This window comes from Vibrio sp. YYF0003 (assembly GCF_036350715.1).
GTDB lineage: Bacteria > Pseudomonadota > Gammaproteobacteria > Enterobacterales > Vibrionaceae > Vibrio > Vibrio natriegens.
In genome coordinates this window covers 1,416,635-1,472,989 of the sequence record NZ_JAZDWA010000001.1, presented here as the reverse complement: position 1 = coordinate 1,472,989, position 56,355 = coordinate 1,416,635, and the positions used below count along the sequence as shown (strand labels likewise).

Genomic DNA, 56,355 nt, shown 5'->3' with positions numbered 1-56,355 from the left:
CAAAAATTGGAGCAAATGCTTGGCTTGCGGTCGGAAGTTTGCCGTAAGAGGCTTTCAGAGCTTTCCAGTCATGTTGAATTTCTTCTGCTTCAAGGCCATCAGGCTCAACATGTTTGAATCGGTTTGCCCATAACATACCTGCTAACGCTGCGACCGCCGCTACAAAGATACCCACGCCAATAACCAAACCAAGGTTAGATTCCAAACCAAGGTTACCTGCTGCTGCAATAGGGCCCGGAGTTGGCGGTACAAAGGTGTGTGTCGCGTATAAACCTGTTGCTAGTGCCACACTCATCGCCACACTTGACGTTTTGAGTCGCTTGGCCAGTGACTCTTTCAAAGAGTTAAGAATAACGAAGCCAGAATCACAGAATACTGGCACAGAAACGATGTAACCGATAATACTCATCGTGAGGGTTGGAAAACGCTCACCCAGCACTTTAATCACAGTATCCGCCATGGTTATCGCTGCGCCACTTTTTTCCAGGATAACACCGATGATGGTACCTAGGACGATAACTAAACCGATGTATCCAAGGATACCGCCAAAGCCAGAAGCGATGGTTTTAGCGATGCTATCGGCAGGTAAGCCATATGCAAACGCAGCAAGAAACGCCGCGATTATTAAAGCCAGGAAGGGATGTAACTTAAATTTGGTGGTGGTAAGCACGATAAACGCGATCACCCCGAGCAGGATTAATATAAGGTTCATGATAACTCCATTTATTTTTATTGTATCGAGCTGAGTCAAACGACTCGCTCACTCAATATGTAGGGACATTAGAATTATCAATTGATTGCGATCAAATTCCTTTAGGCCGAGTGACAAATGATCGGAATAGAAAATTGGCCGTTATTGGGCCAATGCACAATATTAGGTCATTTTTGAGAGCCGGGTCGCAATATATAGCTCAGCTAAACCCACAAAATCTGTAGTGGATAAACCGGTAATTTCCGTGATCTTATCCAAACGATACCTAAGTGTATTTCTATGAATAAACATAGCATTAGCGCACTCTTTCACGTTCCCGTCGCATTCGAATAATACATCCAGTGTTTTCAGCAGCTGACCAGATTTATCTTTACCCTTCAACTGGTTCACACTATCAATAATTTGTTCACCCTGCCAAATATCCGCCAATGGAGCCAACAACACCGGCAAGCGTAAATCATCAAATAAGTATTTACGTCGCTCTGGGTAAAACTGCTTCCCAACGGCTAATACTTGCTTAGCACTTTGATACGATAACGCCACATCTTTGGGATCGCTAAATACCTGACCAAGAGCAATATGAAAGGTATGTGAGTCATGGTCACTTAAGCGAGACATCAATTTATCAATCCGTTCGCTTTCTATTTGGCTGTTCCACTGTTTGATACTTTGACACGGCTTAAGAACGACAATTTCGTTTACAGAGACAATGGCGACAAGGTTATTTCGTTCTGGATATTCCAACAGCTCAACAATATTTCGCACACTTTTCATGCTTTTCGAGGCTGATGAAGTCGAAACTTCAATTACCGTCGCGACTCTGGGCTGAGTAATATCAATCGACAGTCGCATTGCCCAATCTTTAAGCTCTTCGTCGGTTAAACTGCCCTTGATCCAAGACAGAATAAACTCCTCTCGATGACGCCTATCCCACTGAAACTTTTCGACCAATGCGGCTTGTTCAATGGTGAGCTCAGCTGTCATTTTAACCAAACTCGCAAAATCGCGGATGGTGTCTGGCTCTCCAGTAACACCTACCGTGCCTACCACTTCACCATGAAGTTTGAGCAGCATATTGATACCCGGTTTCACGCCCTGCAAAGTGGAACATTGCTGTTGGGTTAATTCTAAGGATTCCCCGTGACTTATCGCAAGCACCGCCCCGTCATGCACCTGCCCAATTCGCTTGGCATCACCGCTGCCTATAATGATGCCAGATGAGTTCATCACATTAACATTGTGACCAATAATAGACATGGTTCTGTCGACGATCTCCTGTGCGAGCACATGATCCAGAATCACCATAACGTTTCCTTCCTAAACAATGAACAATCCAATAAATCACAAACTGTCCAATATCACCATGACGTTAATACAAATTAGACGAGTAGCTCTTACCAGCGCTTTATTAGACTTATTAAAAATAGGGTTTTATACGTCATTATCACGTCTGGCATATATACTTAAACCAAAGGCACTTCGATGTACTTGGAGCAGCACGTTGAAGTCACTTGGCGAAAAACGGAAGTAAGGGAGAACAACCATGGAATTACACAATAAGGCCGGCGAAGTTGCAAAAATCGCTGACAACCTAACATTGAAAGAAATTACCGAAATGGGCTATACCGTTGACTTATGTGATGAAGCGTTTGACCCAGGTGAGCATTGGAAAGCAGAAGGTAAAACTCAAGGCATGGGGGAATACCCTGAAGAGTAATCACACAGCCGATTGTGGTTTTAACTCCTGCTGAATAACAGACACAAAACCGAGCGGCCTACGCTCGGTTTATTTTGTCACTTCTTCGATAAACATCGTCATCTCTTCGAGATAGTTACCATTGGCGCATCCCCAATCGGTCACCTCAATCAACTCCGTCATTAATTGTCTGGTTTCATCCGATTGCACAAACTGGATAAACGCATTGAATCGGTCACCGTCATCCTGATTGTGTAACGCATGTATTGCGTACTCCTGCAGCAAGTCATTGTAGACCGCCCAGCGCTGATCCTCGGACATATGGCTACTGAGAATAAGTGCACATTTCTCTTGGATACTATTCACGGAATCCTTTTGTGGCGATGTAACCGACAAGCACCCTGTCAACATCAAACCTAGTGTCAGTAACGTTGTAATTGTTTTCTTTGTCATTTTAATTTTTATCGTTGCTGAAAGAGAATGCATAAACTATATATGCAAAAACTATCTGTGTATGGCTTTGATGCTAAATGCCGTGATCAACGACGAGACTGAGGCAAACAATCGCCTACGCTTTAACCAACCAGGTTTAATTTTCAGGCTCGCTTAGAAACAAACCAGCCACTAACCCATTAAAATGTAAACGAATAGTAAAACCACGTTTACGAACAGCAAAAGCAGTAAATAAAGTGCACACTCCTTTCTTGCTCCCAAGCGTGCCATAATCAACCGTCTACATAACGCAACCATTTGAAGGATCAAAATGACCGCAACGCATTACCTCAACGACCTCAATCAGCGCTACCTCGCGATTCACCGCACCAAGGAAGATTTCTTTTGGGAAACTTACATGGGGATCAGCGATGACCATGACGGTTCGACGCAAGCACAAACAGCATGGACAAGCTTTTTGAGCAACGCGGAACAAATTACCGCAATCAAACAACAGCTTGAAGCCGCTGACTCCATTTCTGACCCGCAAGAAAAGCAGCAAACCATCACGGGTTTGTCAGGCTGGCTGGCGATGTTTGAATCACATGCAATCGAAGGTGAAAAAGCGCAAGAATTAAAAAATCAATTGATTGCCTTTGAAGCCGAGCTTTTTGAAAAAAAACAGAACCATGTCCAAACGTTTACCGATGAAAATGGCAAACAAACCGAAGGTTCGCTTCCGGTATTGAGCTCGACCATTCGAACCAATAATCATGAAGAAGTGCGCCAATCTGCGCATCAGGCACTGCTGAACCTTGAGCAATGGTTGCTGGAAAATGGCTTTATTGAGTTGATCAAACTGCGTAATCAATTCGCTCGTTCATTGGGTTATGCAACTTTCTTTGATTACTCAGTACAAAAAACCGAGAAGATGACCTCTGAGCAGCTGTTCGAGATTCTGGAAGATTTCGAACAGCGTACTCGAGATGCGCACCTGAATAGTTTAGAAAACCTGGCGAAAGAGAAAGGTCAAAGTGCGCTGACAGGCCACAACTTTATCTATTCATTCGCAGGTGACGTCATGCGTGACCTAGACCCATACGTACCGTTCTCGAAATCTCTGCGACGCTGGGTAGAGTCGTTTGGCCGTCTGAACATTGATTACTCAGGCGCAACACTGACTCTGGATTTACTGGATCGCAAAGGTAAATACCCGAACGGATTCTGCCACGGCCCTATTCCTTCTTTTTACAACCAAGGTGAATGGGTTGCTGCGCAGGTCAACTTCACCAGTAATGCTAAACCAGACCAAGTAGGCAGCGGCTACGATGGCATTAATACGTTATTCCATGAAGGCGGCCACGCCGCGCACTTTGCCAACGTTAAAATGAATGCTCCTTGTTTTTCACAGGAGTTTGCACCGACGTCCATGGCGTATGCAGAAACACAATCAATGTTCTGTGACAGCCTGCTGACCGATGCAGACTGGCTAAAACAGTACGCACTGGATGATGAAGGTAACCCCGTTCCTGATGAGATCATTCAAGCGATGATCAACAGCCGTCAGCCATTCAAAGCCTACGAAGAACGCAGTATCTTAGTTGTGCCATATTTTGAGCGTGCGCTATATCAACTCAGCGATGAAGAGTTAACGCCAGAGCGCATCACCAAGCTTGCACGTGATTGTGAGAAGCAGATTCTTGGGTTGGAATGCAGCCCTCGCCCACTCATGGCAATTCCGCACCTGCTCTCTGACGAAGCCGCTTGTGCTTATCAAGGTTATCTGCTCGCACATATGGCGGTGTATCAGACCCGAGCTTACTTCCTGGATAAATTTGGCTACCTAACCGACAACCCAGAAATCGGTCCACTACTAGCGCAGCATTACTGGCACGCAGGCAACAATTTGTCGCACAACGAAACGATTGTTAGCCTGACAGGTGAAGGATTCAACGCCAAGTATCTTGCCGACGTATGTAACCTGTCAGCAGAGCAAGCGTGGGAAGTTCAGCAGCAGAAAATCAACTCACTTGCCACGCGTGAACGAGCTCCCGTAGCATCGCTGAACGCGACAATTAAAGTCGTCGACGGCAGTAAGGAACTCGCAAGCAATACCACATCCGACGAGCAAATGTGTGACGATTTTGAACGTTACATCGTAGAAACGTACGGTCGATAGTAAAAAGAGGAGCCAGAATCTGCGTTCTGGCTCTTTGCTACTGACACATGGTTACAAAAGGAAGCGCTATGCATCAGTCAATCATCAAGTTCTGGTTTGAAGAACTGACCCCACAAAATTGGTTCGAAAGTAATCCTGAACTGGATAAACTCATTGAATCTCGGTTTTCCTCAGTGCTAGAACAAGCGGCTCGCTGCGAACTGTTTACTTGGCGCGACAGTGCACAAGGTCGATTAGCCGAAATCATTGTACTCGACCAGTTTTCGCGTAATGTGTACCGCAATACGCCAAAAGCGTTTGCACAAGATCCACTCGCGCTCTCGTTAGCACAAGAGGCCATTCGACTTGGTCTGCATAAAGCGCTGAATCGCGATCAACGTAGTTTTTTGTACATGCCGTTTATGCATAGTGAATCTCGTGTCATCCATGTGGAAGCAGAAAAATTGTTTAGAGCTCCGGGGCTTGAAAACAACTACGATTTTGAGCTAAAACACAAAGCCATCATCGACCAATTTGGGCGTTATCCACATCGTAATGCGATATTAGGAAGAACGAGTACACCAGAGGAAGTTGAGTTTTTGAAAACACCAAATTCTGGCTTTTAAGGTCAGTAAACAACAAGGCAATAGAATGACGCTAAACACCGTAATGTGGCCGTGCTTATTGAAACTAGAGGGCGATGACGAACTCATCTATCTGCAATCCCACTCAGAGTTACAAACTGAGTGTCAGGCACTCATTTGGGGACAAGAAGATTACGTGATTGATTCAAAAGGTCAAACTTTCGGCTTGCAGCATGATAATGCCAATCACATAACCCTGAATCCAAATAACAAAACCCTGTCTGTCGAGGAAGTCACTACGCTGATTCAATCTCATGAATTTAGTCAGGCTCAAAGATGCATCATTAAAATCCATTTCAGTAGTGTTCAGCAGGCCGTTTCTGCGTTAGCTGGTTAATATTACAACTCTTCTATCAGACATAAGTTCCTAATCTTGATTTAAGTACTGCTGGCCACTCTCACAGATGTCCAAGCACTCTTCACCCATATGCTATTCTCAATAGCAAACAGGAGGAGGAATACATGCCTAGTCAGAACCCCATCGAGATAAAAGCACTCGATCACATTGTTTTGCGAACAACTAATCTCAATGCCATGTTGTACTTTTATCGAGACATACTAGGTTGCCCGGTAGAAAGGGAGCTCGCTGAATTGGGGTTAACTCAGCTCAGAGCCGGTACAGCATTGATTGATATCGTCACAGTAGAGAGTGAACTGGGCAAACTGGGCGGAAAACCTCCTGTACAAAATGGTAGGAACGTCGATCACTTTTGTTTGCAACTTACGCCGTTTGAAGAAGCTGAACTCATCCAATATCTGCACACCCACGATATTCAGACTGAGGATTTTGCCGAGCGTTATGGCGCGCAAGGTTTTGGACGCTCGCTCTATATTAATGATCCCGAGGGGAATGTTGTCGAGCTCAAACCTCAGGTGATAATCGAGTAAGTTTCAGCTATCTCAACATGATTTCGATAAGGCAAACAGAATGAACGCTATCTCACTGATTAAGGGAGACATCACCACAGCAAAAGTCGATGCTATCGTTAATGCCGCTAATCCAAGCATGCTCGGTGGAGGAGGCGTCGATGGTGCGATTCACCATGTCGCTGGACGCGAGCTGTATGTCGCTTGCTTAGCAGTGAAAGAAATCGATGGTATTCGCTGCCCTTTTGGCTACGCGCGCATTACTTCCGCTGGAAAGTTAGACGCACGTTACGTTATTCATGCCGTTGGGCCGATCTACGATAAATTTCACGACCCTCGAGCGGTGTTAGAATCGGCCTATAAAAACGCACTCGATCTGGCGTTGGAAAGCGGCTGTAAGACTGTCGCGCTACCCGCCATCTCATGCGGCGTTTATGGTTACCCACCACATGAAGCCGCCGAAGTGGCACTCTCAGTCTGTCAGCGCCCGAAATACCACTCGCTGCAGATGCACTTTTACCTGTTTAGCGATGAGATGCTTAGAATTTGGCAACAAGCTCTCGCGGCCTATCAGTAAACCCAATCGACCAGAGAACCAGAGAAGAATAGGCTCAAGACTTAACCACACTGAGGCGTCAATAAGCATAAGATGCAACAACAGCTTACACCTCAACCCCTCTTACGCGTTCTTCACTGAATTCCTTCTGCCACCAAGTTCGGTTTTTGTATTCGTTCTGAACAAGAAAACTCTCTCCCGGCATAGGCGTGAGTAACGTTACGCTTTCGCTTTGGCAGTGGCGAATCAAATCTTCAATTGGCTCATCCCATTTATGCGTGAACAACTCATAAGTTGCCCAGTGGACAGGCAATAACTTTTTCGCCTGTAAGTCCTTGAATGCCTGAACCGTATGGTGTGCTTGCATGTGGCCCCAGTTTTCTACTGGATAGCCCTGATTGTTTTTTACATCCGCCGCTACTTCCAAACAGGCAATGTCGATTGGTCCGCACCGCTGTGCGATGTTGGCAAAATGCTGGTCGTAAGCACTGTCTCCACTAAAGTACAGTGTCTCACTTCGCCCTTTAATGACCCATGAAGCCCACAATGTGGTGTTTTTATCGAGATAAGTTCGCCCTGAGTTATGGTTAGCGGGCGTACAAATAAGCTCGACATTGGCATACTGTATGCTCTCCCACCAGTCGAACTCAACAATATCATCAGCACACACTCCCCACTTGATCAGGTGTTTCCCGACACCAAGCGGCACGTAAAAGGTGACTGATTTATCTGCATAAAAACGGATACTCGAAGCCTCCAGGTGATCATAATGATCGTGCGAGATCACGATAACATCTGGGATGGGCAAACTCTCTCGTGCATGTGTATTCGGGATGTTACGCTCAAACCAGGCCTTTGCGATCAATGGCGAAGCATAGTCAAATACCGGATCGGTCAGAATACGAACCCCATTCACTTCCACCAGCATGGTTGAGTGCCCAAGCCAGGTCACTCGCATAGAATCACTGCGGTGTAAAAACTGATCTTGAACGATTGGGGAATAAGGTAAATGTCCATTGGGACACAGTGGCGCGCGGCCTCCCAAATAGCTCCAGCAAACCTGCCAGAGCGACTGATGACTTGGCACGTTCGGCATGGCATTTTTGACCCGGCCATTTTCGAACTGGGGAGAGTGATGAATACGATGTGCGAGTTGCGCGGTATAAGTTTGCGGCTTAATCGGTGAGCCTAGTTTACGCTCAGGGCTCAAAAAATTGCTCTTCAGGGTCGTTTCAGACATTTCTTAGCTTCGTTTGCTCGACGATAGGTTTAGTAAAGCCCCCTTTCATGTCTATTTTATGACCAACCAGAGGCGTAAAATGAAGATTAGGTTTCAGTGGAGACGATTCCCCTCGAGTGGAATCTCAAACCAAACATTTTGTACTGGGTATACTTAAAGCAAATAGATTTGGTACAAAGGGAGAACAACGATGGTGACCTGCAATCAATACGATTTTATTGAAATAGCCTGTATGTTTCAGTTACCTGTTGAAATTACTCTGAAGAATGGTGAAAGCCATCAGGGGAGAGCGTTTGATACCGGCTTTGATATGCAGCGACAAGAATGTTTGTTTCTTGATGTTGACGGCGAACATGTGGCCTTTCCGACCGAACAACTGCTCATGATGCGAGCGCTAAAAGCCAACCCACATTTTAGTGAAGTAACGTTTGATTAGTGCATTATGGTTTAAAGATGAGAGCAAAAAAGAGGGGCAGTGCCCGAATACCGCCCCTAAAGTCATGCCAAACCTGTCATACGCTGGGCCTCTAGCCTTGCGCGTTATAAAAATTGCTAGCGGTCAAAAGACCTGAAAACTACTGGTTATTGTTTAAAACTTGTAACCACCGCTGATCATAAATACCCAAGGGTTAATTTCTACGTCAGTCTTTTGCTTCACGCCACCTGCTTTGTAGGTTGCTTCTGTTTCAATGTTCGCGTACCAAGCAGATGCGTTTAGGAACCATTGATCGTTGATCATGTAGTCCACACCAACGTTTGCCGCTAAACCAAATGAATCGTCAAGTTTCAGATCCGACAGGCCATTAACTTTACCTTTGTTATTAAAGCCTTCATCAAAGAAGATGGTGTAGTTCAGACCAGCACCAACGTATGGACGGAACTTACTTTGTGGCTCGCCAAAGTAGTACTGAACCATAAACGTTGGTGGCAGGTGTTTGGTATCAGCGATATCGCCAAGATTGCCTAAATCTGTAGAAATATCGTGACTAAACGGTGTCGCTGCCAACACTTCAAAGCTGATGTTGTCCGTAAACATGTAGCCAAATGTCAGACCAAGCTGAGTGTTAGAATCCACTTTCAGCTCTTCTGACGAGCCAAGAATCTTATCGCTGCTATCATTAGGAACCACAGACGCCGCACCCACGCGAAGGACGAAGTCACCTTGTTTATGAGCGAAAACACTTGGTGACACGAGCGCAGCAACCACTGCCAAACTGCAGATTGTTTTTTTCATTTTTATTTCCTTTTATAGGGCTTCGTTTTTGTACCCGTCACTGGTTCATGAAACTCTGCAATATCCAATGGAAAGTCAGAGTGTTAACGAACCCGGGTATTTATATTTGTTAACTGCGCGCAATCTAGCACATAAAAACCTTACTATTTTGACGGAAATCAATTTGTAAAAAATATAGCGAGTCTGTGTTAGAAAACGCCAAATTGATCAACAAATTATGCAAATGATACACAACCTTGTAATGCAAAATGTGCGTGTGAGAAGCTCTTGCCCCTTTAGAGGCACGAGCTTAAGCAGGCTGAACGACGATAAATCACTTATCATCAGATGAGTGAGACACTTTTCAAGCTCAGGAAACGCGATGAACCTGTTTAAAGATTTACCTCATGATGTTAATGAAGAAATATTTGAAGATCTGCTGTGTTACGACAAGTTGCGTATTGAACGTATTGTTTCTTACGGGCAGACTTCTCCCGAAACTGGTTGGTACGATCAAGAAGAAAATGAGTGGGTGCTGGTATTAAAAGGAGCGGGAGAACTCACCTTTGAGAACGATATAGTCAAACGTCTAGAAGCAGGCGATTACATTGATATCCCGGCACACACTAAACACAAAGTCAGTTGGACCGCCCCCGATACGGAAACAATTTGGTTAGCGGTATTTTACCAATAATTCAAAATCAAGTTACCTTGATAAAAGCGAAAACAAGTAGGCACTCATAGTGAACGATGTGAAAAAGCCGTCATTGGCACTGTTTGATTTTGATGGCACCATCACCAATCAGGATATGTACAGCCTGTTCTTGCACTATTCCGCATCAGGCAAACGAAAGAGCGTCGGTAAGTTCGTACTCACGCCATTCTACTTGTTGTACAAAATTGGAATATTACCTGCGCACATTATGCGTCCAATTGCGAGCTTTATTGCCTTTGCTGGTAAAGAGACACAGCACGTTAACGCCATCGGTACTCAATTCGCTAACGAGATTATCCCCCAATACCTCAGACCAGAAGCCGCAGATAAACTGGGTTGGCATCAACAAAATGGCGATACCATTGTCGTGGTATCAGCTTCCCTAAACGCGTATTTACGGCCGTGGTGTGAAGCAAACGGATACCATCTACTATGCAGTGAACTGCTGACCAACACGCCCACAATCAGCGGACGATATCTGCAAGGCGATTGCAGTTTGGAAAGAAAAGTAAGACGGGTACACGAATCATTTAACTTGAATGATTTTGCCTCCGTCTATGCCTACGGTGATACTCATGAAGATATCCCGATGCTCAAACTTGCCGATCACGCCATGCTGAACTGGAAAAAGTGGGAAACCACGTAGACACCGCCAAAAGCAGCAGTGGTAAGGCTATCATCGCTCATCTTTAGGCGTGTCCATCACCACCATGGTTGTAATCCCCTGAACGTGCTCACACTCCCCAAGAACGCCAGCATGAAACGCTTTGTAGGCGGCTAAGTCCCGCGTTTCTACTCGCAACAAATATTCGTTCGCGCCAGTGATGTTATGACACTCAACGACTTCTTTCACAAAACGTACGTGATCCTCAAACGCGTGCTGCGCCTGTTTAGAGTGAGAAGCTAACCCTATCGAAACATAGGCGACAAAACCGACACCCAGTTGCTGACTGTCGAGCACCGCGCGATAGCCTTTGATCACGCCTTGACGCTCCAATTCTTGCACACGGCGCAACGTCGCAGAAGGTGACAAACCAACTCTCTCAGACAGCTCAACATTGGAGATTCTTCCGTCCAACTTAAGCTCTTGCAATATTCTTTCGTCAAATTTATCCATAGTGATTTTTTATTGCTTAATTAATCCATTCAAGGTCAATAAAAGCACAATATTGATGACGTTTCTACTTATAGTTGTTTGAAAGATGACGTCCACTCAGGACAGTTTTGATGTAAGGAAAAAACTATGGAATACCATCAATTAGGCGCTCTGGCATTGTTTGCTTTTGTATCGACTTTTACTCCGGGCCCGAACAATATCATGCTGATGACATCAGGCGCGAATGTCGGGTTTAAACGCACCATTCCACACATGTTAGGTATTACTTTTGGCTTTGGTGCAATGCTAATTCTGGTTGGTATTGGCTTAATGGGGTTATTTCACGCGTATCCGGTTACCCATACAATATTAAAAGCACTCAGCTTAAGTTACTTGCTGTATCTGACTTATAAAATCGCCACCAGTGGTAAAGCAGAAACAAAAAATGATTTTAAGCCAATGTCCTTTATCGGTGCGGCGGCATTTCAGTGGGTGAATCCAAAAGGCTGGTCAATGGCGCTCACGGCTGTCACGGTGTACAGCTCGGGTGCCGAATGGCTAGAGCTGACGTTTATTGCAGGCATCTTCTGCTTGGCTAACCTACCCTCAGTCACTTTTTGGACCGCTGCCGGGATACAGCTACAGCGCTGGTTAACCACATCTAAACGTGTCAAAGGGTTTAATTACGGCATGGCGGCATTACTGCTTTTATCGACGATTCCAATGATATAACTGAATCCCAATCAAAACCTCTACGGAGGTTTTTTTAATGTTTGAGGGATAATCATCGAACAAGCGAACATTCTAGCTTAGATTTGAGTTTCAGTTTCAGTTTCAATTCACAGTGTAAATTTGTTTAAAGACACTACTCTCTCAAGAGAGATATTGATATTCTTAAATGAGAAAGAGAATAATTATCGAGAAAAGTAAAGATGAAAAAGAAACCTGAACCTAAAGAACTTGTCGTTACGCACACAGAAACGATTACCCCAAACATGCAGCGCCTTACTTTGCAAGGAGACGCACTCAGCCATTTCCCGGCAGACTGTGAGGGTAGCTACATTAAGTTGCTTTTTAATCAAGACGGTGGTACCACCTTGCAAGCGATGTCTGAAGATAATCGCCCGTTGATGCGTACTTATACCATTCGCCGTTATCATCCAGAGAAATGCAGCATTGAAGTCGATTTTGTTCGTCATATCACACAAGATCTGCAATGTGGATTTGCCGCTCGCTGGGCGATGTCAGCACAGAAAGGAGACACCATCAACATCGTTGGTCCGGGTAGTATTTCTAACCTCAATACCGACGCAGATTGGTTTTTCATGGCAGCCGATATGACCGCCCTCCCGGCTCTATCCGCCAAAATCCGAACGTTGTCTGAAGAAGCAAAGGGCTATGCTGTAATTAGCGTCATCTCCGCCGCAGACATTCAACCACTGCACGCGCCGGCGGGTATGGAACTGATTTGGCTGACTGAAGGACAAAATCTGGCAGACGCCGTTCGCGAATTGGAATGGTTGGAAGGGAATGCCGCCGTTTGGTGTGCTTGTGAGTTTGATTCTATGCGCGCATTACGCCAGTACTTCCGCAATGAAAAAGAAGTCGAGCGTGAAAATATCTACATCAGCAGCTACTGGAAACAAGGCGTGGCAGAAGATGGGCACAAAGTGATTAAGCGTGAAGATGCCGAATCCAATCAATAGCAATTCACGATAAAAAATACGCCCGGTGGAGCCGGGCGTCGGCAAAATGCCTAATAGCTTTTTTGACTATCAACGATAGTTTTCAGGCTTAGCAGGGTATAAATCATTCAATAATTGTTGCAACTTCACGAATCAACAACGCAAGTTCGTCCCATTGCTCGTTGTCAATCAAATCACCAGGCACCATCCAGGTTCCACCACACGCTAATACAGAAGAAATAGCCAAGTAATCTTTTACGTTACTAGGACTTACTCCACCTGTTGGCATGAATTTAACTGGGTATACCGCTGAAAGTGCTTTAAGCATTGCTGTGCCACCCGATGGCTCCGCAGGGAAAAACTTAAGGGTACGAAGGCCCATTTCCATCGCTTGTTCAACCAGACTTGGATTATTTACACCAGGTACGATAGCGATGTTACGCTGCTGACAGTATTTAACGGTGGTTGGGTTAAAGCCCGGGCTAACAATAAAATCGACACCAGCTTCAATCGCTTCATCCACCTGAGCACTGGTTAGGACAGTGCCCGCGCCAATTAACATCTCTGGATACGCGTCGCGCATATTCTTGATCGCAAGTGCCGCTTCTTCAGTACGAAACGTGATTTCAGCACAAGGCAGGCCGTTTTCAACCAATACCTGAGCCAATTTTACAGCCTTGCTTGCATCTTTAATTGCAATAACAGGGACTACTTTAATTTCAGAAAGTTGTTGATTTAGGTCTTTCATTTCATCGTTCCTTAAATAGTCGGCATCGATTCTCTTGGAATGATTGCACCGCGATGTTGGATAACAGAACCAGCCACTTTGTGCCCAGCCAGCGCAGACTCAGCAACGTCTCCGCCTAGAATGCGTTTTGCAAGGTAACCTGCACTGAAAGAGTCGCCAGCTGCCGTCGTATCGACCACAGCGTCTACTTTCAATGCCGCAACGGAGTGCTGTTGGTCTTGTGTCACAACAAAACAGTCGTCCGCGCCGCGCTTAACAATGATCTCTTTCACTCCAAAGCCTTTGCTACGATTAATGGCTTCAGATTCCTCTTTGTCACCCCATAGCATGACCTCATCATCAAAAGTCAAAAATGCCATGTCAGTAACACTGAGAATTTGCGAGTAGAATCGACGAGCCAACTCTATACTTGGCCAAAGTTTTGGCCGGAAATTGTTATCAAACGCTATCGTAACGCCCTCGTTACGGCAGGCAGCCAGCAGGTCGATCAGCGTTTGACGATGCTCTTCAGCGATAATAGCTAAACTGATACCGCTCAGATAAATCATTTGATGTTGGCAAAGATCTTTAACCAAAGATTCAAAGTTTTGCTCGCGTAGCCAATATTTTGCTGCTGCGTCTTCACGCCAGTAAAAGAAACTTCGTTCACCATCGTCCGCGGTTTCAATCGCATAAATGCCCGGCAATTTATCTTCAGAGAAATAGACCATGTCGGTGTTGATGCCTTCGTCCTGCCAAGCTGTCAGCATTTCGCGGCTAAACGGATCGAGTCCCAGCCCAGTCACATAGGATGTTTCGACGCCATGTTGTTGGGTTAAACGAGACAGGTAAACAGCAGTATTGAGGGTATCACCACCAAAACCTTGCTGTAGCACGCCATGATGTTTCCTAAGCTCTACCATACATTCACCGATGATAGCGACGCGACTGATTGGGTTCATGGGAGCCTCCTTAGTGGTACAAAAAATAAGCCAGCACAATGGCTGGCTTGTACTTAATTCCCGATAAATTAAGTAATTAGTCCAGTAGAGACTTCACGTATTCTGCGATCTCAGGCACTTGGCAATGTGCGAAGAAGCACTCTTGGAATTGCGCACTACCAACAGCCGTTTTCACTAGCTCTTGATCGATGGCACGTAAGCCTTCAACCACATCTTTAGAGACTGCGGCTTTTACGTCGTTCAAGATCGCAGCGTTAGCTTGCTGAGGCGCTGCTCGCTCGATAGGGTAACCTTCACCACGATTTCCAGTGAACGCTTTTTCGAAGATGTAACGCACGTTCAGTTCACCAGCCCAACCAAAACCTTTAGCGAAGGCTAGAGAGATAGCGTTGCCGTTGTTGATTTGGTTGAACAGGAATGCATCAGATGGCTCCAGGCAGTAGCCACATACTACGCCTGGATGTAGGTTGCTTGACATCAGCGCGCCTTGGCCAGTTCCACAACCCGTTACCACGAAATCTACTGCTTTTGAGTTCAGTAGAATATTCGCCATGATACCTAAGTGGACGTACGTTAGATGATGATCATTTTCATCAGTCATACCAACGTTAAATACTTCGTGGCCAAGACCACCCGCTACAGTGTTTAATTCACCAGCCACCATTGCGTTTTTCGCGGCTTGGCTGTTTTCCATCATTAGTGCAATTTTCATCTGTTACTCCTGCGGTACAAACCGCATTCAAAAAGTTTCTTAAACAAAATTCTTAGAATCTATGACCTTTCAAGCTGATTTTGATCAGTTTGTAGCGTCTTCACACAAGGCGGAAGCATTGGCTCCAGTCGCTGGCGATATAAACGGTAAATTGTCATTGAATTCATAACGATCACGGTCATTTCCAGCAGTGTCCCCCCAATAGAACCCACCAGAATATTGTTGGTCAGCCAACAACAAGCACCAATCAAAAAGCCCACACGCATCTGAATTCCCGACAAGCAGAATACAGAGTAGGTCCCGATAATCGTTCCCAAAATAGGCCAAATGTCACGCCACTGCTCAGCAGCCCAATAACCACTAACTAAACTGATAACAATAAATGCAGCAGCGATTCGCTTCGACGAAACAAATATTGCTGTGGTCGTTCTGATTGTCGACAGGAACGCCCCAAGCGCTGAGGTCATTGAACCAAGCAATAAAAAATGGAGAAGATGATTGAGATTAAATATCAGCATCAAGATTTTTAGGCGTTTATCATTTTTTTGGTAAAAGACGGAGAATCCCAAACCAAAACTGATAAACCCTACTACTTGCGCTAATGTTGCGGTATCCACAATCAACTTCTCACAAATCGATTAGCGAGCTAACCATCCACCGTCAACCGCGATCGTGTAACCATTGATATAGTCAGCCGCTTTTGATGCCAAAAATACACAAGGGCCAGCTAAATCTTCAGGCAAGCCCCAGCGTTCAGCAGGGATACGTTCAAGGATGGCAGCGTTACGCTCTTCGTCAGCACGTAAAGCAGCGGTGTTGTTTGTTGCCATGTAACCTGGTGCAATCGCGTTCACGTTAATGTCGTGACTTGCCCATTCGTTCGCCATTAGGCGCGTAACACCCATAACGCCGCTCTTAGAGGCAGTGTATGAAGGAACGCGGATACCGCCTTGGAAAGACAGCATAGATGCGACGTTGATGATCTTGCCACCTTCACCTTGAGCGATGAACTGCTTTGCAACGGCTTGAGACATAAAGAACACCGATTTGATGTTAATGTTCATTACGTCATCCCAATCTTGCTCAGAAAACTCGATCGCATCTTCGCGACGGATGATACCTGCATTGTTTACCAGAATATCAATACGGCCCAGCTCTGTGACTGCACGATCAACGATTGAAGGGATGTCATCCAGCGTCATTAGGTTAGCGCGGACATCAACAAATTTACGGCCTTCGGCTTCAATTTTCTCAATAGTTTCTGTCGGCTCAATGATGTTTACGCCCACGATATCACAACCGGCTTTTGCTAAACCAAGCGCCATACCTTGGCCAAGACCAGTGTCACAACCCGTAACAATGGCTACTTTGCCTTCAAGGTTAAATGAATCAAGAATCATGTCTTTTTCCTCAATAATTAGATAATTCGTGATTTGGCGACTGGCCATGTCACTTTCTACACACATATACTGAATAAAAAAGAAATTAGTTTCAATTATTTTTGAAAAGACGTTTCAAAAAATAGATTACGATCCAATTTTTCTGCACCGAACCCCAATTTAATTCCAAATTATTGAAAAGGTATTTTATAAATACTAGTGCTACAGATTTTATAAGATATAATGAAGCAAACAAAAAATTCACAAGGACATCAATGAAAACCTCAAATCAACCTGAAGCAGTTTCATCAGTACTGAAAGTGTTTCACATTCTTCAAGCACTAGGGGAGCAAAAATCCATCGGTGTATCCGATCTTTCCCAACGACTAATGATGTCGAAAGCAACAACATATCGTTTTCTACAAACAATGAAGTCACTAGGCTACGTATCGCAAGAAGGTGAAGACGATAAGTACTCACTAACACTCAAGCTATTTGAGTTGGGTTCAAAATCGCTCGAGTATGTTGATCTGATTGAACTGGCCGATAAAGAAATGCGTCATATTTCAGAACAAACCAATGAAGCCTTGCACCTGGGTGCTCTAGATGACAGTGCCATCATTTACATCCACAAAATCGATTCTGGCTACAACCTACGCATGCAATCGCGCATTGGTCGCCGTAACCCTCTTTACAGTACTGCGATTGGTAAAGTGTTACTTTCTGAGCGCGATGAAAGCTTCGTCCGTGAGGTGTTAAGCGGTGTAGAATTTATTAAACACACTGAAAAAACGCTAGAAAACACGGAACAAGTGCTAGAAGAATTGGCAAAAGTGCGCGCTCAACACTTTGCAGAAGATAACGAAGAGCAAGAACCTGGCCTTCGCTGTATCGCAGCGCCGGTTTATAACCGCTTTGGTCAAATCATTGCTGCTCTCTCTATCTCATTCCCTGTTATTCGCTTTGAAGAAGAACGAATGGAAGAGTATGTTGGCTTATTGCATCAAGCAGGCAAAAATATTTCCGAGCACTTGGGATATCATAACTACCCCGCATAGTCTGGAAAGCAGCTAGACGGCTGCTTTATTGCCTACTTTATAAATATTGAGAGGGCGATTAAATTTCGCAATTTACCTTATTTAACGCTTCGGCAGCTGATGCGCTGATCACGCCAACTCTTTCGCTAAAAAGTCGATGAGTAATCTGACTTTAGGCGATAGTTTATGACTTGGTGGATACAGCGCCCAAATACCTTCACGATCATCCCGGTAATCACTGAGCACTTCGACCAGCTCACCGCAATCTAACGCCTCTTGAACGTAATAATCCGGTAACTGCACTAAACCAAGCCCACGCTTTGCCGCATCCACTAAAGCGAAACCACTGTTGCATTTGATCCGTCCAGAGACGCGCAACGACTTCTCTCGGTTCTGCTCTTTGAAATGCCAGTAATCGACAGAACCCACCAAACACTGATGACGCCCTAACTCTGATAGTGTATGGGGTTCGCCAAATCGTTCCAGATAATTAGGGCTCGCACAGACATACATTTGGCGTGAAGAAAGGCGCTTAGCAATCATACTTGAATCTTGTAATCGCCCCAGGCGTATGGCCACATCCACCCCTTTCTCTATCAAGTCGAGTCGCTGGTTAGTCAGAATCAAGTCGAGATTCACCTGAGGATGCCTCTCTAAGAACTGGTGCAATAATGGCGCAAGGTTCATTTCTCCATAGGTAACCGGAGCCGTCACCCGCAGTATGCCTTTTGGCTCTGCCTGCATTTGAGTCACGGCAAGCTCGGCTAACTCTAGTCCTTCTAACAGGTGCTTACACTGCTGATAATAAAGCTGACCTGCCTCAGAAAGAGAAACTTTACGCGTGGTGCGATGAAGCAATTTCACCGCTAAACGTTGCTCTAGCGCGGAAACTCGACGACTGATCTGTGCAACCGATGTTTTAAGTTTATTTGCAGCGCCAGTGAAACTGTTTGTCTCTGCAACGGCTACAAACTCAGTAACACCTTCCCAATTCGCCATTTCTTTGTTCCCGTCAAATCATTTAACGACAACATTGTCACACAAACTCTGACCGGGAGAAACTTCCCTTTATCTATACCCCTCAATACAAAAAGTTAATTAAATGTAAACGATTTAACATTGAACAAACATGAGCTGTGTTTTTATAGCGTCTGAATCCACAAGTAGGACAGAAGAATGACCAAGCACAATACCCCATTAGCTGGTTTTACTCATATGGAACATGGCACAGCACAAGACTGGAAGATCATCGCGGAACAATTTGTTGATTATGCGGGAGAATTACCAGACAGAATCATCAAACACCTTTTATTGCTTGATGGTGATTTTGGTGGCTTTCAGGTTGATCGGCTCACACACAGCCTCCAATGTGCAACACTCGCCTATCGAGATGGTAAGGATGACGAGTACGTAGTGTGTGCGCTACTGCATGATATTGGCGATACGTTGGGTTCGTACAACCACCCAGACATCGCCGCTACTATCCTCGAGCCTTTCGTCAGTGAAGAAAATCACTGGATGATCAAACATCATGGTATTTTTCAGGGATATTACTTCTTCCATCACTTGAATATGGACAGAGAGATGCACAAAGCGTACATCGATCATCCTTGTTACCAACGCACCCAGGAGTTTGTGCGTAAATATGACGCGCCAGCCTTTGATCCTGAATTAGACACCCTACAGCTAGAATTCTTTGAGCCGATGATCCGCAAGGTATTTGAGCGTCCCGTTCGCTCGATTTACAAACAAGCTCAAGACAAAATAGCAGCAGAATAGCGAGAGGCGATCATGAATTCATCAATGAGAAATCAAGTTAGCGAACAAGAATGGCAGTTACGTGTGGAATTAGCCGCATGCTACAGACTGGTCGCAGAATTCGGCTGGGACGACTTAATCTTTACCCATATAAGTGTACGAATTCCAGGCCCTGAGCATCATTTTCTGATCAATCCTTACGGGATGATGTTTGATGAAATTACCGCCTCTGACCTTATCAAAATCGATCAGGATGGTAATAAGCTGCAAGACACACCTCACTCCGTCAATCACGCTGGATTTATCATCCACAGCTGTATCCATGAGGCGCGTAATGATGTGGGTTGTATTATTCATACACATACGCGAGCTGGTGTCGCGATCAGCGCGCAGAAAAATGGCATCTTGCCAATCAGTCAACAGTCAACTTATGTGCTGTCGTCATTGGCTTATCACGACTATGAAGGCGTCGCAGTAAGAGAAGATGAACAACCTCGTTTGCAGCAAGATCTGGGAGAGGCAAATTTCCTTGTGCTGCGCAATCACGGGCTATTAACGGTAGGCAAAACCGTCGCGGATGCATTTTTGTCTATGTATGCCTTGGAAACCACCTGCCAAATCCAATTAGCCGCACAATCGGGTGGCAGTGAGCTCATTCATATTGAGCCTAAGATTGTCAGCTCGATAACTGAAGCGGTGAAAACACAAGGCGTGGATGGTTCCATCGTATGGCCAGCATTACTGCGCAAACTGGACCGAATCGACCCACGCTACAAAGACTGATCAATAAAGAAAAAGGCGCTGAATCATAAACATGATAAGCGCTTTTTCATTTGCCCCACAGCACGCCTATTGTCATCAAAAATCCTTTTATCTTCTATCCGGTTTAACACTCTTATTATTACTTATATGTAAAAATCATTTTCATAAACGACGGATTATCATTTTTAATGAAATAGATAAAATGAGCATAAATAAAACTACAGGCGAAAAGCGAAAGCTCAGCTACGCTTAACTACTACGCCTACCTATTGATTAGATAAGGGAAATCCAATGGCACTTGAAATCAAACCAGGTCAAACATCGATCAAATCTAAAGCGGCTGTCGCATGGGCGGCAGGCGAGCCATTAAAAATGGAAGAAGTGGATGTACAACTGCCTAAAAAAGGTGAAGTTTTAGTCCGTATCGTGGCAACTGGCGTTTGTCATACGGACGCATTCACGCTATCTGGTGACGATCCAGAAGGCATCTTCCCTGCGATTCTTGGTCACGAAGGTGGCGGTATCGTTGAAATGGTAGGCGAAGGCGTGACTAGTGTTGAAGTTGGTGATCACGTTATTCCTCTTTACACAGCAGAATGTGGCGAGTGTAAGTTCTGTAAATCTGGCAAAACGAACCTTTGTCAGGCAGTACGTGAAACTCAAGGTAAAGGCCTAATGCCAGATGGCACAAGTCGCTTCTCAATCAATGGCGAAACAATTTTCCATTACATGGGCTGTTCGACGTTCTCTGAGTACACTGTACTACCAGAAATTTCACTAGCGAAAGTAAACAAAGAAGCACCTCTGGAAGAAGTATGTCTACTTGGCTGTGGTGTGACTACCGGTATGGGCGCAGTACTGAATACAGCAAAAGTTCAGGAAGGCGACACAGTAGCCATCTTTGGCCTAGGCGGCATCGGTCTGTCTGCAATCATTGGTGCACGTATGGCTGGCGCTAGCCGCATCATCGGTATCGATATCAATGAGAGTAAATTCGATCTTGCGAAACAACTTGGCGCAACCGATGTGATTAACCCTCAGAAATTCGACAAGCCAATTCAGGAAGTCATTGTTGAAATGACAGATGGCGGCGTTGATTTCTCGTTTGAATGTATCGGTAATGTCAACGTGATGCGTCAGGCTCTTGAGTGCTGTCACAAAGGCTGGGGTGAATCAGTCATCATCGGTGTAGCTGGTGCAGGTCAAGAGATCTCTACCCGCCCATTCCAACTGGTAACTGGTCGCGTATGGCGAGGCAGTGCGTTCGGTGGCGTAAAAGGCCGCTCTGAGCTTCCAGAAATTGTAGAAAAATACATGGCAGGTGAATTCGGTCTACAAGAATTCATTACTCACACGATGGGACTTGAAGACGTCAACGAGGCGTTCGACCTGATGCATGAAGGTAAGAGTATCCGTAGCGTGATTCACATGGACAAATAATGTCTCTGCAGGCTCTCCCTAGGGAGAGCCTTATTGTATTAACGGTGTCCTGCCGTTGAATCTAATTTCTGCTTCTTAAGAGTTTATTCATGATGATAGAAAACGTAAGTCAGGCCAAAGTTTTTGGTGGCTGGCACAAACAATACACTCACGAATCTAGTTCACTGAATTGCCAAATGCGATTCGCTATTTTCCTGCCGCCAAACGCGACAAAGTCCCACCCAGTACCAGTGCTTTACTGGCTATCGGGTCTCACTTGTAGCGATGAAAACTTCATGCAGAAAGCTGGCGCATTTCGTATGGCTGCCGAACTTGGCATTGCCATTGTTGCCCCAGACACCAGCCCTCGTGGCGAAGGTGTGGCAGATGATGAAAATTACGACCTCGGTCAGGGTGCTGGTTTTTATCTTAATGCAACTCAGGCACCTTGGTCACAGCATTACTTCATGTATGACTACATCACGAAAGAACTACCAGCAATCATCGAAAACAATTTCCCGGTTTCTGATGTGAAGTCTATTTCTGGCCACAGCATGGGCGGGCATGGTGCACTGACTATCGGCTTAAAAAATGCCGCTCAGTATCGCTCAATTTCAGCATTTAGCCCTATCAGTAACCCTATTCAGTGTCCTTGGGGCCAAAAAGCGTTTACCGCTTATTTAGGTACCGATATCGAAAACTGGAAACAATATGATGCGAGTGAGTTGCTGAAACAAGGTCCATCACCATTGGCTATTCTGGTTGATCAGGGCGACGCAGACGGGTTCCTGAGTGAACAACTTAAACCTGAACTTCTCGTTGCGGCGGCGAATAAGCATGGTTCAGAACTAACGCTTCGAATGCAGCCAGGTTATGATCACAGTTATTACTTCATCTCGAGCTTTATTGATGACCATTTGAACTTTCATGCTAAGTATTTGTTCGAGTAAGTTGTTAATAAGTAACATAATAATAAGCCACCCAAAAAGGTGGCTTTATTCTTTTTTGAATATCTATTCGTTATTCAGAAATATTATTAATTTTAAAATTGAATTGAATATGTTAATTTTCTTCTAATAATTATTAATTGATAATTATATCGATTTTTATTGAATAGTACTTAAAATACGCTAAGAGTCCTAATATTCCTCTAATCACTGCATTTCATCGTTCATTTATTTAAGAAGTCACGTAATAGCCTTGACGTAAAGTAAGCGTAAGGTTACTTTTCAAACAAGATATATTTTTGCAACCTTATCCATTTATTCAAATCATCGAAACCTTAAATAAATCACGGCTAGCGTCGCTTTCTCTAGCTCAGTAAAAGCATAAAACTCCAAAATGAATAGAATGAAAAAGATACTCGTATTAGGCTTGCTGTGTTTTGCCCCTTTTATTTCTGCACATACCGTTTCATTTAGTAACGGTCCGCAAAAGTCCAGTGTGGCATTGGAATTAGAAGACATTCAATCGTTGCCAGAAACCACTTACACCACCGAGTTACCTTGGAGTAAAGGGGAGTCTGAGTTTACTGGAGTAAAGCTGAGTGACTTACTCACTTACGTATATGGTGATATTCCAGCGCAAATCGATATCAGTGGTTTAAACAATTACCATGCGACCGTAACGCGACCAGATATCGTTAGATATGAGCCGATTTTGGCCTATCAAAAAGATAAACATTACATAAAAATCAGGGACAAAGGCCCATATTGGGTTGTATATCCGCTGAACCTTTACCCAGAGCTAAATCGATCCGCATATCATGCCCAAATGGTCTGGCAGGTGAATGAAATTAAATTGATAAAGAAATAATGAAATTATCAGATACCTATCCACTCAAGCCCCAAAAGTGGCGATACACAACACTCAGCAAACTGCTGCTGTTCGTCTTTGCTACCTCTTTATTACTCGCGAATGTCGTGCTGCTTCAACAAACGCGTGCATTAGCGCAAAACTTTACTAACGAGCAAAAACAAGCCACGTGGTTTTTGTTTCAGCTGTCTAAAGAGCTGTCGGAACTAGTTGGAGAAGCTCGTCGGCTTGATGAAGACATACAGGACATAAATGGCGCAGAGCTACAGTATGAGCTCGCCTGGAGCCGCTTTGACTTACTCATCAACAGCGATGATGCGTACACTTTCTTTTCTCGCAACAATATTCAGCAGTATTTTTTAGAACTCTTCGAACAATTCAAGGACCTTGAGCCTTTTCTTGTCGAGGCGAGCAACGGAGATCGTCAGGCGGCAGCCCAGTTTTATCGCTCAACCCAGACGCTGTACTTAGACTTAGTGGATTTTGTGAATCAAAACTTCCGACTCACCAGCAAAGTATATGAAGCACAAAAAGGTGAAACACAGCGACTGGTACAAGCGCAATATATGCTGTTTGCGACTTTTGTGTTGTCGACACTTTCTCTTATTTATTTCTTTTACCGCGAATCAAGTTTCCACCGAAAACTGGCACTCAGCGATCCGCTGACAAGGCTTGGCAACAGAAGCGCGCTGTTTGTGACGCTCAGAAAAAACATGCAACAAAAAAACACGTTTTATCTCTGTATCCTGGACTTAAACGGGTTTAAAAAAATTAATGATACTTACGGACACCAAGCTGGCGACAAAGTTTTACGAGCTATCGCTAACCGGCTAAAGTCGATGGAGATCAATAATTTTACCACTTACCGAATGGGTGGTGATGAGTTTGCCATCGTCGTTCAGGACAAAGCCATCAGCGAAGAAGAAATACAGCGTCATATTAATGCCGTGTTTGATGACCCGGTACTAAAAACAGAAAACGATCATCAACTTTCGACCAGTATTGGTATCGCGCGGTATCCGATGGATAGCGATAATATCGACTTCCTTATCAATATCGCAGATAAACGCATGTACAAGATGAAATTCCAAAGATAGAACAGAGTGACATCTCAAACATACAAAAGCCCCGCTCTTCAAGAAGCGGGGCTTTTCATTACAACTGAGGGTGAGTCTGCGCGACTAGTTGTTCAGAAATTTTTCTTTCAGCACAGTGAGCACACCAGATTCCTGATTGCTTGGTGCAGAAAAACGGGCGATTTTCTTAATCTCTTCATGAGCATTGGCCACCGCATAAGAGTGCTCGCTCACTTGCAGCATTTCCAAATCATTTAGGTAATCACCAAATGTCATCGTCTCTGCTGGCGTAAAATTCATGGTTTGTTGAAGATACTGAATTGCTGCCCCTTTAGAAGCTTTTGCGTTCATCACGTCTAACCAGATTTTGGCACTAACGACGACTTTATGTGAGTCACCAAACTGGCCGTTCATCGTCGGGAAGACTAACTCTTCTGAACCGTCAAAATGGCAGATCGCAACTTTAATGAACTCATCATCAACCTCAAGCAAATCGTCGACGTTTTCACAGCGATGGTAGTACTTTTGAAACTCTTCCAACGTTTTTTGATCCTGAATTTCGATATAAGCCGAACGCTTACCACACAGAACAATGTGTGCCCCATCTATGCCGCGCGCCGCTTTGATTATCTCTGCTACTTCAGGTTTCGGAATGGTACAGCTATAGAGTTCTTTATCTTTGTGTATCACCAAAGTGCCATTTTCTGCCACGTACAGAATGCGATCCTGAATCGGAGCGAAAGTGTCACGCAAGCTATAATATTGACGGCCAGAGGCAGCCGAAAACAAAATACCTTGTTCTTCTAATCGTAAAAAGACATCGAAGAATTCTGGGTCTAAACGACCGTACTGATCGAGTAGCGTGCCATCCATATCGGAGGCGATAAATTTAATGCTAGCTTGTGACATGAACTAAAACTCTAATTAGGGAAGGAAAACTGCGATTACGTTTAAGGTACAGGATCGTGAGTGAATCTCAAGTTGAGTTGTTCTATTGCTTTGCGATATTGACTCTTGATCTACCATAGATGGCGATTAAAGTGCTGTTCACTATGGTCGATGAAGGCTCTCACCGCCGGAGATAAATGTTTGCGGGAAGAGTACAGTGCGTAAATGTGTAGCCGATTCGGTTTCCAGTCAGGAAGTACGATTTCAAGCTCACCAGATTGCACATACTTCGTGGTTAAATACGTGGGCAGTAAGGCAACACCCATCCCCTGCAGAGCCCCGTGTAGTAGTGCAGTCGCTTCATTACACGTCAATCGGCAATGAATGCTGACCGATTCAAACTGCTCACCCAGGGATAAATGCCAGACGCGCCGCTCAAAATTTTTATAACCTAAACAATCATGATCAGACAAATCGCTTGGCTGAGAAATCACTCTCTGTTTCTTCAGATATTCAGGCGCAGCCACTAGGACAGAATCACAGTCAGCAATGGGCTTGCCAATCAAGGCAGGATCCGGATTCGAAGCTATTCTAATCGCCAGATCGATACGTTCTTCCGTCAGGTCACTCACGGAGTCTTGCAGATCCAAGTCAATATCAACCTTAGGATGTAATTGCATAAAACTGTGTACGGCAGGGATCAACTGAGAAAAACCAAAAGAAGCACTCGACGCGAGTCGGATTTTACCTGCCAGTTCACCGTCAGCGACAATATTCGAGGTCAGGGAGTCGGCCTGCTTTAGCCAACGTTCAATTTGCGCAACACTGCGTTCTCCAGCGGTGGTGAGTGAAACTTTGCGCGTGGTTCGATGCAGCAGGCGAATTTGCAGCCAGTTTTCCATGGCGTCCACATAGCGCGTCACCATCGGCCGGGACATCTCCAACCGCTCAGCCGTTGCGGTAAAACTGCCGGAATACACCACATCAATAAAAACCTTAGCGGCGGTTAGTCTATCCATTGATTTGCTCGGAATAAGAAACAGTGTTGCACATTATTGTGTATTTTTCTGAGCGTATCAATTTCATAACATAGCCTCTGTACCCAAACGAACCGTGCCGTTTGACTAATTTCATTCCTAAGGAGATCTTTCATGGTTACCATTCATTACTTTTTCGACCCGATGTGTGGTTGGTGCTATGGCGCATCAGACCTCATAGAACCTCTGGTGACATCTCCGCAATTTAATGTCGTGTTCCATCCGGGTGGCATGCTCAATCAGCACGAGATTGGTTCCGAATTTCGCCAGCACATTATTGGCAGTGACGAACGTATAGCTGCGGAGACAGGCGCTGTATTTGGCGATGCTTACGTGCAAAGAGTGAAGCAAGAGCGTGAGTTCATCCTAGATTCCTATTTGCCTACGCTAGCCATCTTAACCGCGGAGAAACTCGGTCTAGACCCATGGGTTATGCTGAAAGCGATTCAGTCTGCTCATTACCAATCGGGACTCAAAGTAAATGAGCCCTCCACGCTTAAATCCATTGCTGAAACACTCGGATTGGACACAAGCGATTGGGACGAACTGATGGAGCAAAATCAAACCGTATTGATCAACGAAATTCACTCCAGCCAGCAGTTAATGAGCCAGTTGCAAGTGAGTGGATTCCCAACTTTACTGGTAGAAAAAGAAGGCCAATTCTTTAGAATTCCTCACACGGCTTATTACGGTAAACCAGATCAATGGCAGAACGCATTACAACAGCTGCAGTAAGCCACTAGATAGATTCGCTCTTTCAGCCGCAGAAAGAGCGATTTCACGGTGCAATATCAACATGGCAATCTTGAATCAAACAGGTACAATCCTCGCTCAAATTTTTACTCGCGCGGATACACATCATGCACTCGCCTGAACATTGCTTTACTCGTTTTACTGCTGATATTTCTGGTTATGAGTTACCAGAGCAGTTTACGTTTCCGTTCTATTACACACCGCACCCTCTATGCGTATTAGCCGCTGAACAACTGCAACAGCACTTACTCACGCAAAATGACTTTGAGCATGACTTTGGGTTAGAGGATGAGCAAGCGGGACGAGGGAAAATGTTCGGCGTGCTTTTGGCACAAAATCAACAAGGTGAGCTAGGTTATCTCAGTGCTTTCTCCGGCAAGATCGCCGATCAAAACTTGCTGCCTGGGTTTGTACCACCAGTGTATGACATGCTGACTGACGAAGGTTTTTTCCGCGCTGAAACCGACGCCATCAATGCAATCAATGCCGAATACAAGCAGTGTGCAGATAACCCCGAATTAATTGAGCTCAAAGCAGAGATTCAAGCCGATCGCGCTTCATACCAGCAAGAAGAACAGGCGCAACGCCAAATCATGATAAACGGCCGTGCGAATCGAAAACTACAGCGAAAACAGGGTGAGCAAACACTAGGTCCCGATGAACTAAAGACGTTGTTAGACGACTTGGGTAAGCAAAGTGTGGCCGAGAAAAATGCGCTCAAATACCTCAAGATGGCGTGGGAGGAAAAACTGGCAGTCAAAGAGCAGCGTTTAGCCACTTTAAAACATGAACTTTCAGAACTTAAAGAGCGTCGAAAAACACTGTCTAACGCGTTACAGCACAAACTACACAGACAGTACCGGTTTCTTAACGGACTGGGACAAGAACGCGATTTAGTGGATATTTTTGCTACCACCACGAATCCGGTGCCACCAGCAGGCGCAGGTGAATGTGCTGCCCCGAAACTGCTTCAGTACGCGTTTAAACATGGCTTTAAACCGCTGGCGCTTGCCGAGTTCTGGTGGGGGGAATCACCAAAGTCCGAAGTGCGCCAGCACAAGAAGTTTTACCCATCGTGCAACAGTAAGTGCCAACCGATACTGGGCCACATGCTGCAAGGTATGAACGTCGAACCCAACCCGCTGGCGGAAAACTGGGCAGAAGATAAAGAGCTGGAAATTCTCTATCAGGACGAAGCCATGGTGGTAGTAAACAAGCCATCAGGTTTGCTGTCTGTACCGGGCAAAACCATCAAAGACTCGGCGTACACAAGGCTACAGGCAATGTTCCCTGACGTTGAAGGGCCTTTTGTCATCCATCGCTTAGATATGGCGACATCAGGCATTTTGGTGTTTGCACTGACCAAACGCGCGAATAAAAGTTTACAGAAGCAGTTCATGGCTCGTGGCGTACAAAAACGCTATATGGCTCTGCTGGAAGGTGAACTTAATGATGCCGAGGGTGATATCTCATTACCTATGCGTGGTGACCCAGAAGATCGCCCGCGCCAATTGGTGTGCTTTGAGCATGGTAAACCAGCGGAGACGCACTGGCAGTTGATTGAAGTTAAAAATGGCCGTAGCAAGGTGTATATGTACCCTAAAACTGGCCGTACCCACCAACTGCGTGTCCACAGCGCTCATCACATGGGATTAAATATGCCAATGGTCGGCGATGGCCTGTATGGCGAAAAGGCGAATCGCTTACACCTGCATGCAGAAATGCTGGAACTGGATCATCCATACAGCAAAGAGCGTATGAGCTTCCATGCCGATTGTGAGTTTTAAACCCAGCACGGTTAATCTGAAGAAACTAAAAAGGCACTGAATTCAGTGCCTTTTTAAATTCAGACCAAGCATATTCCGACTCAGTCTTTGCCACTATCGGCTATGACGCATTTAACTGACTTTAAATTTCGTCCACACTTGTGAACGCCAGCGTCTCGCCATGATGATGCCACGAACCCATTCATCCAAAGCGATTGCCATCCAGGCTCCCACTACACCGTAGCCCATGTGAATACCAAGCACGTAAGAGAACAACACGCCTAAGCCCCACATACTTACGATACCCATTTGCACCGGGAATTTAATGTCACCTGCACCTTTTAAACCGGCAATGAAGATCAGGTTAAACACACGTCCAGCTTCTAACAGGATCGACCCCAGAACCAATGAGCCAGCAAGAGCAAGGATTTCAGGCTGATCAGTGAACACGCGGAGAATATCTTCTCGGAATACGTAGATCACGGTCGTGGCAACGGTAGAAGCAACAAAGCCCACCAAGAAATAAATCTGAATACGCTTCAGGATGCTGCTCACCCAACCTTTACCAATGTAATAACCGGTTTGAATCTGCGCTGCCTGACCAATCGCTAGTGCAAAAGCAAAAGAAAAACGCGCAATATTCTGCGCATAGGTAAATGCCGCCAACGAAGCCGTGCCCATCTGTACCACAAAGTACACAATACAGATTTGCGCAATGTTGTAAGACAACACCTCACCGGCATTCATGCCGCCAATCTTCAAAATCTTTTTATAGATGTCCGCCGGCACTTTTTTCATGGTCGACATTGGTAACTGGATGCTTGAACGCGCCACAACCACCAACAACATCAATGTTCCTACGACTTGGCTCACGACGGTCGCAACGGCAACGCCCTCTACGCCATAAACGGGTAAACCAAACGGCTGATACAACGCGATGTAGTTACCTGCAATGTTTAGCACGCCACTGAGCAGGTTAACCACCATTGGTGAGCGCGAAAAACCGTGACTACGCAGAATCGTGGTTAGTACGATGCCAATGGTGACATTGAATGTCAGCGAGCCACTGATCAACAAGTAATTGCGCGCGTATTCTTCCACTTGGGCTTCAAGGCCGTAATATGGCAAAAAGAATATCGCACCAAGTACCGCTATCACGCTGAGGAAAATCCCCACAATCACTGACAGCACAACACTCGCGACACCAACATCAACCGAGTCTTTCTCACGGTCAGCGCCATTGTATTGTGCAATTAAGATGCCCGTCCCACTGCTCACAAATGTTGAAACAATGATGAGAAAAAACGTCAACTGGGTAATAACCCCAACAGCTGATACCGCTTTGTCTGAGTAACCACTCAGCATAAATACATCACTGGTTCCTAAAGCCGTCCTTAGCAAAATTTCCACGAGTATCGGCCAAGCGAGTGTCACGATGGACATGCGCTGGTTGATGTTCTGGCTCTTAGGCATAGTTGTAAACCTTCACACAATGAAAAACTGCTTCACAGGAAACTGTGAAGCAGTTTAAGAAAATAGCCATTCATACTTGAAATGGGCGAAAAGTTGCTATGCGCAAATTTTATTCGCATCCCGGTCACAACAGCAACAAAATTTCGTCGAAATGAGTAATATTTTTCTTATCTCACGGTCACTCATTGACGATATGAAAGGCACTTTCTCGACGTATACAAAAAACAATAGCTGAAGAGCGTATGACCCACGTGAAACATCATCGCCGCCTCGAAAATCTACTTTTAATTCAATTACTCATCGCCATATTCAAAATGATTTACTTCACAGTTAGCCGAACTTTTATTCTATCTATCGCTCAGTTAACAACTAGAATAGAGTTAAAACTATAAAGTTAGGGATACAAGATGTCGACATTGGCAGGGGCACGCTTAGAAGAGATGGCGGATATCCGCGCAACGAGAAAAAAGAAGATTGTTTTTATATGTTCGAGCATCGCCGCCACTTGTCTAGTCTATGGTGCGATTGTTCAAGCATTTGAGCAGCACTGGGGGCTGTGTTTGCTCCATGCTTTATCTGCGCTTGCCTGCTTTGCGATTTGCTACATGATAAAAGTACAAAAGCATCACCAGTATGCCGATCTACTTTTAAGCGCAGTACTCATGCTAGAAGGTTTGCTGTTACTACTGTTTAATGACGCGCCTTCAGGGAAGATCTTGTGGCTGTATCCAATTGTCGCGACACTCATTCTTATCAACGAGTTTAAAGTTGGGCTTCTCTTTAGCTGTACCTATATACTCTTTATTTTTTTCGGCATCGCTTTTCTGGATAGATTACCAACCGCCACTCCTATGATTGAGCGTCGGTTTATGTTGACGTTGATTGCGATTAGCTTTGTTTGTCATACATTTTCTTATTACTACGCCAAGGTTTTGAATTACATTCAAGTCCTCTATCGAGAAGGCATTGAAGAACTGGCCTATTTTGACCAACTGACCAGTTTGGCCAATCGCTGGAGCTTTGAAACTTGGGCACGACAAAAACTGAGCGAAATCGATCGCTATCAAACCAAAGGTTTGACCGCCGTTATCTTCCTCGATCTCGACAACTTTAAACTCATCAATGACAACTATGGCCATGACGTTGGTGATCACGTTCTAAAGACATTTGCATCTCGATTGAAAGAGAGCGCTCACTTAGCTGGCCACACTCCCCCGAAGAATGATTATTCTATCGCTCGGTTTGCCGGTGATGAATTTGTCCTGCTACTACACGATGTGCCTAACAAAGAAAGTTTGGACGAAGTGTTAAAACGCATTGTTAATGTATTCTCAAACCGCTCTCTAGATTACGACCTCATTAATGAAATCACGATGAGTGTCGGGGCGGCGATTTATAAACAAGATGCAAACGACTTATCGGAACTGATTCGATGTGCAGATAAAGCCATGTATGTAGCAAAACACACCGGAAAAAATCAGTACGCCTACTATGAAGATTGTGTGCAGTTGGAAGAATTGAGCACCCAACAGTTGCGCCAACCAGAAATCGGAGAGGTTTATTAGCTCGTCGAGTGAACGTTTATAGAATACTAATAAGCGAACCAATACGTCGCCCATAAACCAACAAGCAGGATAACCACTAACCAGATGACTTGGCTTGCGCGTCTGGTTTTTCCTTGATGTGGAGCCTCGTTAGGTTTGCAGGTTTGTTGACTCAATTTACCCACCAGCTCGTTATCTAATACTCGTTTATACAAATCTCGCCGCTTTTGCGCAGCATTCGCCACTGCTGTGAAGCGTCGTCTTTGCTCTGTAGTAAAATCCTTAGCCTCGTAACGTGGAGGGAGATCAGTGTGTTTGCGTTGTACTGACATCATTTCCTCCTTGGATTGATGAGTACTCTCTAGGGTCTGTTTATCTTTCGTGGTTAATTTTTGTTCGAGATAAAAGCGCTTTAATCGCGGCGAGAGGTTTGTAGCTTAGTCATTCTAAGTAAAGCACCTCTCAACAAAGAGTATAGCGCTTTTAGCCGAACCCTTTGGGCAGCAACTGCTGCAAAAATCAGCTAGAAAGGTCAACAGACCCTAAGTATACACACAAAAAAACCACCCGAAGGTGGCTTCTATTCACGGTTCAAGACGGTGTTTTATAGATATTCACACAAGTACGCTGTCGCATCTTTAACTTGTAGTTCAAACGATGAGTTGCCTTCAACGTCAAAAGACTCACCGCTGTTGTATGTTGTCCAGTCAGTTTCACCTACACGTTTAACAATAAGGGCACCTTTCACTACTGTCATGCGTTCTGGAGCTTGTGTACCAAACGTGTACTCTCCTGGAAGCATCACTCCGACACTCACTTCTTGCTCGTGTTGACTAAAACCTAGTGACTTCACACCGCCTGCAAAATAGCTGTTTTCCTTGATACTCATTATCAGTTCCCTCATTAAAAATCTGACCTTTTTTACCCTGTTTTTCTCCACGACTCAAGCCCATAAAGCCTTCTAATTAAACATTAGTGACAAATAGGTTCATAACTAGGTTTTCTTATCATGCATAGCACATCAAAACCGGTGATTATTTAGGCATAAAAAATTGGCAATGTGGCACCTGAACCCTAACTCTCTTACGCCTTTAGATACAATAATTCCCAAGATATTCAGACAAATAAATACGCTTCATTTTGTTTTTTCTTTAAGTGCGTAAACGATAAATACTGCTTCTGCAGAATATTTTTAGATTATTGACTCAAGATTGTATTTCACGTGTAACAGCGTACGAGTTTTATTTAACTTCTCTCAAGTGACTCGAAAAACGCTTTGATTTTTTTTGACGAAAAAAAACTCTCTGAAATGCTAAACGTGATGCTTTTGCAGGTGGTGCCGGACTTTGGCGTAAGAGCAGATTGTGTTTGTGATAGAACATGAATCTAAGGATAGAGAGAAGTTATGATTCGATTTAACCTATGTGCCGCAGGCGTTGCTTTGGCATTATCCGGAGCGACTGTCGCTGCTCCAACTGCACCAAGTATTGATCTATATGGATCTAACAACCTTCAGTTTTCTAAAATTGAATTGGCCATGGAAACCACATCCGGTTACCACAATATGGTGACCTACCATGACCAAGCAAAAATTGCGGTGACATTCAACCAGTGGAGCGGCTCGACGGGCGACACATACAACATCTACTTTGATGGTACCCAAGTTGCCACTGGCACCATTACCAGTAGCCAAACCACCGCCCAGTTCGAATATGGTCAAGGCGGTTTGTATCAGATGGAGATCGAAGCGTGTGATGAAACAGGTTGTGCGAGAAGTGCACCAGCTGAAATTACCATCGCTGACACTGATGGCTCGCACTTAAAACCGCTTACGATGAATGTGGATCCAAACAACAAATCTTACAGCACAGACCCTAGCGTGGTGATGGGGACTTACTTTGTTGAGTGGGGCATTTATGGCCGTAACTACACCGTCGACAATATTCCGGCAGACAACCTAACCCACATCCTTTACGGCTTCATCCCAATTTGTGGCCCTAATGAATCCGTTAAATCCGTTGGCGGGAATAGCTTTAACGCCTTGCAAACCGCCTGTAACGGCGTACCTGATTATGAAGTCGTTATCCATGATCCATGGGCAGCGTACCAAAAGAGCTTCCCACAAGCCGGTCATGAATACAGCACTCCGATCAAGGGTAACTACGCAATGCTGATGGCCTTGAAACAACGTAACCCTGAGCTGAAAATCATCCCATCGATTGGTGGTTGGACTCTGTCTGATCCATTCTTTGATTTCGTCGATAAAGCCAATCGAGACACCTTTGTGGCTTCCGTTAAAAAATTCCTCAACACATGGAAGTTTTACGATGGCGTCGACATTGACTGGGAATTCCCTGGCGGCGGCGGTGCAGCGACAGACCGAGGCGACCCCGTCAACGATGGCCCCGCATATGTTGCTCTAATGCGTGAACTGCGTGCAATGTTGGATGAGTTAGAGGCAGAGACAGGCCGAACATACGAACTCACTTCAGCCATTGGTGTGGGTTACGACAAGATCGAAGACGTTGACTACGCGGACGCAGTCCAATACATGGATTACATTTTCGCGATGACCTACGACTTCTATGGCGGTTGGAACAACGTACCGGGGCATCAGACCGCCCTTTACTGCGGTTCGTTCATGCGCCCAGGCCAGTGTGATGGCAGTGGTGTTGATGAAAACGGCGAACCGTTCAAAGGGCCAGCCTATACTGCAGACAACGGTATCCAGCTTCTTCTCGCCCAAGGTGTCCCTGCCAACAAGCTCGTACTCGGCACTGCTATGTACGGTCGTGGCTGGGAAGGGGTAACACCGGACACTCTAACCGATCCAAATGATCCAATGACAGGTACTGCAACTGGCAAGCTAAAAGGCAGTACCACACAAGGTGTCTGGGAAGCTGGCGTTATCGATTACAAAGGCATTAAGTCATTCATGCTTGGAGCGAATAGCACTGGGATCAACGGCTTTGAATACGGTTACGATGATCTGGCAGAAGCGCCGTGGGTATGGAACCGCTCAACGGGCGAGCTGATTACTTTTGATGACCACCGTTCCGTACTAGCAAAAGGCAACTACGCTAAAACGCTTGGGCTTGCGGGTCTATTCTCCTGGGAGATTGATGCAGATAACGGCGATATCCTCAATGCCATGCACGAAGGTATGTCTGGTGCGGTTATTGAGCAGCCAAACCGCGCTCCAACAGCAACCGCTGGCGCAGATCAATCCGTAGCAGGTCCTACAACCGTGACGCTAAATGGCAGCCAGTCCACCGATTCTGACGGTACGATCGCCAGCTACGCTTGGGAGCAAATATCGGGTACGGCAGTAACCCTGACCGGAGCAAATAGTGCGAGCGCAAGCTTCGATGTGGCGGAAGTAACCGCAGAAGAACAACTGACGTTCAAACTCACAGTAACAGATAACGAAGGTGCAACCGCTTCTGATCTTGTTGTGGTCACCGTGAAGCCAGCAGGCGTTATCGAACCACCTCAAAACACAGCGCCAGTTGCACAAATCACCGCTCCAGCAACAGCGAATGCAGGTGAGGTTGTGGTTATAGACGCGTCGGGATCTAGCGACGCGGATAACGACACACTCACATTTAGCTGGACGCTACCACAAGGTTTAAACGCGACCGTTGAAGGTGCGAAAGTGACCTTTACTGCTGCTGAGTACTCCCAGGATACCAGCCTAAACTTCACGGTGAGTGTGAGTGACGGTGAAGCATCCGCGACCGCAAGTACAACCATAGTCGTTGCACAATACACCACAGATCCAAATACGGGCACATGTGATAACGCTTGGGATTCAGATGCGGTTTACACAGGGGGTGATCAGGTGACGCATGCTGGCAGTACTTGGGAGGCGAAGTGGTGGACTCGCGGCGAGGACCCAACAACGACAGGTGAATGGGGTGTTTGGAAACAAGTAGGCACAGCGAACTGCAACTAAGCCGCACTAGCCAGGCTACTTTCTACAAAGCTAAAGCATAACCATGATGTATAAAGGACAAGAGCAGCACTCGCTTCCTTGTCCTTTATTTTTATAAAATCACTACGCTTTAGATTCGATTAAGCGGTCAAAACTTTGGAACACTTGCTCGCACTTCATGACTCGGCCATGGCCTTGACCTTGCGTGGTGACCAACTCAACATTGGCGATGTCCTCCGCCGCTTTTGCTGAGATACTGTGTTTAGTGAACTTATCTTGCTCATCGTGAACAATAATCGTCACTGACTCACGCTCAGAAAGGCGTTTTAGTGGGTCAATTGACTGTAACGGGTAATCAAACTGCGCTTCTACTTCTGACACCACTGCATTGAACAGTTTCATGGAATAGCCCGAGCGCGCGATACTGCCAAACAGGTTTTCTACATAGTTTAGAACAGGCGCGATGAGCAAAAATGGCTTATTCTCCAGTTTGCTGTGACGACATTCCAGTGCAGAAGCGGTACCCATGCTGTGACCAATTACTCCCGCAATGTCATCAACCGAATCCAACACATCTTCAAGACCACGAATAAAACCGGGAATGTGACCATACCGACCTTCACTCTCACCATGAGCAGGATGGTCGTAAGCCAGTGCGGTAAAGCCTTTCGCGGCGATATGTTCCATCAGAGGAAAAAACTGGCTCGCGGTTCCCGACCAACCGTGAGTCAGAACCCAAATAGGGCCAGTTCCAAGTGAGTAGGTTTTAATCACACCATCAAACCCTTGGATCTCCCCTTTGACCAAACCTTGAGGATCCGCATTTTTCGGTTTAGTACGAACAGGCGTAAGAAGAAGCTTTCTTGCAGTACTTTTGGCGTGTGACGGTGCCAGAGTGTGATGTAGGCGGGTACTGATATTAACCAAGCTACGTTTAACGCTAAAGCGCTGCGATGTATTAAAGTAAATTTTGTCGCTCATGATCTTTCCCTTAACTAGCAGCACAAAATAGAACGGTCGTGCTTTTTGTGCTGATAAGAAAGAGCGAACTCTGTCGCCCTCTCTAAAGTTTTGAATGTGTTTGTGTTTTAACAAACTGGAAACGGGATACTTACGCCTTCCAGCGAGCAAGCAAGTTATCTATCCCTTGCCAGAACAGTCTCTGACTCTCTGCCTCGCCCTTAATCGAATAAAACACATGCGCGCTTAGATACTGCCCGTACAAATCAAAGATTGCCTGCTTGGTGTCTAAATCACTTGAGAACTCACGATTATCTTTACCTTTCGCGATTTGTATTTCTAAGTAGTTCAACCATGTATTGATCGACTTTCTCAATGCCACTTGTAACGGACAATCATCCGCTGCAGTATCGTTCCAGGCATCAAGAAACATACAACTACCCTGAAAAGAATGGTTCCAAGTCATCCATGAATCTAACAACCCACGAATTTTTCTCTCTATGTGGTCATCCCCTAGCTCCCGAACAGGTTCTATCACCCGAGAAGTAAAGACTTGATTCGCGTGCTCGAGTACCGAAAGCTGCAAATTCAGCTTAGAGTTAAAATGAGCAAACAGGCCACTTTTCGACATCCCACACAGCTTTGCCAGTTCACCAATGGTAAGGCTTTCCAGCCCCTGTTCACTGGCAATCTCAAAGGCTCTTTGCAGAATAAACTCTTTCGTTACTTTTCCTTTTTTCATAACAGTATTTTTAGCACGGTCGTTCTTTTATGCAAGGTTTAGTGTTCTGGTCTAACCATTCATTGGCAAGAACAATTGCAACGATCGGTATATTGAGTTCCGTGATAGGTATATAAATGAGAAGCTTGAACCACGTCTGAATTTAAAACATTACCTGTCACCAAGAGAGCATGAGTTGATTTCTTCACGTACACCGTTATTCGGGAACTGTTACTTTCGCTGAATAGTTTTATGTTCAGGTAAGTAATTTATGACAACCAAAAAGAAGATCGCCAGTTTAGAATTTGCCCGAATCATCGCCATGTTGGCGATAATTGGTCTTCACTGTCAAATGGCTCTCACATACTGGCAATGGGGAGAGGTGCCCTGGGTCGGTTACATTATTAACCAGATGTCACGTTTTGCGGTTCCTTTGTTTTTCCTTATTTCTGGCTATTTGATTCAGCCCAAACTCAGTACCAATCCAATTAAAACACTGAAGAGCTACGCCAAACCGTTAATCAGGATCTGGGTGGTGTGGAGTGTAATTTGCCTAGTCGTACCGTTCCGATGGCAAACTGTCTCTGAAGCGGGTTATTTAGCAGAGCGACAAGGTTACTGGGATTATCTGATGCAATCCCCGATTAACTCATTGCTAGAAGGGGGCTTGGTTCACTTGTGGTTCCTGCCGGCACTCCTGATAGCCGTGACACTTATCGCTTTTCTGGTCAAAGCTGGGCAGTCACGACTCCTACTTCCTATCGCTTTATTGTTTTACGTGTATGGAGTTTTAGCAGGAAGTTACTCTACATTAACTGAACTGCCAGCTCCCTTTTTCACTCGCAATGGCCCTTTCTTTAGTACATTACTGGTTGTACTGGGTTATCTCGCCAGAGAGAAACAATGGCAATGGTCTAGCAGCAAAGCCTTATTCCTGATGGTGATTGGTTTGGGGCTTCACTTTGCAGAAGCCAATCGACTGATGCAACACAACGTTATGTTTAACACTCATGATTTCTTATTTGGGACCGTTATTTGGTCACTTGGTATTTTCATGTGGCTACTTGCTAACCCCAATTTTGGCAATATGTCATGGGTGCACAAGTGGTCACCGAGCATCTTAGGTATCTACGTTAGCCACTTACTGGTGGTAATTATCATGATGAATGTAGCAGGCATTCTCCTATTACAAGGTTTAGTTAAAGATGTTTTCATTTACTCAACCACCATTGTCGCCACATTGCTTTTAGTCAAAAGTATTGAGGCTTCACCACTCAGAAAACTATTACTAAGATAAATCAATTAGATGCGAGCCATAGCTTGCTCTGACACGTTCGTTGGGGCAAGCCAAACAAAAATGAGAGTGAGCTCTCACTGACTATAATTTAGCGCTATGAGCCTCAATAATTTTGTCGATACTCACAAAAAACATTGAGCATTTCCTTTAGATTTACCCAATAAATAAAACACTGCTCATTTAACGGAGGCTGTATGTGGGCATCTCAAGGAGTCACTCCTTTTTTAGAAATAAGCCATTGGCTGACTTACGGTTTGTATGCCGCAGCGATTTTATGTTGCGTAGCGGGTATCGTGTCACTAAGAAAATAGTGGCATAACGCCCGGTTCCTAACGTTAATTCGAGCTTTCTCACAACTAACCTCTTAATTTATGGCTACTATTTCTCCAACAAGACAAGGGAGAAATGTCTATGCCAATTTACCCAATTGTGGCTTTCTGCTGTTTGTTATTCTCAAGCTCCAGCATGGCTGCGGTCACCAGCGAGCTCAACCTAGTTAATTCTACCGTTGGCTATACCGCTCTAGTTCTGTTTTCTATTGCTTACGCTCTGGTTATGCTGGAAGAGTATCTCAAGATGAGAAAATCCAAACCTGTGCTGCTTGCAGCAGGGTTAATTTGGATTCTGATCGGGTACACCTTTACTCAACACAACCAACAGGATGTCGCTAAAGCTGCGTTAGAGCACAACTTGCTTGAATACGCAGAATTGCTGCTATTTCTATTAGTGGCGATGACTTACATCAACGCCATGGAAGAGCGAAGACTCTTTGACTCTTTACAAGCGTGGATGGTGGGTAAGGGTTTCGGCTTTAAAAAGCTATTTTGGCTGACAGGTTTCCTCGCATTCATTATTTCACCCATCGCAGATAACTTAACGACGGCACTGTTGATGTGTGCTGTAGTAATGAAAGTCTCTGGCGACAACCCAAAATTCGTCAATCTGGCTTGTATCAATATCGTCATCGCCGCCAACGCGGGCGGTGCATTCAGCCCTTTTGGTGATATTACAACGTTAATGGTCTGGCAAGCGGGTCACGTCAGATTTTCTGAATTTCTTCCTCTGTTTATCCCTTCTTTGGTCAACTATTTAGTCCCAGCCTTTTTGATGTCGCTGTTTGTACCAAACACCAAACCCAATACCAAACATGAGCACGTGGAGCTGAAACGCGGAGCAAGACGCATTGTTCTGTTATTCATTCTGACCATCGCTACCGCCGTCTCTTTCCATGCCGTGCTGCACTTCCCTCCTGTGATAGGCATGATGATGGGCTTGGCTTACCTGCAATTTTTTGGCTATTTCCTACGTCGGACACTCAAGCAGTCTTTAGCGAAAAAAACGGCAATCGCGATTGCGAATGGCGACGAGCAGGCTCTGAAACGTATCGGTTCCGTCGTGCCGTTTGATGTGTTCCATCGTGTGTCACGTGCGGAGTGGGATACCTTACTCTTCTTCTACGGAGTCGTAATGTGCGTTGGTGGGCTTAGCTTGCTTGGTTATTTAGAGCTGGTTTCTCATGTGATGTACACCGAATGGAATCCAATGTGGGCGAACGTAATGGTTGGCATACTTTCAGCCATCGTGGATAACATTCCAGTGATGTTTGCCGTATTAACCATGCAGCCTGATATGTCTGTCGGCAACTGGCTGCTGGTCACACTCACTGCGGGTGTTGGTGGTAGTTTACTCTCTATCGGTTCGGCCGCTGGCGTCGCGTTAATGGGCGCAGCACGTGGTCAATACACTTTCTTTGGCCACTTAAAGTGGACACCGGTGATTGCTCTGGGTTACGCCACCAGCATCGCTGCACATGTCTGGATGAATGGTGGCTTGTTTCAGTAACGCTATCTGTCTGATGGATGGTTCACGCCATCCATCACTTCAATATCACCTAGATCGTATGGATTTACACCATCAAGACACCCGACATTGTAACCATATTCAGTAGGGTCTGAGCGACGCTGGTGATGGGTATAAATACCGCATTCGCTACAGAAGTAATGTTTTGCGGTAAGGGTATTGAACTGATAAAGCTTAAGCTTTTCTTCTCCTTTAACAATTCGAATGCCACTTAGGGGGACAGAAGCCACAATAGCACCACGCCGGCGGCACATAGAGCAATCACATCGTCTTGGTTTTTCAATGCCATTAGGTAGTGAAAGCTCTAGTTCTACTGCTCCACAATGACAACTCAGCCTGTGCATAGGGTTAATTTCAGTTGGTCCAACTCGCTTTATCATGATTTTCCTTTCTTTTTCTAGCTCAACTTTACAACGTGTACATTATGTTAAACAGGCTAACAAAAATTCAATGTTTGTTGAAAACTCGACATTGGTCACTTTTCAAGACATTTTATGCGCAAGTAACCCAGACTTAAGCGGTTTTAGTGACAATTGGGAGGCTAACGATGGCGTGTTTTTCTGAAGTATTGCCAACCTCCCTATCTCACGCAGCAGCATAACGTCATCAGGTTATATCAATACTATTGCAAATATTTTGGTGGCCACTTTGGCGACCGCATCCCCGACTCCAGCTGCCAATGTGGCTGGAAGGGTTTAAACCAAGGAAAAACTTTTATGGATAAAGATCATAGCTTTAGAGAGAACCTCTTGGCTCTGACGCTTGGCAGTGCGTTGGTGTCTTTGGGGGTTATCATTTTCAGCAAAGTTGGACTGCTGACTGGCGGCACAGCAGGTTTAGCGATATTCCTCACCAAAGTGAGTGATTTCAGTTTTGGTCAAATCTTTTTCGCACTCAACCTCCCGTTCTACATTCTTTCTGTAACACGTATGGGCTGGCGATTTTCCATCAATACCTTTATTGCGGTGACGATTGTCTCTTTCGCGGTAGACCATCTGCATCAAGTGATTGAAATTTCAAGAATCAATATGGTGTATGCGGCACTTCTGGGTGGTGGACTGATCGGTATCGGAATGTTGGTTATCTTTCGCCATAAAATGAGCCTTGGTGGCTTTAACATTCTGGCGCTGTATCTACAGGAACGCTTCGGAATCCGGGCGGGTAAAGTACAGATGGCGTTGGATTGTGCCATTGTCATCATGTCTCTGTTTATCGTGGATGTTTACATCATCGCTCTATCTGTAATGGGGGCTGTGATTATCAACTTGATTCTTGCCATGAATCATAAACCTGGCCGTTACCAACCCAAACCTCAGGAAGCATAATCGCCTGACAATGCCTGAAGAAATAGAAAAAGCCCCGAGCCAACGTCTCGGGGCTTTTTTATACTCAATAAAAGTAAGTAAGCTTAAGTTCGGTTCAGTCTGAGAACGCTCTCATCTCAATCAAAGAGGCTTGCCCTGCTCCAAAGCCAGTAACCTCTGCTTACGCTCAACGCCACCCGCATAGCCCGTCAATTTCCCACTCTTACCAATGACACGATGACAGGGAACGACGATAGAAATTGGATTTTTCCCGTTGGCCAACCCTACGGCACGCACGGCCTTAGGATTGCCTATTGAATCCGCAAGCTGTTGATAGCTCCAGGTTTCTCCGTATGGAATGGTTGTTAGTGAATGCCAGACCTGGTTTTGAAAATCCGTCCCCGAGGCCGCCAAGGGAAGATCAAACTCGTTCCTTAACCCAGAAAAGTATTCCCCTAACTGAACAACGGCCTGATGCAAGATTGGCTGGCGATCATCGCGCTCACCCAAATCATCCGGTTTTGTTGTACAGGTTTCAAACCAAATACCAAGTAAGCCGTCAGAGTTAGCTTGTATCGTCACGGTGCCTAACGGGCTGGGCATTTCGGTATAGATTGTTTTCATGATTGATTCCATAAATGAAAAGTTGCGTAACTTCCCCAAGGTGACGCGGTATGGCTATTGAGAGACGGGAAGCGCTGCATTGCCTTTTTTACGACTAAGTCGTTATGCAAAAAACAGTCAGGGTGAGACTCTCCCCGAAGCTCGGCATAACTCACCGTCCAGGGCCCAATACCTTTAAGTTTTAACCATTGCTGTGGTTCCGCTTGTGGATTATCCAACATATATTGCGCAAAGGTCACTAACGTATTCTTTCGACTCTGAGGCATGCGTAAAAAACCCACGTCCGCATTCACGATGTCAATTGGTTCAGGAAAATAACTCACTTCTCCTTCTGCACTGAGTTTATCTACCAGCAGATTCAACTGGCCAATCGCCGCTTTAACCGAAACTTGCTGGCCTAAAATTGCCCGAACGCCCGCTTCCCATGTACTCCACACGCCAGGTATCCGAATACCACTACTCTTTACAACCCCAGGGGCAACATAACTGAGATGCCGCTCTATCGTGCAAATATCAGCGTCAAGATCAAACATTCGGCGAACACTGGTCACCAAATTCTGTAATTTGGCGACGTCTTCAATTTCGAAATCCAGTTCGAGATGGCTTTCACCTTTCGTCGCTTTAAACCACGCTTTGCTTCCTGTGATACAAACCGTACGGCTGTAACTGTTTTCCGTTAGTACTTCCACGCCCTCTATCGCCCTTAAACGATAAAAGTCCAACATATGCTGCCAATTAAATTCGCCGCGAAACGGTAACACGATCCGATTCGTTTCCATTTTTTCAAACTCATTACGCCTAACCTGAGACGGTGTCAATTTGAGAAACTTTTGAAAAGCATCATTAAACCGGCGCGTGCTGTTAAAACCTGCGGCAAAGCCCACTTCTGTAACAGACATCGAACTCGAATGCAGTAACTGTTTGGCAAACATCAATTGCTGATATTGAGCATATTGCTTGGGCGACATACCTAGGTACTGTTCGAACAACATTCTCAAATAACGATCAGATATTCCTACACGCTCTGCTAGTTCACACACCGAATGATGATGCAACTCCCCCTTATCAATCATAGAGATAGCGCGTTGAAACGTGGTTTCTACTCCTCTCCAGGCCCACGAACCAGGCGCACTATCAGGTCGGCAGCGCAAACAAGGGCGATAACCTGCCTTAATAGCCTGAGTTTTGTCCGTAAAATATTCGACATTCTCTTCTTTCGGTAAGTTAGCTGGACATATTGGTCGGCAGAAAATACCGGTTGTTTTAACACCAATATAAAATCGACCATCAAAACGGCTATCACGTGACATACGCGCTTTCTGACACTGCTCAAACGTCAATGACGTGTAGGGGTGTATAAGCATGATGCTGTCCTTGCTTGCACAATCTTAACGAGCAGTTCATCTGCTCAATGGGCTATATGATCATTGTAGAACGAGGTGTTTACTGAGGTTAGCCATTTTCGGAACTCAATATTGAGAATAGTTGGCATTAGCGTATTTCTACACTAAAGTTAAGACCAGAACATCACAACAACGTCGGCTAAAAGGGAATTGGTATGGACTTACACACATGCGTAATTGTGCTTAGAAACCAAAAGGTTATTACGAGTAAATCCGTTGATCATTCTATCGGAATAATTGAGCGAGACTCAAATAACGAGATTTCAGAAATTCAAATCAATACTACCGATGGGGGTAATATTAGGACTTATCACTACAACAATGTAGAGGAGTCGCTTGAAAGTTTGATGAATCTCTAATTCTTGTTCCCGAGGAAGCCTCCTCCCTCATTAATATCGAAAAAATAGAGCACACGCCCCCGTGCTCTATTTTTTTGTTCTAGTTTCATAGATTTATCACCAAAGTTAATCCCCCCTCTCTTTCGAAAAAAATGACATAGTGATTAAGAAACCTCGATTTTTTCAGGAAAAAAAACACCAAATACAATCTTAATAAACTGATTTAAAAGGTAAAAAACTACTAGTTCGAATTTATTGAACTAGAGCATCAAATAACCCCAATTTTTTATCGTATAAACCCGACCTAAACTGTACTCAACAGCAAGGGAGAATGGACTCCCGCTCAAAAAACATCGTATGAGGACAGAATTATGAAAGCACTTCTACAAAAAATTACCGCATCAAACGCAGGTTTCAGCACGCTGGCACTTCGCATTCCTATCGGCATCATCTTTATGGCACACGGCTCTCAGAAGCTATTTGGCTGGTTTGGTGGCTACGGACTGGAAGGCACTGGTCAGTGGATGGCATCGATTGGCTTAGGTCCTGGTGTTTTAATGGCTTTCTTAGCAGGTAGTGGTGAGTTCTTTGGTGGTTTGTTTATTCTATTAGGCTTACTGACTCGACCAGCAGCGACCGTACTTTCTTTTACCATGCTTATCGCTATTTTCTCGGTTCACTTCGAGAACGGTCTGTTCCTGGCAAACAACGGTTATGAGTTTGGATTAGCACTGTTAGCAGCAAGCGTTTCTCTGATTTTCTCAGGTGCTGGTAAAGCTGGTCTGGATAACCTTTTAAACAAGAAGCTTTCTTAATTTCCCTTTTTAGAAGTACGGTTCAGAGTGCAGTTCCACTCTGAATCCCATATCTGAACACGAATACTGAGGAAACACAGATGATCACAGTGCGACACGCAAAAGATCGAGGAAGAGCTGATTTTGGCTGGCTGGACAGTAAGCATACTTTTTCTTTTGGCAGCTACTACGATCCTCAACACATGGGCTTTTCGGATCTCCGTGTGATCAACGACGACATAGTCCAACCAGACGCTGGCTTTGACACTCATGGTCATCGAGACATGGAGATCATCAGCTATGTACTTGAGGGCGTAATTGCTCACAAAGACAGTGAAGGTAATGTGCAGAAATTACCCTCGGGTGAATTTCAATTAATGTCGGCAGGTAAGGGGATCTACCATAGCGAATTTAACGCTTCGGACACCGACCCTCTGCGTTTTCTCCAAATCTGGATACAGCCAAACTCATTTGGAAACAAACCGGGTTACCAACAAAAGAATTTTGGCCAACACAGCGGACTCACGCCCATTGCGACGCCAACAGGTGAAAATGGCACCCTACACATCAAACAGGATGCGCGTTTATACCAGTTGATTTTAGACCCAAACCAAGAACTGACGTTTAGCGTTGAGCAAAGCAGAAACCTGTATGTTCATCAGGTACGAAGCACGCTTGATGTCGACAGCACAACATTGGCTGAAGGTGATGGTGCGAAGATTCAGCAGCAAAACAGCGTCACATTTCGTAATCACTCCACGGCACAGACTCTCGCACTGGTGTTTGACTTAGCGTAAAAAAAGCCCCTGATATCACATCAGGGGCTTTTACTTTGTGTTCATTTCACAGCAAATGATGGCTTATTCGTCAGACGCACCTGATCCAATTTGCTGCAAGCTGTATGCGGTAAGGGGATCAACCTGCTTCACTATCTCTTCAACCTGCTTAATCGCCTCTACAGACGAGCTGGCTTTGCGATAGCTCAAGTAAATAGGGCGATGCCAGTCTTCCACTCCAGACACCTTGTAGAGCTGCCCATTAGCAATAAATGGCTCAACAAGAGATATCGGTAGGTAGGCGGCCCCACCCTTTTCTAGAATAAAGTCCAGTGCAATACGCGCAGTTGAGGTCCGTAAGAACGGCGCCGGAATTTTCGGGTGGCGCTCGGAATGCTCAGAAGCAAAACGGGTGCCCCAGTCAACGTATACGTATTTTTTATCAAATACCGTATCTAGCGAATCTTGTTCGGTCGATACCAGAACAAGCACAACATCAGCCACTTTTTTACAGTTCAGCTCATCCGCTTTTATCTGGTCAAAGGCAAATGCCATGTCCAGAGTACGCTCTAAAAGACTACGGCTGAGCATTTCGCGCCCCATGACTTCCGCCATAAAGCCATAGCCGCCGAAAGAATCGGTGACCACACTCAAACAGTTCTGTAGATACGCATCCCAAATATTCGGGGTGCCACCTAAGGTAAGTTGCAGCGCTTTACCATCATCGAGTGACAGTTCCAGCTTGGCTTGCTGCAATGTGGTGACCATCACCTCAGCGTAACTAATTAATCGCTCACCCGCAGACGTTAGCTTTATGTTATTGCGATCACGAATAAACAATTGAGTATCGAAATAACTTTCCAGTTGCTTGATGCGAGCGCTGACCGCTGCTTGGGTAATATACAAGTTCTCAGCAGCACGTCCAAAGTGACGAACCCTTGCCAGCTCTAAAAATGTTCGAAAGACCTTTACATCCATAAACCATCTCCTGGTTAATATCAAACCAGATTAACAACTATTTAAAATCATGACGATAAAAAAAATTTGTTTTTCTTTTGTTAGGTTTGCGCCTAATTTTCGCCTTAGTTCATTACATTCATCAATAACGGTTACAGAGGCTGTTGACATGTCTGACACTGAATTCCGTCATGGCAAAAAACGATTTTACGATAACGTAAAATTCCCACGCGGATTTGCAAAGTCTGGTGATTTTACTCTTGCAGAAGAGGAAATTCTAACAATTTATGGGGATACAATGCTTGGTCTGGAAACAGGCGAGTTAACACCGGAAAACAGCGAAGAGAAACACTTCGTTAAGGTGTTAGAACACCCAGGCAAAGCAAAAACCAAAATTGAGCGTACGTGGTTAAAATACACGCAACTCGCTCGTGGTCGTAAGCGCTTCCATACGCTAAACGGACGCAACAAGCCGGATGCAACGGAAGACTACACGGAAGAGAGTTTGGTTGAAGACGATTAATTAACCAGTATAACTATCTAATAGATAGTTAAGTCGAAGACTTAGACAAGCGTTCATTCGCCTTAAGAGTGAACGTTTGTGATTTGTTTCTTCTCCTAAAGCCCAAGGTCGCGTTCTCCCGAGGGCTTTATTTGATCATAAAACCGTGTTGGTTTACTTGGCAAGCATGGCAATCTTTTTCAAAAAACTCTCCTTCAAGTGTTCCTGATCGTATTCAAGATTGTAGGTATTGTGGAAACCAATCTTTAACTCCACACCGTTGCCTCTCAAAAATACGTTGTAGCCATCATAGTCAGAAAACGCCTCAACCCCTTCATAGATCTTCCCAAACTCAGTTGGGGTACCATTGTTCATAACATTTTCGTATGCCGATAATACTTTGCTTGGATCTAATTCGTTTTTCATAGCGAGTTCCTCACCAATACACACGCCTTAATTATGGATAAGGAACTGACACCTTGCCATTATCGAGCTTATCTGAAATCAAAACATTCTCATATCTACCGATGCTTGTGACTTTTCTGCGTCACGACCGTATTTCCACACGATGAAAAACTTAATTTCAGCCATGAAATTTACCTCAATACACTCTAAGCTAATAAGAAGTAAAAAACGGCATACTGGTCCTTTTTAGTGTTTTTTGATGGCTCATTTGTTGATAAAAACAACAACGCTCAAAGAAAAAGCAAATTTTTGACTTAAAACAATAGCAGTTGCCGATAACTTATTTTATAATGCGAATTAATGTTTCAGAACATCTTAAATTCAATTACTAGGGGCACAAAATGAGACTTATCCCGTTAACTCAAGCAGCACAAGTAGGTAAGTGGGCAGCAGCACACATCGCAAAACGCATCAACGATTTCCAACCTACTGCTGAACGTCCATTCGTTCTGGGTCTACCTACTGGTGGCACTCCTCTAGCAACTTACAACGCATTGATTGAACTGCACAAAGCGGGTGAAGTCAGCTTTAAGCACGTTGTGACTTTCAACATGGATGAATACATCGGTATCCCAGCCGATCACCCTGAATCATACCGTTCATTCATGTACAGCAACTTCTTCAACCACATTGATATCCAAGAAGAAAATATCAACTTGCTGAACGGCAATACTGACGACCACGATGCTGAATGCAAACGCTATGAAGATAAGATCAAATCTTACGGTAAGATTAATTTGTTCATGGGCGGTGTGGGTAACGACGGTCACATTGCGTTCAATGAGCCAGCATCTTCGCTTTCTTCTCGCACTCGAATCAAAACTCTGACGGAAGACACTCGTATCGCGAACTCTCGTTTCTTTGACGGCGACATCAACCAAGTTCCAAAATACGCTCTGACTATCGGCGTTGGCACACTTCTGGATTCTGAAGAAGTAATGATTCTGGTAACAGGCCACAACAAAGCACTTGCTCTTGAAGCTGCGGTAGAAGGCTGCGTTAACCACCTATGGACAGTCTCAGCACTTCAACTGCATCCGAAAGCCGTGATCGTATGTGACGAGCCTTCTCAGCAAGAGCTAAAAGTGAAGACAGTAAAATACTTCTCTGAACTAGAAGCAGAAAACATCAAAGGCTTCTAATCGCAGCACAATTTTTAGCCCACGCTAGAAATACAAAACCCGTGATCACTCACGGGTTTTTTTGTTTATCGTTTAATACGCTTTGATACCAAACTGACGTAACCGTTGTGGTAATACCTCATCTAACCTTTCGAGTTCACTAGCATCAACTTCAATCAAGTTGAATTGGTGTTGCTCATAAACAGAACGGATTGTCTCTCGGTTATCTTGGCTAATCTCACCATGATCACTTCCCCAAAACTGCAAATAGACTTTGCCAGTTGGCAAGTAGAAATCACTGGTGACATCCTGCTCAATCGGCAGTTGGCGTTCGTAAGCATGTACCACTCCAGCCAAATAGAGCCAGTTATCAATTAACAGCTCACCTTTCGAGCGCACATAATGTCCGTCTAAAGTGCGGTGTTTGGCTTCAAATTTTTGACGAAAACTAGAAAAAGATTTGTCCGTCGAGTGAGACTCCGCATCATGACCTAAAAACTCGACCACAGACTGTTTCAAGCGCTTGTTTTTCAGAACGACTTCGTGCCAAACAACAAAAGAATGTTGAGATTCCTTGTCAATTCTCTGCTTTCCTCCGGCTCGAAGCCCCGTGGCAGTCACGTTCCAGCCTGTCTCTGATTTATTGATCCAACCCAGTTCGCTCAATAGTTGATTAATGCGCTTCGGATTTAAGTTGAGCTTATCCCCTAGTTGCGTCGCACTGAGTGTTTTACCAGTCGTTGAAGAGAGTTCAATATGCAGTGTGGTTGGCCACACGATGAATTGACCAAATTTGGCATGTTCGACATATTCTCCGCCGAATTTAGCCCCCTCTTCCGTCAACAGCCATTTGTCGTCTTGACGTGTGATATAACCCGCTCGCTGAAGATCGGCGAACAATAGCTTGGCTTCTACATTACGCATTTTTGCTAATGCTGACGTCGATACTTTTTCAGACATGTTCTACCTCTGGCTGCTGATCAATTAGATGAATATTAACTTATTGATTTTATTACTTGAAGTGACACCTATGACAAACCTCTTAGACAATCAATAAAACCATGACTCTCACTCATCTTCTTACAGACCTTTCTATATAAACGCCAAGGTGTTATACCTATATATAACACTAACTTGGCCAAAGGGTTTCATCATGAAACATTGGCATGATCGCCAGCCAATTTTTCGTCAGTTGGCGGACCTGCTCACTCAGCAAATCCTGCAAGGAACTTGGAAGGAGGGCGAGGCTTTGCCTTCTGTTCGTAGTGTCGCTGCTGATATGAAAATTAACCACCTGACTGTCATGAAAGGCTACCAACTCTTGGTTGAACAAGGCGTCGTAGAAAAGAAACTCGGTCAGGGTATGTTTGTCTCATCTGGCGCAAAACAACGATTACTCGCCACAGAAAAAAAACGCTTCCTTAATGAGCAAATCCCTCAGATAGCCGACACGTTAAAGCATCTGGATATGTCTCTCGATGAACTTATCCTGCAACTCAAATTACAAATTAAAGGTGACCAATGAACGCAACCGTCAGTGTAAAGCACCTCTCCAAACACTATAGCCAACAAGGAGAAACACTACACGATATCAGTTTTGACTTGCATCCTGGTCAGGTGCTCGGCTTACTCGGTCACAATGGCGCTGGTAAATCGACGTTAATTAACGCGCTGCTCGGCGCTCATGAATATAAAGGCACGATTCGCATCAACGGCTATGAGCCCGTCATGCAACGCCACAAAATCATGCAGCACTTGTCGTATATTTCAGATGTGAATGTGTTGCCAGACTGGATGACAGTCGAACAGCTGCTGGCCTATACCGAGGGGGTTCACCCAGGTTTTGATCGTCATAAAGCCGATGCCATACTTCACCAAACTGATATCAAAGCAAAGTCTCGCATTCGCGCGTTGTCAAAAGGGATGAAAGTACAGCTGCATCTGGCGATAGTCATCGCGACCAATACGCAAATTCTGATCCTTGATGAGCCTACTCTCGGTTTAGACTTAGTTTATCGAGATACATTTTATCGCCATCTACTGGAATGGTTTCACGATGGTGAACGCATATTGATCATCGCCAGCCATGAAGTGGCCGAAATCGAACACCTGTTAACGGATGTCCTGATCCTCAAACACGGTCATTCTGTTTTGCAAACCTCGATGGATAAAATCCATGAAGACTACTTCATTCTTGATGCACAAGATCAATACCATCGACAAATTGAAGCGATGCATCCTCTCTCTTCCCAAAAAGGGCTTGGTACAACGAAGTGGTTATTCCCTTCAAGGTACGCCGCACAAGTCGATGGCTTAGGTGACATTCACGGTGTCACGCTTGCTGATCTGTTTCTCGCGTTGCAAAAAGGGGTAGCTTAATGCGTTCTATAATGACGATGTTAAATAAAGAATGGCTAGAAAACCCACTCGTGTCTCGGGTGCCATTTTTTATGTTTGTCTGTGGGACCTTGTTGTTTATCGGTTTAATGAGCAACTCGAACCTTCAGCAAAATTTCTTCTTCCAAATGAGTGTCGGCGGTGATGCCAATGGTATCCAAAAACAGCTGGGGGAAGAGTTAAGTTCTCTCATTGCGGGAGGTGCAGGCTTACTTTCCATTCTACTCGGTACCCAATATTTTCCAAGAACGCTACGCAAAGAGCGTTCAGAAGGCAGTATCATGTTCTGGCGTAGTATGCCGATCAGCGATGTTCAGACGCACGTCGTCAAGCTCGTCTTTGGACTGTTAGTGATACCTTTAGTGTGTTCTGCCTTGGTGATCATTGCCGATTTTATGTTGTGGTCACTCAACGTATCCACCAATCATCAAATCGGTTTCTTGTATCGCTACTCATCAGTAGGCTATGTCTTACTGCATTGGAGTGAGTTTCTATTAAGGATGGGGTTGGCTGGTTTTCTGCTGCTACCTTTGGCTTTAACCACCATGGTTATCTCACAGAAAGTAAACTCACCGCTGGTGATCTTATTTATCGCTATTTATGCGCTGCGCTGGATGCCGATCGCTTTGTTTGGTTATTACGGAGTGGATCAGTTCTTTTCTGAGATATTCACCCTGCCTTTCCACGCGATCATCGCGCCAAATCCACTGGATGCAGTAGCTGAAGTTGGAAAAACTAATCTCGGAATTTATGTCTTTATTGGCTTATTAGCCTGGGCAGCATGCCTGAGAGTCAGCCGAACCATTCAATAGCGGTAGAAGCTCGACGCTGAACTCAAAAACAAAAAATGGTCACAACTTTCGTTGTGACCATTTTTTCACTTCTCTTTTCTCTTAGCCAAGAAACGAGATATATCCTTGTAGGATGACTAAGTTGACGATATCGATAAAGAAAGCCCCCACAATCGGCACGACCATAAATGCCTGAGGTGACGGACCATAACGGTTAACGATAGAGCCCATATTCATTACCGCTGTTGGCGTGGCACCCAAGCCAAAACCACAGTGTCCACCAGCAATGACGGCAGCATCGTAATTGCGCCCCATGACTTTAAACGTCACATAGTAGGTAAAGATTGCCAGTACCGCAGACTGCACAGCCAGAATCACCAAAAATGGAATCGCCAAATCGAAGATATTCCACAGTTTCAGGCTCATTAATGCCATCGCCAGGAACAGGGATAGCGACACTGTCCCGAGCATATCGACCGTTTCTGCATCCAACTTGCGAATTTTGGTCACTTCGAGGAAGTTGGTCACAATCACGCCAATAAACAGGGCATACACAAAATCAGGAATCATCAGCCACGAGATTTCAAACGTACTTACCCATTGCTCTAAGTATTTAGCGCCAGTGACACAAATCAGTAAAAAGAACAGCTTCTCAACCACTTTTTTAGCGGTCACTTTGTCTTCTTCATACTCGTTGTAGGTGACTAATTCTGGGAATTTTTCATGCGTTTTTGCGCTGCGACCATATTCCGATTCAATACCATGCTTATCCACCAGACGCTCAGCCATCGGGCTGCCGATAATACCGCCGATGATCAAACCAAATGTGGCCGACGCCATCGCGATTTCCAAAACGTTATTTAATCCATATACGTCCTGAAAAGTTTGAGACCAGGCCGCGCCAGTTCCATGTCCGCCAGAAAGCGTGATAGAGCCAGCAATCAGCCCCATTAGTGGATCTAAGCCCAGTGCTGCTGCGAGTGAGACGCCCACGCCATTTTGGATGATGATGTAGAATGAAGCCACAGCCAGGAAGATGAAAACCTTAGCGCCACCTTTCATCAATTGGGTGTAATTTGCCGCTAAGCCGACGGTTGAAAAAAACATCAGCATAAACGTGTTTTGTAATGGAAGATCGAACTCTAAATCGATGCCGTAGAAATGAAGTGTCGTAATAATGCAGGCGACGATAAGACCGCCTACAATCGGCTCTGGTATGTTGAACTTACTTAAAACTGGCAATCTGGCATTCACGAAATGCCCTAGAAATAGCACACTGATCGCAACCATGAAGGACTCCAGAGCCCCGATAGATATTATATGATTCATATCACCTCTTATTGTTGTCCTCTTCATCCTCCATAATGATTGAGTGTTAATTTAACCGTATTCCAATAGCAAATATTCTCACTGATGTGTTCAAAAATATTCTAAAGATCATGCAAATGCGCGATAGACTCTATGAGAGCGCATTAAAATGTAAGCAGAAGGGGGACTTGTTATCGAGTAGTTTACTTACTCTGACTCATGGATATTTAAATGAGCCGAATCCAGAGAAACTCTCAAGCAACAACAAAAATGTTCGCTATAACGGAGACAGATTATAGCATATCAGCAAAAACTGTCTTTATTTCAATAACATTCATGTAGCCTATGGTTTGCAGTCAAACCTATTCACAATGCACGATTGCTCTATCGAAAATATAAAATGGAATAGGCTAGAATCAACATCGCTGACACAACGTATAACAAAGTGTATTCAAAACGGTATTCTTAGCAGAAACGTAAGGAGCAGCTATGGCAAAACTCACCATATTTTATGATGGTACCTGTCCGATTTGTGCCAAAGAGATGAGAGCGTTGACAAAGCGCGATACGCCTCAACATATCCGCATCGTCGATATTTATAGTGAAGCATTCTCTGCTTACCCACAAATCGATGCCGCCAAAGCAAATACCATACTCCACGCTTTGGACGACTGCGGTAATTTACTGCTTGGTTTGGACGTCACCTATCGAGCCTGGCAGCTGGTGGGTAGAGGTTGGCTGTATGCACCATTACGTTGGCCTTTGATTAGACCGGTTGCCGACTGGCTGTATATAAAATTCGCCAACAACCGATACCGCATCTCTTACTGGCTCACGGGCACATCGCGCTGTGGCACCGATCAATGCTCAAGATAATACGAACATGTTATCGCTTGGGCTATAATGCCAGTCCCAAACACCACTAGAGAACCACTCATGATCATTATGACAACCAATTTCGGTGATATAGAAATTGAACTGAATACCGAAAAAGCCCCCGTAAGCTCAAGAAATTTTAAAAGATACTGTGATGACGGCTTTTATAACGGTACGATTTTTCATCGTGTCATTAAGGGATTTATGATCCAAGGTGGTGGCCATACTGAAGACATGGCAGAGAAACCTACCCGAGCACCTATTGCAAATGAAGCAAATCGCGGCTTAAAAAATACTATTGGTACTATTGCAATGGCTCGCACCGATGCACCACATTCCGCCACGGCACAGTTTTTCATTAACTTGGAAGATAACGACTTCCTCGACCACACCGCAACGACAAATCTCGGCTGGGGCTACGCAGTATTTGGCAAAGTTTCCGCTGGTATGGATGTAGTCAATCGCATCGCAGATGTGAAGACAACCTCTAAATTCGGTCATGATGACGTTCCTTGCGATCCGATTATTATCGAGAAAGTGACCGTCAGGGACTAAACCTCCGTGCACACTAATACGCCACAATTTCACAAAAATTGGTAGATATACTGTTAATGGAATAAGAGCGTAGTTTACAGTGTAAAGAACAAAGCGCCTTGCAAAGTCACGGTCACATACCTTTGAATAAACTTTGTGAGGCTCGACTTACCGCCAATTTCGTATCACCAATATGGACAAGCATTCGTCCTGAAAAATCTTTGTTAACTTTATTGATTTTACAAACCTGAACGACAGTTGAACGGTGAACTTGCCAAAACTGGTCAGGATTAAGTTGTTGGATCAGTTCTTTTAACGATGTTCGAATCAGGTATTCCACAACCCTCCCCTGCCCTTGCTGTGCATAGACCGAGACGTACTTCTCTTCTGTCTTGAAATAGAGCACATCAGAGGTAGCGATCAAATGAATGTCTTCCCCCTGAGTGGCTTTAATCCATTGCAGATATTGGGGAGTTTGGGGCGCAGACATTTGCTGAAGCTGCTCTAACAAGCTATTCATCTGCATGTTGCCGCTGTCTTGCACACGATTAGCAAGGCGCGCTTGAACACGTTCACAAGTGGTTTGCAGCCGATCATCCGAGATAGGTTTGAGTAGGTAATCTGCCGCATTTTGTTCAAACGCTTTAATCGCGTAATCGTCGTATGCGGTAACAAAAATAATCAAAGGTGGATTCACCATACGATTAATTTTTCGCGCTAAACTCACCCCGTCTAAAACGGGCATGCGAATATCAAGAAAGGCGATGTCGGGTTGTTTATTTTGAATGGTACTCCAAGCCTGCTCACCGTCCGCGACTTTTGCGACCACTTCCAGTTCTGGCCATACTTCAGCCAGGCTTTTGTCCAAATGATGCCTCAGCAACGGCTCATCGTCGGCAATAATTGCAGTGATTCCAGTCTTCATTTCTCCATATCCTTGTTTAGATTACCACTCAATTGGCCAGCTTAAACGAACACTGACACCACCCTCGGCAAGCTCACTGATTAACACCTGCCCTTCTCCGGAAAATAGAGCATCAATTCGCTGCTTTAAGTTGCTAAGCCCAATCCCCGATCCACAATGTTGGCTGACGTGGTTCAGCCCGACACCCGAGTCTCGGACTTCAATTTCAAGTAACTGGTTGTCACGTTTGATCCGCAGACTCACTTCTCCCCCTTCTCGCTTCGGTTCAATGCCGTGAATAATGGCGTTTTCAACCAGCGGTTGTAGCATCATTGGTGGCAGCTCGAGTTGCCCAGTTCCTTCCTCT

At 44.9% G+C, this 56,355-nt stretch carries 63 protein-coding genes (2 of these 63 only partly in view); 35 read left to right on the top strand and 28 right to left on the bottom strand.

Annotated features, from left to right (window positions below):
• Both V1U08_RS06415 and V1U08_RS06410 read right to left on the bottom strand, forming a co-directional pair.
• Positions 1–712 carry the 5' portion of a GntP family permease gene (locus V1U08_RS06415; protein ID WP_065300651.1) on the bottom strand. It extends 638 nt beyond the left edge of the window, so 712 of the gene's 1,350 nt are visible here — the first part of the coding sequence; its start codon is at positions 710–712; its stop codon lies beyond the left edge, outside the window.
• A 162-nt stretch (positions 713–874) separates the two neighbouring features.
• On the bottom strand, positions 875–2,017 hold the full coding sequence (locus V1U08_RS06410) for a sugar diacid recognition domain-containing protein (protein WP_330470210.1): 1,143 nt from the start codon (positions 2,015–2,017) through the stop codon (positions 875–877).
• 238 nt (positions 2,018–2,255) lie between these two features.
• On the opposite strand from V1U08_RS06410, the gene V1U08_RS06405 reads away from it, so the two are divergent.
• Positions 2,256–2,429 (top strand): hypothetical protein, encoded by a 174-nt coding sequence (locus tag V1U08_RS06405; RefSeq protein WP_014233493.1) that lies wholly within the window; start codon positions 2,256–2,258, stop codon positions 2,427–2,429.
• 69 nt (positions 2,430–2,498) lie between these two features.
• On the opposite strand, the gene V1U08_RS06400 is transcribed toward V1U08_RS06405, so the two are convergent.
• Complete coding sequence (locus V1U08_RS06400) at positions 2,499–2,861, bottom strand: hypothetical protein (RefSeq protein ID WP_330470209.1); 363 nt, start codon at positions 2,859–2,861, stop codon at positions 2,499–2,501.
• A 310-nt stretch (positions 2,862–3,171) separates the two neighbouring features.
• On the opposite strand from V1U08_RS06400, the gene V1U08_RS06395 reads away from it, so the two are divergent.
• The 5 genes from V1U08_RS06395 (at position 3,172) to V1U08_RS06375 (ending at position 7,086) form a co-directional block, all read left to right on the top strand.
• A complete protein-coding gene (locus V1U08_RS06395; RefSeq protein WP_243977419.1) occupies positions 3,172–5,019 on the top strand; it encodes a M3 family metallopeptidase in 1,848 nt (615 codons plus the stop codon).
• A 68-nt stretch (positions 5,020–5,087) separates the two neighbouring features.
• Complete coding sequence (locus tag V1U08_RS06390; RefSeq protein ID WP_014233490.1) at positions 5,088–5,624, top strand: DUF924 family protein; 537 nt, start codon at positions 5,088–5,090, stop codon at positions 5,622–5,624.
• A 25-nt stretch (positions 5,625–5,649) separates the two neighbouring features.
• Positions 5,650–5,979 carry a DUF4144 family protein gene (locus V1U08_RS06385; protein WP_065297960.1) on the top strand — a complete coding sequence of 110 codons (330 nt, stop codon included), beginning with the start codon at positions 5,650–5,652 and terminating at the stop codon, positions 5,977–5,979.
• Between the two features lie 125 nt (positions 5,980–6,104).
• The gene (locus tag V1U08_RS06380) at positions 6,105–6,530 is read left to right on the top strand and encodes a VOC family protein (RefSeq protein WP_065303208.1); all 426 of its coding nucleotides are present in this window, start codon (positions 6,105–6,107) and stop codon (positions 6,528–6,530) included.
• A gap of 40 nt (positions 6,531–6,570) precedes the next feature.
• Positions 6,571–7,086 (top strand): macro domain-containing protein, encoded by a 516-nt coding sequence (locus tag V1U08_RS06375; RefSeq protein WP_014233487.1) that lies wholly within the window; start codon positions 6,571–6,573, stop codon positions 7,084–7,086.
• Positions 7,087–7,171: 85 nt separating this feature from the next.
• Here the strand turns inward: V1U08_RS06375 and V1U08_RS06370 are convergent, their stop codons facing one another.
• Complete coding sequence (locus tag V1U08_RS06370; protein WP_330470208.1) at positions 7,172–8,305, bottom strand: MBL fold metallo-hydrolase; 1,134 nt, start codon at positions 8,303–8,305, stop codon at positions 7,172–7,174.
• A gap of 190 nt (positions 8,306–8,495) precedes the next feature.
• Between V1U08_RS06370 and V1U08_RS06365 the strand changes: the two genes are divergently transcribed.
• Positions 8,496–8,741, top strand: a complete 246-nt coding sequence (locus V1U08_RS06365; protein ID WP_020335096.1) for a Rho-binding antiterminator — start codon at positions 8,496–8,498, stop codon at positions 8,739–8,741.
• Positions 8,742–8,894: 153 nt separating this feature from the next.
• Here V1U08_RS06365 and ompW read toward each other — a convergent pair whose 3' ends face one another.
• Positions 8,895–9,539, bottom strand: a complete 645-nt coding sequence (gene ompW, locus V1U08_RS06360) for an outer membrane protein OmpW (RefSeq protein WP_014233484.1) — start codon at positions 9,537–9,539, stop codon at positions 8,895–8,897.
• A 361-nt stretch (positions 9,540–9,900) separates the two neighbouring features.
• Between ompW and V1U08_RS06355 the strand changes: the two genes are divergently transcribed.
• On the top strand, positions 9,901–10,212 hold the full coding sequence (locus V1U08_RS06355) for a cupin domain-containing protein (RefSeq protein WP_014233483.1): 312 nt from the start codon (positions 9,901–9,903) through the stop codon (positions 10,210–10,212).
• A gap of 49 nt (positions 10,213–10,261) precedes the next feature.
• Positions 10,262–10,879 carry an HAD family hydrolase gene (locus tag V1U08_RS06350; protein WP_330470207.1) on the top strand — a complete coding sequence of 206 codons (618 nt, stop codon included), beginning with the start codon at positions 10,262–10,264 and terminating at the stop codon, positions 10,877–10,879.
• A 30-nt stretch (positions 10,880–10,909) separates the two neighbouring features.
• On the opposite strand, the gene V1U08_RS06345 is transcribed toward V1U08_RS06350, so the two are convergent.
• Entirely contained in the window at positions 10,910–11,350 is a 441-nt protein-coding gene (locus tag V1U08_RS06345) for an Lrp/AsnC family transcriptional regulator (protein ID WP_014233481.1), read from the bottom strand.
• A gap of 126 nt (positions 11,351–11,476) precedes the next feature.
• On the opposite strand from V1U08_RS06345, the gene V1U08_RS06340 reads away from it, so the two are divergent.
• Both V1U08_RS06340 and V1U08_RS06335 read left to right on the top strand, forming a co-directional pair.
• Positions 11,477–12,061: a LysE family translocator gene (locus V1U08_RS06340; RefSeq protein WP_330470206.1), complete on the top strand. Its 585-nt coding sequence runs from the start codon at positions 11,477–11,479 to the stop codon at positions 12,059–12,061.
• Positions 12,062–12,261: 200 nt separating this feature from the next.
• Positions 12,262–13,035 (top strand): siderophore-interacting protein, encoded by a 774-nt coding sequence (locus V1U08_RS06335; RefSeq protein WP_330470205.1) that lies wholly within the window; start codon positions 12,262–12,264, stop codon positions 13,033–13,035.
• Between the two features lie 103 nt (positions 13,036–13,138).
• Here the strand turns inward: V1U08_RS06335 and V1U08_RS06330 are convergent, their stop codons facing one another.
• From V1U08_RS06330 to kduD, 5 genes are all read right to left on the bottom strand, one after another.
• Positions 13,139–13,762 (bottom strand): bifunctional 4-hydroxy-2-oxoglutarate aldolase/2-dehydro-3-deoxy-phosphogluconate aldolase, encoded by a 624-nt coding sequence (locus tag V1U08_RS06330; protein ID WP_330470204.1) that lies wholly within the window; start codon positions 13,760–13,762, stop codon positions 13,139–13,141.
• 11 nt (positions 13,763–13,773) lie between these two features.
• Positions 13,774–14,703, bottom strand: coding sequence for a sugar kinase (locus V1U08_RS06325; protein ID WP_014233477.1), 930 nt, complete (start codon positions 14,701–14,703; stop codon positions 13,774–13,776).
• Between the two features lie 76 nt (positions 14,704–14,779).
• Positions 14,780–15,415 (bottom strand): RpiB/LacA/LacB family sugar-phosphate isomerase, encoded by a 636-nt coding sequence (locus V1U08_RS06320; RefSeq protein ID WP_014233476.1) that lies wholly within the window; start codon positions 15,413–15,415, stop codon positions 14,780–14,782.
• Positions 15,416–15,474: 59 nt separating this feature from the next.
• Positions 15,475–16,032 (bottom strand): YgjV family protein, encoded by a 558-nt coding sequence (locus tag V1U08_RS06315; protein WP_174234202.1) that lies wholly within the window; start codon positions 16,030–16,032, stop codon positions 15,475–15,477.
• Between the two features lie 21 nt (positions 16,033–16,053).
• Positions 16,054–16,815 carry a 2-dehydro-3-deoxy-D-gluconate 5-dehydrogenase KduD gene (gene kduD, locus V1U08_RS06310; protein WP_014233474.1) on the bottom strand — a complete coding sequence of 254 codons (762 nt, stop codon included), beginning with the start codon at positions 16,813–16,815 and terminating at the stop codon, positions 16,054–16,056.
• A 254-nt stretch (positions 16,816–17,069) separates the two neighbouring features.
• Here kduD and kdgR point away from each other — a divergent pair, with 254 nt between their 5' ends.
• Complete coding sequence (gene kdgR / locus V1U08_RS06305) at positions 17,070–17,852, top strand: DNA-binding transcriptional regulator KdgR (RefSeq protein ID WP_330470203.1); 783 nt, start codon at positions 17,070–17,072, stop codon at positions 17,850–17,852.
• 108 nt (positions 17,853–17,960) lie between these two features.
• On the opposite strand, the gene V1U08_RS06300 is transcribed toward kdgR, so the two are convergent.
• Positions 17,961–18,830 (bottom strand): LysR family transcriptional regulator, encoded by an 870-nt coding sequence (locus V1U08_RS06300; protein WP_014233472.1) that lies wholly within the window; start codon positions 18,828–18,830, stop codon positions 17,961–17,963.
• A 177-nt stretch (positions 18,831–19,007) separates the two neighbouring features.
• Here V1U08_RS06300 and V1U08_RS06295 point away from each other — a divergent pair, with 177 nt between their 5' ends.
• The 6 genes from V1U08_RS06295 (at position 19,008) to V1U08_RS06270 (ending at position 24,682) form a co-directional block, all read left to right on the top strand.
• Complete coding sequence (locus V1U08_RS06295) at positions 19,008–19,610, top strand: HD domain-containing protein (protein ID WP_330470202.1); 603 nt, start codon at positions 19,008–19,010, stop codon at positions 19,608–19,610.
• A 24-nt stretch (positions 19,611–19,634) separates the two neighbouring features.
• Positions 19,635–20,372: a class II aldolase/adducin family protein gene (locus V1U08_RS06290; RefSeq protein ID WP_330470201.1), complete on the top strand. Its 738-nt coding sequence runs from the start codon at positions 19,635–19,637 to the stop codon at positions 20,370–20,372.
• A 270-nt stretch (positions 20,373–20,642) separates the two neighbouring features.
• Positions 20,643–21,791 (top strand): S-(hydroxymethyl)glutathione dehydrogenase/class III alcohol dehydrogenase, encoded by a 1,149-nt coding sequence (locus V1U08_RS06285; protein WP_020335086.1) that lies wholly within the window; start codon positions 20,643–20,645, stop codon positions 21,789–21,791.
• A gap of 89 nt (positions 21,792–21,880) precedes the next feature.
• Positions 21,881–22,720, top strand: a complete 840-nt coding sequence (gene fghA, locus V1U08_RS06280) for an S-formylglutathione hydrolase (RefSeq protein ID WP_065300639.1) — start codon at positions 21,881–21,883, stop codon at positions 22,718–22,720.
• A 400-nt stretch (positions 22,721–23,120) separates the two neighbouring features.
• Positions 23,121–23,585 (top strand): oxidoreductase, encoded by a 465-nt coding sequence (locus V1U08_RS06275; protein ID WP_014233467.1) that lies wholly within the window; start codon positions 23,121–23,123, stop codon positions 23,583–23,585.
• Positions 23,585–24,682: a GGDEF domain-containing protein gene (locus tag V1U08_RS06270; RefSeq protein ID WP_330470200.1), complete on the top strand. Its 1,098-nt coding sequence runs from the start codon at positions 23,585–23,587 to the stop codon at positions 24,680–24,682. The genes V1U08_RS06275 and V1U08_RS06270 overlap by 1 nt, the downstream gene beginning before the upstream one ends.
• Before the next feature lie 84 nt (positions 24,683–24,766).
• On the opposite strand, the gene V1U08_RS06265 is transcribed toward V1U08_RS06270, so the two are convergent.
• Positions 24,767–25,570: a Cof-type HAD-IIB family hydrolase gene (locus V1U08_RS06265; protein WP_065303197.1), complete on the bottom strand. Its 804-nt coding sequence runs from the start codon at positions 25,568–25,570 to the stop codon at positions 24,767–24,769.
• Positions 25,571–25,680: 110 nt separating this feature from the next.
• Positions 25,681–26,568 carry a LysR family transcriptional regulator gene (locus V1U08_RS06260; RefSeq protein WP_330470199.1) on the bottom strand — a complete coding sequence of 296 codons (888 nt, stop codon included), beginning with the start codon at positions 26,566–26,568 and terminating at the stop codon, positions 25,681–25,683.
• Between the two features lie 132 nt (positions 26,569–26,700).
• On the opposite strand from V1U08_RS06260, the gene V1U08_RS06255 reads away from it, so the two are divergent.
• Positions 26,701–27,321 carry a DsbA family protein gene (locus V1U08_RS06255; protein ID WP_330470198.1) on the top strand — a complete coding sequence of 207 codons (621 nt, stop codon included), beginning with the start codon at positions 26,701–26,703 and terminating at the stop codon, positions 27,319–27,321.
• Between the two features lie 125 nt (positions 27,322–27,446).
• A complete protein-coding gene (locus V1U08_RS06250) occupies positions 27,447–29,126 on the top strand; it encodes an RluA family pseudouridine synthase (RefSeq protein ID WP_330470197.1) in 1,680 nt (559 codons plus the stop codon).
• Between the two features lie 111 nt (positions 29,127–29,237).
• On the opposite strand, the gene V1U08_RS06245 is transcribed toward V1U08_RS06250, so the two are convergent.
• Positions 29,238–30,578 carry an MATE family efflux transporter gene (locus V1U08_RS06245; RefSeq protein ID WP_330470196.1) on the bottom strand — a complete coding sequence of 447 codons (1,341 nt, stop codon included), beginning with the start codon at positions 30,576–30,578 and terminating at the stop codon, positions 29,238–29,240.
• A 407-nt stretch (positions 30,579–30,985) separates the two neighbouring features.
• Here V1U08_RS06245 and V1U08_RS06240 point away from each other — a divergent pair, with 407 nt between their 5' ends.
• Positions 30,986–32,143, top strand: a complete 1,158-nt coding sequence (locus tag V1U08_RS06240; protein ID WP_330470195.1) for a GGDEF domain-containing protein — start codon at positions 30,986–30,988, stop codon at positions 32,141–32,143.
• 26 nt (positions 32,144–32,169) lie between these two features.
• On the opposite strand, the gene V1U08_RS06235 is transcribed toward V1U08_RS06240, so the two are convergent.
• Both V1U08_RS06235 and ppnP read right to left on the bottom strand, forming a co-directional pair.
• On the bottom strand, positions 32,170–32,454 hold the full coding sequence (locus V1U08_RS06235; RefSeq protein WP_330470194.1) for a hypothetical protein: 285 nt from the start codon (positions 32,452–32,454) through the stop codon (positions 32,170–32,172).
• A gap of 272 nt (positions 32,455–32,726) precedes the next feature.
• Complete coding sequence (gene ppnP / locus V1U08_RS06230; RefSeq protein WP_014233458.1) at positions 32,727–33,011, bottom strand: pyrimidine/purine nucleoside phosphorylase; 285 nt, start codon at positions 33,009–33,011, stop codon at positions 32,727–32,729.
• A gap of 516 nt (positions 33,012–33,527) precedes the next feature.
• On the opposite strand from ppnP, the gene V1U08_RS06225 reads away from it, so the two are divergent.
• A complete protein-coding gene (locus V1U08_RS06225) occupies positions 33,528–36,077 on the top strand; it encodes a glycosyl hydrolase family 18 protein (RefSeq protein ID WP_330470193.1) in 2,550 nt (849 codons plus the stop codon).
• A 102-nt stretch (positions 36,078–36,179) separates the two neighbouring features.
• Here the strand turns inward: V1U08_RS06225 and V1U08_RS06220 are convergent, their stop codons facing one another.
• Both V1U08_RS06220 and V1U08_RS06215 read right to left on the bottom strand, forming a co-directional pair.
• A complete protein-coding gene (locus tag V1U08_RS06220) occupies positions 36,180–37,037 on the bottom strand; it encodes an alpha/beta hydrolase (RefSeq protein WP_239950767.1) in 858 nt (285 codons plus the stop codon).
• 130 nt (positions 37,038–37,167) lie between these two features.
• Entirely contained in the window at positions 37,168–37,758 is a 591-nt protein-coding gene (locus tag V1U08_RS06215; RefSeq protein ID WP_329354522.1) for a TetR/AcrR family transcriptional regulator, read from the bottom strand.
• A 250-nt stretch (positions 37,759–38,008) separates the two neighbouring features.
• Between V1U08_RS06215 and V1U08_RS06210 the strand changes: the two genes are divergently transcribed.
• Positions 38,009–39,034 (top strand): acyltransferase, encoded by a 1,026-nt coding sequence (locus V1U08_RS06210; RefSeq protein WP_330470192.1) that lies wholly within the window; start codon positions 38,009–38,011, stop codon positions 39,032–39,034.
• Between the two features lie 411 nt (positions 39,035–39,445).
• Positions 39,446–40,876 carry a sodium:proton antiporter NhaD gene (nhaD, locus tag V1U08_RS06205; protein WP_014233453.1) on the top strand — a complete coding sequence of 477 codons (1,431 nt, stop codon included), beginning with the start codon at positions 39,446–39,448 and terminating at the stop codon, positions 40,874–40,876.
• Between the two features lie 2 nt (positions 40,877–40,878).
• Here nhaD and V1U08_RS06200 read toward each other — a convergent pair whose 3' ends face one another.
• Complete coding sequence (locus tag V1U08_RS06200; protein WP_330470191.1) at positions 40,879–41,274, bottom strand: GFA family protein; 396 nt, start codon at positions 41,272–41,274, stop codon at positions 40,879–40,881.
• A gap of 336 nt (positions 41,275–41,610) precedes the next feature.
• Between V1U08_RS06200 and V1U08_RS06195 the strand changes: the two genes are divergently transcribed.
• Positions 41,611–42,219 (top strand): YitT family protein, encoded by a 609-nt coding sequence (locus V1U08_RS06195; protein ID WP_014233451.1) that lies wholly within the window; start codon positions 41,611–41,613, stop codon positions 42,217–42,219.
• 120 nt (positions 42,220–42,339) lie between these two features.
• Here V1U08_RS06195 and V1U08_RS06190 read toward each other — a convergent pair whose 3' ends face one another.
• Together V1U08_RS06190 and V1U08_RS06185 are read right to left on the bottom strand one after the other, a co-directional pair.
• Complete coding sequence (locus tag V1U08_RS06190) at positions 42,340–42,822, bottom strand: methylated-DNA--[protein]-cysteine S-methyltransferase (RefSeq protein ID WP_330470190.1); 483 nt, start codon at positions 42,820–42,822, stop codon at positions 42,340–42,342.
• Positions 42,819–44,186, bottom strand: coding sequence for a DNA-3-methyladenine glycosylase 2 family protein (locus V1U08_RS06185; RefSeq protein ID WP_330470189.1), 1,368 nt, complete (start codon positions 44,184–44,186; stop codon positions 42,819–42,821). Before V1U08_RS06185 ends, V1U08_RS06190 begins: the two co-directional genes overlap by 4 nt.
• A gap of 194 nt (positions 44,187–44,380) precedes the next feature.
• Here V1U08_RS06185 and V1U08_RS06180 point away from each other — a divergent pair, with 194 nt between their 5' ends.
• From V1U08_RS06180 to V1U08_RS06170, 3 genes are all read left to right on the top strand, one after another.
• Positions 44,381–44,584, top strand: a complete 204-nt coding sequence (locus V1U08_RS06180; RefSeq protein WP_014233448.1) for a hypothetical protein — start codon at positions 44,381–44,383, stop codon at positions 44,582–44,584.
• Positions 44,585–44,934: 350 nt separating this feature from the next.
• Positions 44,935–45,378 (top strand): DoxX family protein, encoded by a 444-nt coding sequence (locus V1U08_RS06175; RefSeq protein ID WP_014233447.1) that lies wholly within the window; start codon positions 44,935–44,937, stop codon positions 45,376–45,378.
• A gap of 80 nt (positions 45,379–45,458) precedes the next feature.
• Complete coding sequence (locus V1U08_RS06170; RefSeq protein WP_330470188.1) at positions 45,459–46,154, top strand: pirin family protein; 696 nt, start codon at positions 45,459–45,461, stop codon at positions 46,152–46,154.
• Between the two features lie 63 nt (positions 46,155–46,217).
• Here V1U08_RS06170 and V1U08_RS06165 read toward each other — a convergent pair whose 3' ends face one another.
• Positions 46,218–47,111 carry a LysR family transcriptional regulator gene (locus tag V1U08_RS06165; protein ID WP_014233445.1) on the bottom strand — a complete coding sequence of 298 codons (894 nt, stop codon included), beginning with the start codon at positions 47,109–47,111 and terminating at the stop codon, positions 46,218–46,220.
• A gap of 148 nt (positions 47,112–47,259) precedes the next feature.
• Here V1U08_RS06165 and V1U08_RS06160 point away from each other — a divergent pair, with 148 nt between their 5' ends.
• Complete coding sequence (locus V1U08_RS06160; protein ID WP_014233444.1) at positions 47,260–47,613, top strand: DUF413 domain-containing protein; 354 nt, start codon at positions 47,260–47,262, stop codon at positions 47,611–47,613.
• Between the two features lie 153 nt (positions 47,614–47,766).
• Here V1U08_RS06160 and V1U08_RS06155 read toward each other — a convergent pair whose 3' ends face one another.
• Positions 47,767–48,018: a DUF3081 domain-containing protein gene (locus V1U08_RS06155; RefSeq protein ID WP_014233443.1), complete on the bottom strand. Its 252-nt coding sequence runs from the start codon at positions 48,016–48,018 to the stop codon at positions 47,767–47,769.
• A 380-nt stretch (positions 48,019–48,398) separates the two neighbouring features.
• Between V1U08_RS06155 and nagB the strand changes: the two genes are divergently transcribed.
• Entirely contained in the window at positions 48,399–49,199 is an 801-nt protein-coding gene (nagB, locus tag V1U08_RS06150; RefSeq protein ID WP_014233442.1) for a glucosamine-6-phosphate deaminase, read from the top strand.
• Positions 49,200–49,271: 72 nt separating this feature from the next.
• Here the strand turns inward: nagB and V1U08_RS06145 are convergent, their stop codons facing one another.
• On the bottom strand, positions 49,272–50,138 hold the full coding sequence (locus V1U08_RS06145) for a glycerol kinase (protein ID WP_330470187.1): 867 nt from the start codon (positions 50,136–50,138) through the stop codon (positions 49,272–49,274).
• A 193-nt stretch (positions 50,139–50,331) separates the two neighbouring features.
• On the opposite strand from V1U08_RS06145, the gene V1U08_RS06140 reads away from it, so the two are divergent.
• From V1U08_RS06140 to V1U08_RS06130, 3 genes are read left to right on the top strand one after another with little or no spacing between them, the layout of a single operon-like run.
• Positions 50,332–50,703: a GntR family transcriptional regulator gene (locus V1U08_RS06140; protein ID WP_014233440.1), complete on the top strand. Its 372-nt coding sequence runs from the start codon at positions 50,332–50,334 to the stop codon at positions 50,701–50,703.
• A complete protein-coding gene (locus tag V1U08_RS06135) occupies positions 50,700–51,557 on the top strand; it encodes an ABC transporter ATP-binding protein (RefSeq protein WP_330470186.1) in 858 nt (285 codons plus the stop codon). The genes V1U08_RS06140 and V1U08_RS06135 overlap by 4 nt, the downstream gene beginning before the upstream one ends.
• Complete coding sequence (locus V1U08_RS06130; protein WP_014233438.1) at positions 51,557–52,387, top strand: hypothetical protein; 831 nt, start codon at positions 51,557–51,559, stop codon at positions 52,385–52,387. The genes V1U08_RS06135 and V1U08_RS06130 overlap by 1 nt, the downstream gene beginning before the upstream one ends.
• A gap of 81 nt (positions 52,388–52,468) precedes the next feature.
• Here the strand turns inward: V1U08_RS06130 and gltS are convergent, their stop codons facing one another.
• Positions 52,469–53,695 (bottom strand): sodium/glutamate symporter, encoded by a 1,227-nt coding sequence (gene gltS / locus V1U08_RS06125; RefSeq protein ID WP_065297988.1) that lies wholly within the window; start codon positions 53,693–53,695, stop codon positions 52,469–52,471.
• A 468-nt stretch (positions 53,696–54,163) separates the two neighbouring features.
• Between gltS and V1U08_RS06120 the strand changes: the two genes are divergently transcribed.
• Positions 54,164–54,550, top strand: coding sequence for a thiol-disulfide oxidoreductase DCC family protein (locus V1U08_RS06120; RefSeq protein WP_330470185.1), 387 nt, complete (start codon positions 54,164–54,166; stop codon positions 54,548–54,550).
• A 60-nt stretch (positions 54,551–54,610) separates the two neighbouring features.
• Positions 54,611–55,105, top strand: a complete 495-nt coding sequence (locus tag V1U08_RS06115) for a peptidylprolyl isomerase (protein WP_330470184.1) — start codon at positions 54,611–54,613, stop codon at positions 55,103–55,105.
• 112 nt (positions 55,106–55,217) lie between these two features.
• On the opposite strand, the gene V1U08_RS06110 is transcribed toward V1U08_RS06115, so the two are convergent.
• Positions 55,218–56,009, bottom strand: a complete 792-nt coding sequence (locus V1U08_RS06110) for a LytR/AlgR family response regulator transcription factor (protein WP_330470183.1) — start codon at positions 56,007–56,009, stop codon at positions 55,218–55,220.
• Positions 56,010–56,030: 21 nt separating this feature from the next.
• Positions 56,031–56,355, bottom strand: partial view of a sensor histidine kinase gene (locus V1U08_RS06105; RefSeq protein ID WP_330470182.1) — the end only. The gene runs 698 nt beyond the window's last position; 325 of the gene's 1,023 nt are visible here — the last part of the coding sequence; its start codon lies off the right edge, out of view; it ends in the stop codon at positions 56,031–56,033.

Coding starts and splice junctions, on each gene's coding strand:
- V1U08_RS06300 (WP_014233472.1), bottom strand. CDS start 18,830: ATGGCGAATTGGGAAGGTGTTACTGAGTTTGTAGCCGTTGCAGAGACA.
- V1U08_RS06200 (WP_330470191.1), bottom strand. CDS start 41,274: ATGATAAAGCGAGTTGGACCAACTGAAATTAACCCTATGCACAGGCTG.
- V1U08_RS06240 (WP_330470195.1), top strand. CDS start 30,986: ATGTCGACATTGGCAGGGGCACGCTTAGAAGAGATGGCGGATATCCGC.
- V1U08_RS06370 (WP_330470208.1), bottom strand. CDS start 8,305: ATGTCTGAAACGACCCTGAAGAGCAATTTTTTGAGCCCTGAGCGTAAA.
- V1U08_RS06250 (WP_330470197.1), top strand. CDS start 27,447: ATGCACTCGCCTGAACATTGCTTTACTCGTTTTACTGCTGATATTTCT.
- V1U08_RS06395 (WP_243977419.1), top strand. CDS start 3,172: ATGACCGCAACGCATTACCTCAACGACCTCAATCAGCGCTACCTCGCG.
- kduD (WP_014233474.1), bottom strand. CDS start 16,815: ATGATTCTTGATTCATTTAACCTTGAAGGCAAAGTAGCCATTGTTACG.
- V1U08_RS06375 (WP_014233487.1), top strand. CDS start 6,571: ATGAACGCTATCTCACTGATTAAGGGAGACATCACCACAGCAAAAGTC.
- V1U08_RS06220 (WP_239950767.1), bottom strand. CDS start 37,037: ATGAGCGACAAAATTTACTTTAATACATCGCAGCGCTTTAGCGTTAAA.
- V1U08_RS06325 (WP_014233477.1), bottom strand. CDS start 14,703: ATGAACCCAATCAGTCGCGTCGCTATCATCGGTGAATGTATGGTAGAG.
- V1U08_RS06380 (WP_065303208.1), top strand. CDS start 6,105: ATGCCTAGTCAGAACCCCATCGAGATAAAAGCACTCGATCACATTGTT.
- V1U08_RS06185 (WP_330470189.1), bottom strand. CDS start 44,186: ATGCTTATACACCCCTACACGTCATTGACGTTTGAGCAGTGTCAGAAA.
- V1U08_RS06135 (WP_330470186.1), top strand. CDS start 50,700: ATGAACGCAACCGTCAGTGTAAAGCACCTCTCCAAACACTATAGCCAA.
- V1U08_RS06410 (WP_330470210.1), bottom strand. CDS start 2,017: ATGGTGATTCTGGATCATGTGCTCGCACAGGAGATCGTCGACAGAACC.
- V1U08_RS06175 (WP_014233447.1), top strand. CDS start 44,935: ATGAAAGCACTTCTACAAAAAATTACCGCATCAAACGCAGGTTTCAGC.
- V1U08_RS06340 (WP_330470206.1), top strand. CDS start 11,477: ATGGAATACCATCAATTAGGCGCTCTGGCATTGTTTGCTTTTGTATCG.
- V1U08_RS06245 (WP_330470196.1), bottom strand. CDS start 30,578: ATGCCTAAGAGCCAGAACATCAACCAGCGCATGTCCATCGTGACACTC.
- V1U08_RS06210 (WP_330470192.1), top strand. CDS start 38,009: ATGACAACCAAAAAGAAGATCGCCAGTTTAGAATTTGCCCGAATCATC.
- V1U08_RS06295 (WP_330470202.1), top strand. CDS start 19,008: ATGACCAAGCACAATACCCCATTAGCTGGTTTTACTCATATGGAACAT.
- nhaD (WP_014233453.1), top strand. CDS start 39,446: ATGCCAATTTACCCAATTGTGGCTTTCTGCTGTTTGTTATTCTCAAGC.
- ppnP (WP_014233458.1), bottom strand. CDS start 33,011: ATGAGTATCAAGGAAAACAGCTATTTTGCAGGCGGTGTGAAGTCACTA.
- V1U08_RS06345 (WP_014233481.1), bottom strand. CDS start 11,350: ATGGATAAATTTGACGAAAGAATATTGCAAGAGCTTAAGTTGGACGGA.
- V1U08_RS06215 (WP_329354522.1), bottom strand. CDS start 37,758: ATGAAAAAAGGAAAAGTAACGAAAGAGTTTATTCTGCAAAGAGCCTTT.
- V1U08_RS06270 (WP_330470200.1), top strand. CDS start 23,585: ATGAAATTATCAGATACCTATCCACTCAAGCCCCAAAAGTGGCGATAC.
- V1U08_RS06265 (WP_065303197.1), bottom strand. CDS start 25,570: ATGTCACAAGCTAGCATTAAATTTATCGCCTCCGATATGGATGGCACG.
- V1U08_RS06115 (WP_330470184.1), top strand. CDS start 54,611: ATGATCATTATGACAACCAATTTCGGTGATATAGAAATTGAACTGAAT.
- ompW (WP_014233484.1), bottom strand. CDS start 9,539: ATGAAAAAAACAATCTGCAGTTTGGCAGTGGTTGCTGCGCTCGTGTCA.
- V1U08_RS06260 (WP_330470199.1), bottom strand. CDS start 26,568: ATGGATAGACTAACCGCCGCTAAGGTTTTTATTGATGTGGTGTATTCC.
- V1U08_RS06255 (WP_330470198.1), top strand. CDS start 26,701: ATGGTTACCATTCATTACTTTTTCGACCCGATGTGTGGTTGGTGCTAT.
- V1U08_RS06130 (WP_014233438.1), top strand. CDS start 51,557: ATGCGTTCTATAATGACGATGTTAAATAAAGAATGGCTAGAAAACCCA.
- V1U08_RS06155 (WP_014233443.1), bottom strand. CDS start 48,018: ATGAAAAACGAATTAGATCCAAGCAAAGTATTATCGGCATACGAAAAT.
- V1U08_RS06170 (WP_330470188.1), top strand. CDS start 45,459: ATGATCACAGTGCGACACGCAAAAGATCGAGGAAGAGCTGATTTTGGC.
- V1U08_RS06355 (WP_014233483.1), top strand. CDS start 9,901: ATGAACCTGTTTAAAGATTTACCTCATGATGTTAATGAAGAAATATTT.
- V1U08_RS06110 (WP_330470183.1), bottom strand. CDS start 56,009: ATGAAGACTGGAATCACTGCAATTATTGCCGACGATGAGCCGTTGCTG.
- nagB (WP_014233442.1), top strand. CDS start 48,399: ATGAGACTTATCCCGTTAACTCAAGCAGCACAAGTAGGTAAGTGGGCA.
- V1U08_RS06400 (WP_330470209.1), bottom strand. CDS start 2,861: ATGACAAAGAAAACAATTACAACGTTACTGACACTAGGTTTGATGTTG.
- V1U08_RS06385 (WP_065297960.1), top strand. CDS start 5,650: ATGACGCTAAACACCGTAATGTGGCCGTGCTTATTGAAACTAGAGGGC.
- V1U08_RS06160 (WP_014233444.1), top strand. CDS start 47,260: ATGTCTGACACTGAATTCCGTCATGGCAAAAAACGATTTTACGATAAC.
- V1U08_RS06195 (WP_014233451.1), top strand. CDS start 41,611: ATGGATAAAGATCATAGCTTTAGAGAGAACCTCTTGGCTCTGACGCTT.
- V1U08_RS06145 (WP_330470187.1), bottom strand. CDS start 50,138: ATGTCTGAAAAAGTATCGACGTCAGCATTAGCAAAAATGCGTAATGTA.
- V1U08_RS06190 (WP_330470190.1), bottom strand. CDS start 42,822: ATGAAAACAATCTATACCGAAATGCCCAGCCCGTTAGGCACCGTGACG.
- V1U08_RS06290 (WP_330470201.1), top strand. CDS start 19,635: ATGAGAAATCAAGTTAGCGAACAAGAATGGCAGTTACGTGTGGAATTA.
- V1U08_RS06335 (WP_330470205.1), top strand. CDS start 12,262: ATGAAAAAGAAACCTGAACCTAAAGAACTTGTCGTTACGCACACAGAA.
- V1U08_RS06180 (WP_014233448.1), top strand. CDS start 44,381: ATGGACTTACACACATGCGTAATTGTGCTTAGAAACCAAAAGGTTATT.
- V1U08_RS06225 (WP_330470193.1), top strand. CDS start 33,528: ATGATTCGATTTAACCTATGTGCCGCAGGCGTTGCTTTGGCATTATCC.
- V1U08_RS06285 (WP_020335086.1), top strand. CDS start 20,643: ATGGCACTTGAAATCAAACCAGGTCAAACATCGATCAAATCTAAAGCG.
- V1U08_RS06330 (WP_330470204.1), bottom strand. CDS start 13,762: ATGAAAGACCTAAATCAACAACTTTCTGAAATTAAAGTAGTCCCTGTT.
- V1U08_RS06275 (WP_014233467.1), top strand. CDS start 23,121: ATGAAAAAGATACTCGTATTAGGCTTGCTGTGTTTTGCCCCTTTTATT.
- V1U08_RS06320 (WP_014233476.1), bottom strand. CDS start 15,415: ATGAAAATTGCACTAATGATGGAAAACAGCCAAGCCGCGAAAAACGCA.
- gltS (WP_065297988.1), bottom strand. CDS start 53,695: ATGAATCATATAATATCTATCGGGGCTCTGGAGTCCTTCATGGTTGCG.
- V1U08_RS06120 (WP_330470185.1), top strand. CDS start 54,164: ATGGCAAAACTCACCATATTTTATGATGGTACCTGTCCGATTTGTGCC.
- V1U08_RS06390 (WP_014233490.1), top strand. CDS start 5,088: ATGCATCAGTCAATCATCAAGTTCTGGTTTGAAGAACTGACCCCACAA.
- fghA (WP_065300639.1), top strand. CDS start 21,881: ATGATGATAGAAAACGTAAGTCAGGCCAAAGTTTTTGGTGGCTGGCAC.
- V1U08_RS06140 (WP_014233440.1), top strand. CDS start 50,332: ATGAAACATTGGCATGATCGCCAGCCAATTTTTCGTCAGTTGGCGGAC.
- V1U08_RS06365 (WP_020335096.1), top strand. CDS start 8,496: ATGGTGACCTGCAATCAATACGATTTTATTGAAATAGCCTGTATGTTT.
- V1U08_RS06405 (WP_014233493.1), top strand. CDS start 2,256: ATGGAATTACACAATAAGGCCGGCGAAGTTGCAAAAATCGCTGACAAC.
- V1U08_RS06235 (WP_330470194.1), bottom strand. CDS start 32,454: ATGTCAGTACAACGCAAACACACTGATCTCCCTCCACGTTACGAGGCT.
- V1U08_RS06165 (WP_014233445.1), bottom strand. CDS start 47,111: ATGGATGTAAAGGTCTTTCGAACATTTTTAGAGCTGGCAAGGGTTCGT.
- kdgR (WP_330470203.1), top strand. CDS start 17,070: ATGAAAACCTCAAATCAACCTGAAGCAGTTTCATCAGTACTGAAAGTG.